The sequence below is a fragment of the Rhizobium sp. 42MFCr.1 genome (genome assembly GCF_000377185.1).
GTDB lineage: Bacteria > Pseudomonadota > Alphaproteobacteria > Rhizobiales > Rhizobiaceae > Rhizobium > Rhizobium altiplani.
Genome location: NZ_KB897836.1, coordinates 57,672 through 112,827, shown reverse-complemented (window position 1 = coordinate 112,827; position 55,156 = coordinate 57,672). Strand labels below are relative to the sequence as shown.

General features: G+C 59.3%; 51 protein-coding genes and 5 pseudogenes (1 of these 56 running past the window's edge). 41 read left to right on the top strand and 15 right to left on the bottom strand.

Annotated elements, in window-relative coordinates:
• The 3 genes and pseudogenes from C934_RS0118800 to C934_RS32150 form a co-directional block, all read left to right on the top strand.
• Positions 1-513, top strand: a 513-nt coding sequence (locus C934_RS0118800; protein WP_018858194.1) for a LysR family substrate-binding domain-containing protein, incomplete at its 5' end; no start/stop codon positions are given.
• A 163-nt stretch (positions 514-676) separates the two neighbouring features.
• Positions 677-931, top strand: a complete 255-nt coding sequence (locus tag C934_RS0118795; protein WP_018858193.1) for a type II toxin-antitoxin system prevent-host-death family antitoxin — start codon at positions 677-679, stop codon at positions 929-931.
• Positions 931-1,188, top strand: a pseudogene (locus C934_RS32150) (type II toxin-antitoxin system VapC family toxin); the annotation flags it as partial. The gene C934_RS0118795 and the pseudogene C934_RS32150, both read left to right, overlap by 1 nt.
• 369 nt (positions 1,189-1,557) lie before the next feature.
• Here C934_RS32150 and C934_RS36465 read toward each other — a convergent pair.
• Positions 1,558-1,737 carry a substrate-binding domain-containing protein gene (locus tag C934_RS36465; protein WP_442965927.1) on the bottom strand — a complete coding sequence of 60 codons (180 nt, stop codon included), beginning with the start codon at positions 1,735-1,737 and terminating at the stop codon, positions 1,558-1,560.
• 82 nt (positions 1,738-1,819) lie between these two features.
• Between C934_RS36465 and C934_RS32145 the strand changes: the two genes are divergently transcribed.
• Together C934_RS32145 and C934_RS32140 are read left to right on the top strand one after the other, a co-directional pair.
• Positions 1,820-2,479 (top strand): DUF6088 family protein, encoded by a 660-nt coding sequence (locus tag C934_RS32145; protein WP_018858191.1) that lies wholly within the window; start codon positions 1,820-1,822, stop codon positions 2,477-2,479.
• Positions 2,480-2,585: 106 nt separating this feature from the next.
• Positions 2,586-3,564: pseudogene (locus tag C934_RS32140) on the top strand (nucleotidyl transferase AbiEii/AbiGii toxin family protein).
• Positions 3,565-3,663: 99 nt separating this feature from the next.
• Here the strand turns inward: C934_RS32140 and C934_RS32135 are convergent.
• Positions 3,664-4,103 (bottom strand): annotated as a pseudogene (locus tag C934_RS32135) (IS30 family transposase); the annotation flags it as partial.
• A 546-nt stretch (positions 4,104-4,649) separates the two neighbouring features.
• On the opposite strand from C934_RS32135, the gene C934_RS0118765 reads away from it, so the two are divergent.
• The 13 genes from C934_RS0118765 to C934_RS0118705 all read left to right on the top strand — a co-directional run bounded on the left by C934_RS0118765 (position 4,650) and on the right by C934_RS0118705 (position 20,253).
• A complete protein-coding gene (locus tag C934_RS0118765; protein WP_018858188.1) occupies positions 4,650-5,405 on the top strand; it encodes a FadR/GntR family transcriptional regulator in 756 nt (251 codons plus the stop codon).
• Between the two features lie 59 nt (positions 5,406-5,464).
• Positions 5,465-6,973 carry an ABC transporter substrate-binding protein gene (locus C934_RS0118760; protein WP_018858187.1) on the top strand — a complete coding sequence of 503 codons (1,509 nt, stop codon included), beginning with the start codon at positions 5,465-5,467 and terminating at the stop codon, positions 6,971-6,973.
• A gap of 74 nt (positions 6,974-7,047) precedes the next feature.
• Positions 7,048-7,995, top strand: coding sequence for an ABC transporter permease (locus tag C934_RS0118755; protein WP_018858186.1), 948 nt, complete (start codon positions 7,048-7,050; stop codon positions 7,993-7,995).
• On the top strand, positions 7,992-8,864 hold the full coding sequence (locus C934_RS0118750) for an ABC transporter permease (RefSeq protein ID WP_018858185.1): 873 nt from the start codon (positions 7,992-7,994) through the stop codon (positions 8,862-8,864). Before C934_RS0118755 ends, C934_RS0118750 begins: the two co-directional genes overlap by 4 nt.
• Positions 8,865-8,885: 21 nt before the next feature.
• Positions 8,886-10,667: a gamma-glutamyltransferase family protein gene (locus tag C934_RS0118745; protein ID WP_018858184.1), complete on the top strand. Its 1,782-nt coding sequence runs from the start codon at positions 8,886-8,888 to the stop codon at positions 10,665-10,667.
• Between the two features lie 5 nt (positions 10,668-10,672).
• Positions 10,673-11,434 (top strand): DUF1028 domain-containing protein, encoded by a 762-nt coding sequence (locus C934_RS0118740; protein ID WP_018858183.1) that lies wholly within the window; start codon positions 10,673-10,675, stop codon positions 11,432-11,434.
• 20 nt (positions 11,435-11,454) lie between these two features.
• Positions 11,455-13,305: an ABC transporter ATP-binding protein gene (locus C934_RS0118735; RefSeq protein ID WP_018858182.1), complete on the top strand. Its 1,851-nt coding sequence runs from the start codon at positions 11,455-11,457 to the stop codon at positions 13,303-13,305.
• A gap of 460 nt (positions 13,306-13,765) precedes the next feature.
• A complete protein-coding gene (locus C934_RS0118730) occupies positions 13,766-14,674 on the top strand; it encodes an AraC family transcriptional regulator (protein ID WP_018858181.1) in 909 nt (302 codons plus the stop codon).
• Positions 14,675-14,819: 145 nt separating this feature from the next.
• Positions 14,820-16,034: a 5-aminolevulinate synthase gene (gene hemA / locus C934_RS0118725; protein WP_018858180.1), complete on the top strand. Its 1,215-nt coding sequence runs from the start codon at positions 14,820-14,822 to the stop codon at positions 16,032-16,034.
• 51 nt (positions 16,035-16,085) lie between these two features.
• A complete protein-coding gene (locus tag C934_RS0118720; RefSeq protein ID WP_083929877.1) occupies positions 16,086-17,342 on the top strand; it encodes a condensation domain-containing protein in 1,257 nt (418 codons plus the stop codon).
• 119 nt (positions 17,343-17,461) lie between these two features.
• On the top strand, positions 17,462-18,412 hold the full coding sequence (locus C934_RS0118715; RefSeq protein WP_018858178.1) for a catalase family peroxidase: 951 nt from the start codon (positions 17,462-17,464) through the stop codon (positions 18,410-18,412).
• 41 nt (positions 18,413-18,453) lie between these two features.
• The gene (locus C934_RS0118710; RefSeq protein WP_018858177.1) at positions 18,454-19,350 is read left to right on the top strand and encodes a helix-turn-helix domain-containing protein; all 897 of its coding nucleotides are present in this window, start codon (positions 18,454-18,456) and stop codon (positions 19,348-19,350) included.
• A 9-nt stretch (positions 19,351-19,359) separates the two neighbouring features.
• A complete protein-coding gene (locus tag C934_RS0118705; RefSeq protein WP_018858176.1) occupies positions 19,360-20,253 on the top strand; it encodes a helix-turn-helix domain-containing protein in 894 nt (297 codons plus the stop codon).
• Positions 20,254-20,324: 71 nt separating this feature from the next.
• Here the strand turns inward: C934_RS0118705 and C934_RS0118700 are convergent, their stop codons facing one another.
• Entirely contained in the window at positions 20,325-20,564 is a 240-nt protein-coding gene (locus tag C934_RS0118700; protein WP_018858175.1) for a hexameric tyrosine-coordinated heme protein, read from the bottom strand.
• Between the two features lie 218 nt (positions 20,565-20,782).
• Between C934_RS0118700 and C934_RS0118695 the strand changes: the two genes are divergently transcribed.
• Entirely contained in the window at positions 20,783-21,784 is a 1,002-nt protein-coding gene (locus C934_RS0118695) for a catalase family peroxidase (protein ID WP_018858174.1), read from the top strand.
• Between the two features lie 650 nt (positions 21,785-22,434).
• Positions 22,435-22,776: a pyridoxamine 5'-phosphate oxidase family protein gene (locus tag C934_RS32130; RefSeq protein ID WP_245267971.1), complete on the top strand. Its 342-nt coding sequence runs from the start codon at positions 22,435-22,437 to the stop codon at positions 22,774-22,776.
• 196 nt (positions 22,777-22,972) lie between these two features.
• On the opposite strand, the pseudogene C934_RS35710 reads toward C934_RS32130, so the two are convergent.
• From C934_RS35710 to C934_RS32125, 7 genes and pseudogenes are all read right to left on the bottom strand, one after another.
• A pseudogene (locus C934_RS35710) lies at positions 22,973-23,122 on the bottom strand (IS30 family transposase); the annotation flags it as partial.
• 51 nt (positions 23,123-23,173) lie between these two features.
• A complete protein-coding gene (locus tag C934_RS0118685) occupies positions 23,174-23,710 on the bottom strand; it encodes a cytochrome b (RefSeq protein WP_018858173.1) in 537 nt (178 codons plus the stop codon).
• Positions 23,707-24,753, bottom strand: a complete 1,047-nt coding sequence (locus C934_RS0118680; RefSeq protein ID WP_018858172.1) for a catalase family peroxidase — start codon at positions 24,751-24,753, stop codon at positions 23,707-23,709. Before C934_RS0118680 ends, C934_RS0118685 begins: the two co-directional genes overlap by 4 nt.
• A gap of 504 nt (positions 24,754-25,257) precedes the next feature.
• Positions 25,258-26,088: an alpha/beta hydrolase gene (locus C934_RS0118675; RefSeq protein WP_026371920.1), complete on the bottom strand. Its 831-nt coding sequence runs from the start codon at positions 26,086-26,088 to the stop codon at positions 25,258-25,260.
• 14 nt (positions 26,089-26,102) lie between these two features.
• Positions 26,103-27,590, bottom strand: coding sequence for an NAD-dependent succinate-semialdehyde dehydrogenase (locus C934_RS0118670; protein WP_018858170.1), 1,488 nt, complete (start codon positions 27,588-27,590; stop codon positions 26,103-26,105).
• An 18-nt stretch (positions 27,591-27,608) separates the two neighbouring features.
• Complete coding sequence (locus C934_RS0118665) at positions 27,609-28,835, bottom strand: iron-containing alcohol dehydrogenase (RefSeq protein ID WP_018858169.1); 1,227 nt, start codon at positions 28,833-28,835, stop codon at positions 27,609-27,611.
• On the bottom strand, positions 28,832-29,866 hold the full coding sequence (locus tag C934_RS32125; protein WP_083929876.1) for an Ldh family oxidoreductase: 1,035 nt from the start codon (positions 29,864-29,866) through the stop codon (positions 28,832-28,834). The genes C934_RS0118665 and C934_RS32125 overlap by 4 nt, the downstream gene beginning before the upstream one ends.
• A gap of 89 nt (positions 29,867-29,955) precedes the next feature.
• Between C934_RS32125 and C934_RS0118655 the strand changes: the two genes are divergently transcribed.
• The 6 genes and pseudogenes from C934_RS0118655 to C934_RS35705 form a co-directional block, all read left to right on the top strand.
• Positions 29,956-30,657: a GntR family transcriptional regulator gene (locus C934_RS0118655; RefSeq protein WP_018858167.1), complete on the top strand. Its 702-nt coding sequence runs from the start codon at positions 29,956-29,958 to the stop codon at positions 30,655-30,657.
• A gap of 10 nt (positions 30,658-30,667) precedes the next feature.
• Positions 30,668-32,248: a sugar ABC transporter ATP-binding protein gene (locus C934_RS0118650; RefSeq protein ID WP_245267970.1), complete on the top strand. Its 1,581-nt coding sequence runs from the start codon at positions 30,668-30,670 to the stop codon at positions 32,246-32,248.
• Complete coding sequence (locus C934_RS0118645; RefSeq protein WP_018858165.1) at positions 32,245-33,237, top strand: ABC transporter permease; 993 nt, start codon at positions 32,245-32,247, stop codon at positions 33,235-33,237. The genes C934_RS0118650 and C934_RS0118645 overlap by 4 nt, the downstream gene beginning before the upstream one ends.
• 57 nt (positions 33,238-33,294) lie before the next feature.
• Positions 33,295-34,245, top strand: coding sequence for a substrate-binding domain-containing protein (locus C934_RS0118640; RefSeq protein ID WP_037089991.1), 951 nt, complete (start codon positions 33,295-33,297; stop codon positions 34,243-34,245).
• A 58-nt stretch (positions 34,246-34,303) separates the two neighbouring features.
• Positions 34,304-34,918: a DJ-1/PfpI family protein gene (locus C934_RS0118635; protein ID WP_018858163.1), complete on the top strand. Its 615-nt coding sequence runs from the start codon at positions 34,304-34,306 to the stop codon at positions 34,916-34,918.
• 381 nt (positions 34,919-35,299) lie between these two features.
• Positions 35,300-35,512: pseudogene (locus tag C934_RS35705) on the top strand (hypothetical protein); the annotation flags it as partial.
• 85 nt (positions 35,513-35,597) lie between these two features.
• Here the strand turns inward: C934_RS35705 and C934_RS0118630 are convergent.
• Positions 35,598-37,181, bottom strand: a complete 1,584-nt coding sequence (locus tag C934_RS0118630; RefSeq protein ID WP_026371917.1) for an ABC transporter substrate-binding protein — start codon at positions 37,179-37,181, stop codon at positions 35,598-35,600.
• Between the two features lie 239 nt (positions 37,182-37,420).
• On the opposite strand from C934_RS0118630, the gene C934_RS0118625 reads away from it, so the two are divergent.
• From C934_RS0118625 to C934_RS0118590, 8 genes are all read left to right on the top strand, one after another.
• Entirely contained in the window at positions 37,421-38,236 is an 816-nt protein-coding gene (locus C934_RS0118625) for an NAD-dependent epimerase/dehydratase family protein (RefSeq protein WP_018858161.1), read from the top strand.
• A gap of 6 nt (positions 38,237-38,242) precedes the next feature.
• Complete coding sequence (locus tag C934_RS0118620) at positions 38,243-39,322, top strand: mandelate racemase/muconate lactonizing enzyme family protein (RefSeq protein WP_018858160.1); 1,080 nt, start codon at positions 38,243-38,245, stop codon at positions 39,320-39,322.
• A 422-nt stretch (positions 39,323-39,744) separates the two neighbouring features.
• Complete coding sequence (locus C934_RS0118615; protein ID WP_026371916.1) at positions 39,745-41,340, top strand: ABC transporter substrate-binding protein; 1,596 nt, start codon at positions 39,745-39,747, stop codon at positions 41,338-41,340.
• Between the two features lie 67 nt (positions 41,341-41,407).
• Complete coding sequence (locus tag C934_RS0118610) at positions 41,408-42,424, top strand: ABC transporter permease (protein WP_018858158.1); 1,017 nt, start codon at positions 41,408-41,410, stop codon at positions 42,422-42,424.
• Between the two features lie 67 nt (positions 42,425-42,491).
• Positions 42,492-43,334, top strand: a complete 843-nt coding sequence (locus tag C934_RS0118605) for an ABC transporter permease (protein WP_112667743.1) — start codon at positions 42,492-42,494, stop codon at positions 43,332-43,334.
• Between the two features lie 10 nt (positions 43,335-43,344).
• A complete protein-coding gene (locus C934_RS0118600) occupies positions 43,345-44,196 on the top strand; it encodes an ABC transporter ATP-binding protein (RefSeq protein ID WP_018858156.1) in 852 nt (283 codons plus the stop codon).
• Positions 44,193-44,951 carry an ABC transporter ATP-binding protein gene (locus C934_RS0118595; RefSeq protein WP_018858155.1) on the top strand — a complete coding sequence of 253 codons (759 nt, stop codon included), beginning with the start codon at positions 44,193-44,195 and terminating at the stop codon, positions 44,949-44,951. The genes C934_RS0118600 and C934_RS0118595 overlap by 4 nt, the downstream gene beginning before the upstream one ends.
• A 60-nt stretch (positions 44,952-45,011) precedes the next feature.
• Positions 45,012-46,070 carry a dienelactone hydrolase family protein gene (locus C934_RS0118590; RefSeq protein ID WP_018858154.1) on the top strand — a complete coding sequence of 353 codons (1,059 nt, stop codon included), beginning with the start codon at positions 45,012-45,014 and terminating at the stop codon, positions 46,068-46,070.
• A 28-nt stretch (positions 46,071-46,098) separates the two neighbouring features.
• On the opposite strand, the gene C934_RS0118585 is transcribed toward C934_RS0118590, so the two are convergent.
• Positions 46,099-47,247 carry a mandelate racemase family protein gene (locus tag C934_RS0118585; protein WP_018858153.1) on the bottom strand — a complete coding sequence of 383 codons (1,149 nt, stop codon included), beginning with the start codon at positions 47,245-47,247 and terminating at the stop codon, positions 46,099-46,101.
• A 341-nt stretch (positions 47,248-47,588) separates the two neighbouring features.
• Between C934_RS0118585 and C934_RS0118580 the strand changes: the two genes are divergently transcribed.
• From C934_RS0118580 to kduD, 5 genes are all read left to right on the top strand, one after another.
• Positions 47,589-48,263 carry an FCD domain-containing protein gene (locus C934_RS0118580; RefSeq protein WP_018858152.1) on the top strand — a complete coding sequence of 225 codons (675 nt, stop codon included), beginning with the start codon at positions 47,589-47,591 and terminating at the stop codon, positions 48,261-48,263.
• 93 nt (positions 48,264-48,356) lie between these two features.
• Positions 48,357-49,268 (top strand): 5-dehydro-4-deoxyglucarate dehydratase, encoded by a 912-nt coding sequence (gene kdgD, locus C934_RS0118575; protein ID WP_018858151.1) that lies wholly within the window; start codon positions 48,357-48,359, stop codon positions 49,266-49,268.
• A gap of 62 nt (positions 49,269-49,330) precedes the next feature.
• Positions 49,331-50,173, top strand: coding sequence for a 5-dehydro-4-deoxy-D-glucuronate isomerase (gene kduI, locus C934_RS0118570; RefSeq protein WP_018858150.1), 843 nt, complete (start codon positions 49,331-49,333; stop codon positions 50,171-50,173).
• Between the two features lie 11 nt (positions 50,174-50,184).
• On the top strand, positions 50,185-50,523 hold the full coding sequence (locus tag C934_RS0118565) for a cupin domain-containing protein (RefSeq protein ID WP_018858149.1): 339 nt from the start codon (positions 50,185-50,187) through the stop codon (positions 50,521-50,523).
• 8 nt (positions 50,524-50,531) lie between these two features.
• The gene (kduD, locus tag C934_RS0118560; RefSeq protein ID WP_018858148.1) at positions 50,532-51,284 is read left to right on the top strand and encodes a 2-dehydro-3-deoxy-D-gluconate 5-dehydrogenase KduD; all 753 of its coding nucleotides are present in this window, start codon (positions 50,532-50,534) and stop codon (positions 51,282-51,284) included.
• A gap of 132 nt (positions 51,285-51,416) precedes the next feature.
• Here kduD and C934_RS35700 read toward each other — a convergent pair whose 3' ends face one another.
• Both C934_RS35700 and C934_RS0118550 read right to left on the bottom strand, forming a co-directional pair.
• Complete coding sequence (locus C934_RS35700; protein ID WP_018858147.1) at positions 51,417-51,629, bottom strand: hypothetical protein; 213 nt, start codon at positions 51,627-51,629, stop codon at positions 51,417-51,419.
• A 111-nt stretch (positions 51,630-51,740) separates the two neighbouring features.
• Positions 51,741-52,820 (bottom strand): glycosyltransferase, encoded by a 1,080-nt coding sequence (locus C934_RS0118550; RefSeq protein WP_037090003.1) that lies wholly within the window; start codon positions 52,818-52,820, stop codon positions 51,741-51,743.
• Between the two features lie 278 nt (positions 52,821-53,098).
• On the opposite strand from C934_RS0118550, the gene C934_RS0118545 reads away from it, so the two are divergent.
• Positions 53,099-53,878: a WecB/TagA/CpsF family glycosyltransferase gene (locus C934_RS0118545; RefSeq protein ID WP_018858145.1), complete on the top strand. Its 780-nt coding sequence runs from the start codon at positions 53,099-53,101 to the stop codon at positions 53,876-53,878.
• 14 nt (positions 53,879-53,892) lie between these two features.
• Entirely contained in the window at positions 53,893-54,753 is an 861-nt protein-coding gene (locus tag C934_RS0118540; protein ID WP_037090002.1) for a DUF6492 family protein, read from the top strand.
• Between the two features lie 6 nt (positions 54,754-54,759).
• Here C934_RS0118540 and C934_RS0118535 read toward each other — a convergent pair whose 3' ends face one another.
• Positions 54,760-55,156 carry the final stretch of a glycosyltransferase family 2 protein gene (locus C934_RS0118535; RefSeq protein ID WP_026371912.1) on the bottom strand. Its footprint extends 536 nt past the window's final position, so only the last 397 of its 933 coding nucleotides appear in the window; its start codon lies beyond the right edge, outside the window; its stop codon occupies positions 54,760-54,762.

The window sequence follows — 55,156 nt, the reverse complement described above, 5'->3', positions numbered from 1 at the left end:
GGCAATACCGGCGAGATCATCCGCGGCCTGGAGACCGGCCAGCTCAATTTAGGCTTCATCCGCCCGGTGGAAAACATCGGCTCCTTGCGCTTCGTCTCGCTTGCGCATGAGCGCTACTACCTGGCAGTTGGCCATGCCAATCCGCTGTCAGCCAGGGACGAGATCAGCATCGATGATCTGCGCACTCAGAAGATCATCGCCTTTAACCGGCAGAACCTGTCGTTTTCGGAGCGCTACTTCAATGAGAAGTTTGCGGAATACGATCTCACCGCCAACATTGCCTTCAGCTGCGATGACACCTATGCGCTGGTGTCGCTGGTCTCTGCCGGGCTTGGCATCGGCTTTGCGCCGGAATGGACGCTGGATCTTCCCAATCGCGGCTTTGAGCTGAAGAAGGTAAGCGGGATCGACTTCCGGATAGGGCTTGGCATTGCCTGGAGCAAAGAAGACCCAACCGCTGGCCGTGATGATATCGTCGACATTGCGCGGTCGCTGGCTCGGGCAGGGCGGTGAGCGCTCGAGAGTGAGCCTGCGCTGGTGCCGACTTCTCCGCTGCTCCGGTAGATTGCCGAGCTTGGCTAGGCAGTTTTAGCTTAGCCCGAGGGGCCTGCCCCCTTATAATTCCAGTTTACGCGAGCTAGAAGTGGTTGCGTAACCGCTAAGGTTGAGGCTCGTCATGACCGTTACCATGCTTTCAGGCCGAGAACTCAATCAGGACGTCGGCCGCGCAAAGCGCGCCACCAGGGATGGACCGGTGATCATCACCGACAGGGGCCGGCCTGCGCATGTCCTCCTGTCGTTCGATGAGTACAAGCGGCTTATCGGTAAAATGCGGACGCTCGGTGACATGCTGGCCGCGCCCGGAGCGGATGATGTTGACTTACCGCTCCCGCAGCGCACGGAACATGCCCGGTCGGTTGACCTATCCTGATGCTGTTGCTCGATACCAATGTCGCGTCCGAACTGCGCAAAGTCGCGAGTGGCAAAGCTGATCCCAATGTCGTCGTTTGGAACGAAACCGTCGATCCGGCCGAGACCTTCATTTCATCCGTAGTCCTGCACGAGCTGGAGATCGGCGTTCGGCTGGTGGAGCACAATGATGCAGTCGCCGGCAAGGTGCTGCGCAACTGGTTGGAAAATACGGTCCTTACGGCATTTTCCGGCCACATCCTGCCTCTCGACGAGGCTCCGAGAACTGCTGAGCTCTTCCGATGAATCAAAGGCTTAGCCATCTCAATTCGAGGCCCTTCGGTTCGATTCCGTTCAAGACCTGCGAAGCCTCCAGCTAAAAAGGTGGCAGTCATAGCCGACACCCGCAGTCGACCTCTTGGAAAGCAGCCCGACCAACCCAATCGGCCAGCGTGGAGCGGACGAGGTCCTCAGGTGCAGGCAGAACAAGCTTTCTCTGCCGCGCTATCGTTCGCCAAGTCGAAAGGCGGTTCCCCGCAACGGGCCGAGGCTCTCCGACACGATCTGCGCATTGACTTCATCAGGCCAATGCCGAGATTTGCTAACGAGGCTGAGGATCAGCGCGTGGTTGAAGCCCGAGCAACAAGTTCAGGCGCAAATCGTTCCACCACCCGATCGTCGGCGCTTCCTTTCGATCCGGTCGAGGAGCCGACGGGTTGCGCGACGTGCAACCTCCTGGGAAGGCAGAAGCAATGTAGAAAGCGGTGGCTCCATAAAACGTGCGAAGGGGTGGTTTCCCCACCCCATAACCAACACATCATCCGGGATGCGGATGCGACGCTCGCGTAGAGCTCGGTAGAGGCCGAGCGCATAATAATACTCCCGGATCAGCGCTGGCGCTCCTTCGGGTGTGTGGTCCCGCGGTGACTTCCTTGATATCGCCAGCCCGAACGCCGTTGAGAAAGCGCTGCAGCGCCTGACAAACCGTGGCGATATTCGTCGACCTTACCGCGGGCTCTACGACAAACCCTCTATCAGCAAGCTCACTGGAAAGCTGGTGTTCCCGCCGCGCGCATCATTCGTTGATGCAATCGCCCGCCGGGACAAGCTTCGGATACTCGTGGACGGAATGACCGCGGCTAATGATCTCGGGCTCACAACGGCTGCTCCCGCGCGATCGACAATCTACGCGGACACATATCCGCGGACGATCGAAATCGATGCAACCACCGGGGATCCCAAGGTGAGCGCGCCGGTCATCTACACGCTCGATTTCAAGCGAGTCTCGGCTAAAGCCGCATTCTGGGCCGGCCGGCCGGCCATGCGCATAGTCCAGGCGTTAGCTTGGGTGCGCGATGATCGCAGCAATTTGGAACCGGCCATAAGCGGGATCGTCCAGAAACTGAGGAAGAGCCCGGACCGAGAAGCGATTTCGGATGATCTCCGATCCAACCTCTCGGCTCTGCCAGCCTGGATGTATTCGGCTGCGCAAGAAATAGCCGACGGCTTAGCACCACACGGCCAGGAAACGACGCCAGAGGGGACCGCCGATGCAGACCACGTTCATTGAGGTTCTTCGATCGAGCCCCGACGAACGCCGTGCGTTGTATGCGGCAGCCGCAGCTGGCCTCCAGACGCGCGCTGAGAATGTCGAAAAGAATCTCTATGTCTGTTGAATCCTGGACTTTCTGTTCAATCAGCGAGATGGCGATCCGGTCAATCTCTACTTCAAAGGCGGCACCAGCCTGAGCAAGGCCTATGACGTCATCAAAAGGTTCTCCGAAGATATCGACTTTGGCGTCTATAAAGCCGACATTGAAGCACCCCTTGAAGACGAGATTGCCGCACAGGGCTCGGTGACCAAGCAACAGAAAATGCTCGCAGAGAAGGTCGACGATGCGGCGCGCACCTACATCTCCGGCCCTTTACGCGACCAGCTTATCCGCAAGATTGCAGAGATCGAGGCGAGTTGGCGAACAAGGCCATTTAACCGTCGAGTACGGCTACGATGCCTATCGGAAACGTGACGCGCTCGACATTCTTGTCGTCACCTATAAGAGCGTGTTTGGGACCGATGCCGATTGCGTTAGGCCGGCCGTCCGGATAGAGGGCGGCGCCCGCCCTGATCCTGTTCCCGTCGAAGCTCGCACGATCATCCCCTACATCGCGTCCGAACTGACCTCTGCGGACGACTTGGCGGTCAATGGGGTAACGACCGTGAAGCCGGAAAGAACCTTCTGGGAGAAGGTGCTTATTCTCCATGCGATGACCGAAATGACGGAGAAGCGAGCCGACGAGCAGAACCCCGAAAAGCCGGTACCTGATCTCAACCGGTACTCGCGGCACTACTATGATGTCCATCAAATCTGGACGAACGGCGCTTATGGAAAGAAAACGGCCCGCATGAGTGAGTTGGCCGAGGCCTGCCGAGTGCACAAGGAACTGAGGTTTCGGGCGCCAGATCATCGCTATGATCGCGCAGTGCCGGGAAGCTACCGGCTAAACCCAAATTCTGAGATGCTGGAAAAGCTCGCACGCGACTACGAGCGTATGTCAGCCATGATCTTCGGCGAAATCCCGAAATTCGGGGACGTGATGCGAAGCATTGCTGAACTCGAGCAGTTCCTTAATTCGGTTTCTGAAGAGAAAAATTGAGGAGGCCATGTAGGACTAGCTCCAGGTGCTGCCGTGACATTTGCGCGCCGTTTGGAGAAGCCCCAAGTGCATCACGCCCGTCTTGCAGGGTAGGAGATCACGCGTCATCCTGCAATGCGCCATGAACACCTCGGCTGGAGTGTTGTAGCCAAGGCATTTACGGGGTTTGTCATTCAGATGACGTGCGAGTTGGATCAGGTCGCGTTGTGACACGGCGGCCAGATCTGTAGCTCCTGGCATGAAGCGGCGTAGGCGCTTGCTGGCGTTTTCCAGGGCTCCCTTTTGCCACTCTACACTGGGGTCGCAGAACCAGCTACGCGCGCCGATCCCCTTCGTCCAAAGCCCCGAATCCGGCAAACTCGGTACCGCGATCAAACGTGAAGCTTTGACGCGCAAATGCCGGCAAAGGAGAAAGAACTCTGATGATCTTGTCCATGATCGGGGCGCGAATGCCGGCTTGGATTCTTGATGAGAACGGTGTAGCGGCTCTTGCGCTCCACGAAGGACGTGACATTGGCATGGCCGAGTGGACACTCAAACACGGTGACGGTCCAATTGCCTGCGACCATCACCGCGAGCGCCGCGCCGCCGCCATGAACCTTCGGACGCAAATCACTCGGGTATGACAGACGGATAGAGGACGGCCTGTTCGCCATTGGTCCGCCACCGTTAAGTTTACGATGCCAGCTAGTAGCATTCTTGAGAAACCACTTTGGCTAGCATGTAGCTCAGGATCAGCCCGAGTCATCGCGGCGGCGTTCGAACGACTTTATGGCCGCCGCAGCATCGAACGGCGTGCCATCTTGGAACTTTGACACCGTCAGCCTGAGCGAAAGGTGCGTCAGAGACCTTAGCTGCGTGCTCCGAAATCCTCTGTATGGCGCGTAGACGGTTAGCTCTCGACGGTCAAGTTGCACGTGATCGGGCGCCCTTCGCTGCCCGCAGGTGAAATGCCAGCTTACGAGCGTAACTACTGCCTTACGAAGTCAAGAAAATTGCGACTTTCATGAATTTTGGCATTGACGCCACCGCGGATTGCGGGGCAGTTTGAACCACTTGGAAATTGGTTCGAACCAATAAGCAAAATGGCAGTACAAGGACTACCCGAAAATTCAACTTATGCTCTCGAGAAGCTCCGAGAGCTGCTGAGCTCTTCCGATCTTCCTGCGGACGGCAAGCTGCCGACCGAGCGTGCTCTCTCCGATCTGTTCGGCGTCAGTCGCCGCGCTATTCGCCGGGCGCTGGAAGTCCTTGATGCCGAGGGCAGGATTTCTCGCCGCCAGGGATCCGGGACTTACGCGGGTCAGCGAGCCGAAGGGCTCAGCCGGCACGTCGGCGCTATCGTCGCCGGAACCAATTTTCTTGAAATCATGGAAGTGCGGCTGCGAATAGAACCGCAGCTGGCGCAACTTGCTGCCGTCCGTGCCAAGCCAGCCGACATCGAGCGCATGCGTGAATTGACGAAGAAGATCGTCGCCAGTGAGGATGCCGACGCACGCGAATTGTGGGATGGCGCGCTGCACCGGCTGATCGCCCAAAGCGCCGGCAATCAGTTCTTTCTGGAAATCTTCGACGTCATCAACCACGTCCGCCAGGACGACGCCTGGCAGGCGATCCGCGAAATGGCGCGCCGCAGCCATAAGACGGAGGAGCGCGCTTATGCGCAGCACGCCGCCGTGATCGACGCAATCGCCGAACGGGATCCGTTACGCGCTGCCGAAGCGATGCGCCAGCACCTGCTGATGCTGCAGGAAAGCCTCATCCGCGTCACCTCCTTCGATCTGCCGGAAGAGGGAAGCGAAGAGAAACGAAAAGCGGACGGAGCCGCTTTGGACGCCTGACAATCGGCCGGCCAGGGAAGCCGGCCCGGAAAACTGGTTCAAACATAAGAGGGAACGAGATGAAAACTGCCAACTTCCTTGCTACTCTTGGCGCAAGCGTCCTGTTAGCGCTACCGACCTTTGCCGCCGAACTGAAGATCGGCCTTGCCGATGACGCTGACGTCTTGGATCCGGCGCAATCGCGTTCGTTCGTCGGCCGTATCGTCTACACGGCGCTATGCGACAAGCTGTTCGACGTCACTCCCGATCTCAAGATCGTCGGGCAGCTGGCAACGGATTACAAATGGTCCGCAGACGGCAAGGAACTGACGCTGACGCTGCGACAGGGCGTGAAATTCCAGGATGATACGCCCTTCAATGCCCAGGCTGTCGTCGACAATATCACCCGCGCGATGACCCTGCCGGAATCGCGCCGCAAGAGCGAGCTTTCCTCCGTCTCCAAGGTCGAGGCGACAGGGGACTACGAGGTGAAGTTCACGCTGAAGGCTCCGGATGTTACGCTGGTCGCACAGCTTTCCGACCGCGCCGGCATGATGATCTCACCGAAGGCCGCCAAGGAACTCGGCGCCAAGTTTGGTGATCATCCGGTCTGCTCCGGCCCGTTCAAGTTCGTCGAACGCGTGCAACAGGACCGCATCGTGCTCGAAAAGTTCCAGGACTATTGGAACAAGGACAACATCTTCATCGACAAGATCACCTATCGGCCGATCCCGGATAGCGCGGTGCGGCTCGCAAACCTGCGCTCGGGCGACCTCGACCTGATCGAGCGCGTGGCGCCGACGGATGTCGAGACCGTGAAGGGCGATTCCAACCTGGACATGGTCGACAAGGTCAATATCGGCAACCTCGGCATCTACTTCAACGTCGGCAACGGCGCCCGCGCCGACAATCCCCTCGGCAAGGACAAGCGGCTTCGCCAGGCTTTCTCGCTGGCGATCGACCGCGAAGCAGCAATGCAGATCGTCTATGACGGGACGGGTGTCGCCGGCAACCAGCCGTTCCCGCCCTCGAGCCCATGGTTCAACAAAGATCTTCCGGTTCCGGCCCGCGACGTCGACAAGGCCAAGGCCCTGATCAAGGAAGCGGGCTTCGACCGCGTTCCGGTCGAGCTCAACATGGCCAACGATCCGATCATCGCCCAGATGATGCAGATCATCCAGTCGATGGTCGCCGAAGCCGGGTTCGACGTGACCTTGAAGGCCACCGAATTCGCCACGCTGCTCAACGACCAGACCGCCGGCAACTATCAGGTCAGCCGGTCAGATTGGTCCGGCCGCGTCGATCCTGATGGCAACACCAACCAGTTCTACACCACCGGCGCGGGCCTCAACGACATGCACTACAGCAACCCCGACGTCGACAAGCTGCTTTCCGAAGCCCGCCAGTCGCAGGACGATGCCGTGCGCAAGCAGAAATACGATGCGGCCGGCAAGATCCTCGCTGAGGACCTGCCGATCGTCTACATCGGGCATCAGGCTTGGATCTGGGGCTACAACAAGAAAGTCACCGGCTTTGTCCCGTCACCGGACGGCATGATCCGCCTCGTGGGCGTGAAGAAGGCCGACTAACAGAAAACGCCGCGCGGGGGCTGTCTCTCCCGCGCGGCGCCTGCAACGCGACTGACAAGCATCGGGATCTCCTCATGTACACCTACATCGGAAAGCGGCTGCTGCTTGCCATACCGACGCTGCTGATCATATCCGTCTTCGTCTTCTCGCTGCAGAAGCTTCTGCCGGGTGATCCGGTCCTGGCCATGGCCGGCGAGGACCGCAGTCCGCAAGTGCTGGAGCTCTTGCGCGAAAAATACCGGCTGAACGATCCGGTGGTCTACCAGTACGGCTACTGGCTGGCGGGTGCGGTGAAGGGCGATCTCGGCATCTCGCTGAGGACGAACCAGGAAGTGACGACGCTGATCGCCGAGAAGCTGCCGGTGACGATCCAGCTCGCCGTGATGTCGATCGTCTTTGCACTGTTGATCGGCATCCCCATGGGCATACTCGCTGCAGTCAAGAAAAACACCGCGCTCGATCTCGTCGCCAATTTTATCGCGCTCTGCGGCCTGTCGATCCCGAACTTCTGGTTCGGCATCATGCTTATCCTCTTCATCTCGGTAAAGCTCGGCTGGCTGCCGGCCTCGGGCTACGCACCCTTTTTCGAAGATCCACTGCATTCGATCGAAACAATGATCATGCCGGCGTTCGTTCTCGGCAACGCGCTCGCAGCCACGCTGATGCGCCATACGCGCTCCTCGATGCTGAGCGTGCTCAGCGCCGACTACATCCGCACCGCCCGTGCCAAGGGTCTGTCGGAGGGGGCGGTCGTATTGCAGCATTCCTTCCGCAACGCGCTGCTTCCGATCGTCACCGTCACGGCGCTTCTCTTCGGCGAGCTGCTTGCCGGTGCTGTTCTGACCGAGCAGATCTTCACCATTCCCGGTTTCGGCAAGCTGATCGTCGATGCCGTGTTCAACCGCGACTATGCCGTTGTGCAGGGCATCGTGCTCTGTACTGCGACAGGCTTCATCCTGATGAATCTCGTCGCCGACGTGCTTTACGTCCTGCTCAACCCGCGCATGAGGACCGCCCTATGACCGCCATCGAGCAGTCGGCCACAGCAGTCGAGCCGCGTTCGCAAAACCGTGCCTGGCGCAAGATGAAGGCCAACAAGGGCTCGCTTGCGGGCCTTGTCATCGTCCTCTTCTTTGCGGTCGTCGCGATCTCCGCGCCGCTGCTGCCGATACCCGACCCGGCGGCGACGAGCTGGTCGGCGATCCGCAAGGCGCCGTCGCTTGCCCATCTTCTCGGCACCGACGATCTCGGTCGCGACATCCTTTCTCGCATGGTCTGGGGTGCCCGGGCATCGCTGCTGGCCGGCATCTTTTCGGTGGCGATCGCGGTTGTCGTCGGCGTGCCCTTCGGCCTGGTCGCCGGCTATTTCGGCGGCTGGATCGACCATGTGATCTCGCGCATCATCGAGGCGTTCCTGGCGATGCCGTTCCTGATCACGGCGATCGCGCTCGCCGCCTTCCTGGGACCGAGCCTCTCCAACGCGATGATCGCGATCGGGCTCTCGGCCATGCCGATCTTCGTGCGGCTGACGCGTGGCCAGACGCTCGCCGTCAAGACCGAGGAATTTGTGGAAGGCGCGCGCGCCATCGGGCTTCGCCACTTCAATATCATCAGACGCTACATCCTGCCGAACGTCTTCGCGCCTATCCTCGTGCAGGCGACGCTGACGATCGCCACCGCCATTATCGCCGAGGCAAGCCTGTCCTTCCTCGGTCTCGGCCAGCAGCCGCCGGCGCCGAGCTGGGGTTCGATGCTCAACGTCGCCAAGAACTTTCTCAACCAGGCGCCCTGGATGGCGCTGTGGCCGGGACTAGCGATCTTTCTCGTCGTCATGGGTTTCAATCTTCTCGGGGACGGCCTGCGCGATGCGCTGGACCCTCGGGAAGCGTAATTTCTTCGAAAGGAAATTGAGATGAGTACGTTCACGACCCGCCCCGAAATTCTCGGCACCTTCGGCGTCGTCACCTCGACGCACTGGATCGCCTCGGCCGTCGGCATGAGCATCCTGGAAAAGGACGGCAACGCCTTCGACGCGGCGGTCGCGACCGGTTTCGTACTCCAGATCGTCGAGCCGCATCTGGTCGGCCCTGGCGGCGACCTGCCGGCGATCATCTATTCGAAGAAGAAGGATAAGGTCGACGTCATCTGCGCCCAGGCGCCGGCGCCGGCCGGAGCCACGATCGAGCACTATACGAACGAGGGACTGAAGATGATTCCCGGCGACGGTCTGCTCGCGACCGTCATTCCGGGCTCCTTCGATGGCTGGATGCTGATGCTGCGCGACTATGGTCGCTTGAGCGTCCGCGACGTTCTCGAACCGGCGATCCATTATGCTGAGAACGGCCATCCCGTGCTGCCGCGTGTTTCTGCCACCATCGCCGGCCTTGCCGACTTCTTTGAAAAGGAATGGCCGACCTCGTTCGAAACCTGGCTGCCCGGCGGCTCTGCGCCCGCTCCCTGGTCCAACTTCAAGAACCCCGTGCTTGCCAAGACCTGGAAGCGCATCGTCTCGGAATCCGAGAGCAAGTCCGGCCGCGAGGCGCAGATCGAAGCCGCACGCGACGCCTTCTATCGCGGTTTCGTTGCCGAGGCGATCGACACATACCTGCGCAAGGCGGAAGTGATGGATGCGAGTGGCAGCCACCACAAGGGCGTGCTGAGCGCGGACGACATGGCGAACTGGCAGGCGACCGTCGAGGCGCCCGTCACCTATGACTATCACGGCTGGACGGTCGCAAAGACCGGTCCGTGGGGACAGGGGCCAGTACTCCTGCAATCGCTGTCGCTGCTGAAGGGTTTCGATCTTGCCTCCATGGATCCGGCCGGTCCAGATTTCGTACACACGGTCGTCGAGGCAATGAAGCTCGCCTATGCCGACCGCGAGATCTATTATGGCGATCCTGATTTCACCGACGTACCGCTTGAAGAGCTTCTGTCGGACGCCTATGCCGCCGAGCGCCGCAAGCTGATCACGAACGAAGCCTCCTTCGATCTGCGTCCCGGCCGTGTTTCCGGCTTCGAGGCACAGTACGATGCCACCATGGCGCTGCTTGAAGGCGCCAAGACGGGTGCTGTCTACGAGCCGACCATGGCGCATCTGAGCGAGAAGCGCGGCGACACCGTGCATATCGACGTCATCGACAGCGAAGGCAACATGGTATCGGTGACGCCCTCCGGCGGATGGCTGCAATCCTCCCCGATCGTTCCCGGCCTCGGCTTCTGCCTCAATTCGCGCGCTCAGATGTTCTGGCTGAAACCGGGTCTGCCGTCGTCGCTCGCCCCGGGCAAGCGCCCACGCACGACATTAACGCCTTCCATTGCTCTCCATGAAGGCCGGCCGACACTCGCTTTCGGTACGCCGGGCGGCGACCAGCAGGACCAGTGGCAGCTCGCTTTCTTCCTGCGCTATGTCCATCATGGCATGAACCTGCAGGAAGCAATCGACCAGCCGCTCTTCCACACCGCGCATTTCCCGGGCTCCTTCTATCCGCGCACCCGGGCGCCGGGCGACCTGACGGCCGAAGCCAATTTCCCCGCGGTAGTCCTCGAGGCCTTGCGCCTGAAGGGCCATCAGCTAACGGTTGCCGATCCATGGACCGTCGGGCGCCTGACGGCGGCGCGGCGCGATGCCGACGGACTGTTGCGCGCGGCCGCCACGCCGCGCCTGATGCAGGCCTACGCGGTCGGGAGATAATCGCGATGACCTGGTCCATCGTTGCCCGCGAACCGGAAACTGGCCATCTGGCGATCGCGGTCGCCACCCGCTTCTTCGCTGTCGGCGGCGTCGTGCCGCACATTCGCGGCCGCGTCGGTGCGGTCGCGACACAGGCCTTCGTGAGCCCGCTCTACGGCACCGATGGTCTCGCCATGCTCGCCGCCGGCAAGTCGCCGGAGGAGATCATTCCGGCTCTGACCGGGCGCGACGAGGGGCGGGAGCAGCGCCAGCTGCACCTCGTTGATGCCAAGGGCCACAACGCGGCCTTCACCGGCGCCAAGTGCATCGACTGGGCCGGCCATCTGGTCGACGACAACGTCTCGGTCGCCGGCAACATGCTGGCGGGACCGCAGGTGATCGCCGAAACGCTCGCCACCTTCAAGAAGACGGCGGGCCGGCCCCTGGCCGAACGGTTGCTCGAAGCCATGCAGGCCGGCGAGGACGCCGGCGGCGACAAGCGCGGCAAGCAGTCGGCGGCGCTCGTCATCTACCGCGATCAGGATTTTGCCTGGCTCAATCTGCGCGTCGATGACCACGCCGATCCCTTGGGCGAACTCAACCGGCTCTACGCCGTCGCAAAGGAGCGCTACCTGCATGTCGCCGAGACCATGCCGACCCGGGACAATCCGAGCGGCATGATCGACCGGCGCGCAATCGACGAGCGGATCGCAGGGCTGGAGGCGGAACGCGTGGCGGCCGGAAGACCGTCCGCCTCGTTCGCCACGCCGCTCAAACCCGCGACCTGATGCAAATGGAAGGTGAGCCCATGACAACCGCAGCCGCCGTCAAGCCCGCCGCAGGCCTGGCACCCGTCCTGTCGGTCTCCGGCCTGACGACGTCGTTCAGGGTGGACGGCGCCTGGCGGCCGGTCGTGCGCGACGTCTCCTTCGACGTGATGCCAGGCGAGACCGTCGCCATCGTCGGCGAAAGCGGCTCAGGCAAGAGCGTTACGTCGCTCTCGATCATGCGGCTGCTTGCGAAAGGCAGCAGTCGGGTCGAAGGCCGCATCCTGCTCAATGGGAGGGATCTCCTTTCGCTCTCCGACAAGGAGATGCGCGGTGTCCGCGGCAAGGACGTCGCGATGATCTTTCAGGAGCCGATGACCTCGCTGAATCCGATCTTCACCATCGGACGGCAGATTTCCGAGGCACTGACCTGCCATGGCAATCTTTCGGCGGCGGAAGCCAGGGCTGAGACGATCCGTCTGCTCGAAAAGGTCCGGATCCCGAATGCGGCCTCGCGCTTCGACGAATATCCCCACCAGTTTTCCGGCGGCATGCGCCAGCGGGTGATGATTGCCATGGCGCTGGCCCTGCGTCCGAAGTTGTTGATTGCCGACGAGCCGACGACCGCGCTCGATGTCACCATCCAGGGCCAGATCCTCGATCTCATAAAGACGCTGCAGGAAGAGGAGGGTATGTCCGTCCTTTTCATCACTCACGATATGGGCGTGGTAGCGGAGATTTCGGACCGCACCGTCGTCATGTATCGTGGCGAGGCCGTTGAAGCAGGAAAGACGGAAGATGTTTTCCACCGCGGCCAGCATCCCTACACCCGCGCCCTGCTTTCAGCGGTGCCGCGTCTGGGTTCGATGACGGATCGTGCAAGCCCGCTTCCATTCCCGGTGGTGGACGCGGCGACCGGCCAGCTGAAAGAGGCCGCAGAGGCTTGCCGAACCGTTGACGATAACAGGAAGCCGATCCTCGAAGTCAAAGGGCTCGTCACCCGCTTCGACATTCGCGGCGGGCTGCTCGGGCGCAAAACCGGTGCGATACACGCGGTCGAGAACGTTTCCTTCGACCTTCACCAGGGCGAAACACTCTCGCTCGTCGGTGAATCCGGCTGCGGCAAGTCCACGACCGGCCGCTCGATCATGCGCCTTCTCGATGCGCGGGCCGGCAGCGTCCGCTTCGAGGGAAAGGACGTGCTGAAACTCGACGGCGCCAGCCTGCGTACCATGCGCCGCAACATCCAGATGATCTTTCAGGATCCCTTTGCCAGCCTTAACCCGCGCATGAGCGTCGGCACCTTGATCGCCGAACCCTTCAGCGAACACGGCCTTGGAACGCGCGCTCAGGCACGCGACAAGGCAGCCGACCTCATGGAACGGGTCGGGCTGAAGGCGGAGATGATGAGCCGCTATCCGCACGAATTCTCCGGCGGCCAACGCCAGCGCATCTGCATTGCCCGTGCACTGTCACTTGATCCCAAGGTCATCGTGGCGGACGAGAGCGTTTCGGCGCTCGATGTCTCGATCAAGGCGCAGGTCTGCAATCTCCTGATGGACCTGCAGAAGAGCCTCGACCTGGCCTATCTGTTCATCTCGCACGACATGGCCGTCGTCGAGCGCCTCAGCCACCGGGTCGCAGTCATGTATCTTGGCGAGATCGTGGAAATCGGGCCGCGTCCGGCGGTCTTCGGCAATCCGCAGCACAGCTATACGAAGAAACTGATAGCTGCAGTGCCGGTCCCCGATCCCGTCCGCCGCGGTATCCGGCGAAACCTCGCGGCTGACGAGCTGAAAAGCCCGGTTCGTCCCCTCGACTACGTCCCACCCACACGCCAGTATCGCGAAGTCAGCCCCGGCCACCTGGTTAGGATCGACCAAGACGCTTAGGACCGAGGTTTGTGCCCTTACGGTCGTGTTCTTCGACGTTTGGTCGGGGATCGCGGGCGGACGGAGCGGGATGCGAGATTCCCACCGGTCTGTGGCCCGCTTCTGTCCGGAAAAACTCCTTAGCCTGCATCAGCAGGATATAGGCGATCGCTTCGCTGGAAATACTAGATCCGAGGCCCTTCATGGACACCATTGCCGATTAATGGAAGGATGACGGCAAGCAAAGTCGTTTTGGGATGGATATGTTGGTCATACGCATGAAAATCCTTGCAAACGGGGCTTCATGCCGCAAATGGATCACAACCTCACGCGTGATTGACTGGTCGGCCAATGACGGCCGTGCACCCTGGCAAAGTGAGCGATCCGAGCGTTTGCGATAGGCACATTCTTTTACGACATATTGCATCGCCGAATGGCTGTCATATTATGCGCATCCATTCGAAGTGATCGTGGTGACTAAATGCGCGATAGCGGTGGCTACGGGGAAGGCTTCGGCAAAAGGCTTGGCGCGCAGGCAACGTCCTTTGTCAGCAGAGCGCTTCGAAAATCGACGATCGCCGCAACCGAACTCCGATATGATAGTCCGAGCTTTGAACTCTCCACTCCTCCAAAGGAGGAAGATGCGTTCATGGTCGGGCACTATCTTGTCGACTGTCCATCCTATCTTTACTGGGAGAGTGGTCGTCCCGCTCCGGCCTCGGCAATAGGTCAAGGGCAGACCATCATTTATGACCTCAAGCGACAGCCGACATTTCTCCTGAATCACGGCTTCCACACTGTTCACTACTATTTCTCCCGTGCTGCCCTAAGCGCCATCTCAGAGGAAGCAGGTGCTTCTCCTATCGATGAGCTGCAATACAAGCCGGCATTGGCCACCGATGATCCTGTTATGCGGAATATGTCAGCCGGATTGTTGCCGTTCTTTGGGCGCCCCGAAGAAGCGAGCGTGCTCTTTATGGACCATGTGATGCTTGCGATCGGAATCCACGTGGCCGCTCGCTATGGCGGCATGAGGCTTAGGCGGGAAGGCGCGCGCGGCGGGCTTGCACCTTGGCAGGAGAAGCGGGCTAAGGAAATGATCGTGTCTAGACTTGGTGAGGATATCTCGCTCGCCGCAGTCGCCAGCGAATGCGGGGTGTCGGCCCGTCATTTTTCCCGGGCGTTTCGACAATCGACCGGTATTTCGCCGCACCAGTGGCTGACGCAGCAACGCGTGGAGACTGCGAAGCGGCTTCTCGCCGCCAACGAACTGAACCTCACCCAGGTGGCCCTGGCTTGCGGCTTTGCTGACCAGAGCCATTTCACACGAGTTTTCGTGGCGCTAACCGGAACGAGCCCAGGGTTATGGCGGCGGAATAACGCCATATGAGCGTTGTCAGGGCCGAGAGAACAGCGATCCGCCCTTAAACTTATTCCTGTCCGAATCAAACAATAGATGACCCGTCGCTTCCAGCGGCCTTCCAGTTCATCGCTTAGGATGATCCCGTCTTCAGTCGGAAACGCGGGAGAAAAAGATGGACTACGAGGCATTTTTCAATGAACGGTTGTCAGACCTTAGGTCTGAGGGCAGGTATCGGATTTTCGCCGATTTGGAGCGCACCGAGGGCACATTCCCCCGAGCTATGATTCATTCGCCGGACGGATCACGTGAAGTGATCGTGTGGTGCTCCAACGACTATCTCGGCATGGGGCAGCACCCTGCTGTCGTCTCCGCTATGAAGGAGGCCGTGGATGCATATGGGGCTGGAGCCGGGGGCACCCGCAATATCGCCGGTACCAATCACCTTCATGTCCTTCTTGAGAGCGAACTTGCCGCCTTGCATGGCAAAGAGGCGGCTTTGACATTCAGTTCCGGCTATATGTCGAACTGGGCCACTCTGACGACATTAGGCACGCATATACCCGATCTTATTGTCTTCTCGGACGCAGCTAATCATGCTTCGATGATTGAAGGCATCCGCCATTCGAGGTGTGAGCGCATTGTCTGGCGGCACAATGACGTCCGCGATCTGGACGACAAGCTCCGTGCAGCCGATCCTCACGCCCCAAAACTGATTGCCTTTGAATCTCTCTATTCGATGGATGGTGACATTGCTCCCATCCGTGACATCTGCGACCTCGCCGAGAACTATGGTGCGATGACCTACCTTGATGAGGTCCATGCCGTCGGAATGTACGGGCACACCGGCGGCGGTATTGCCGAAAGTCAGGGTTTATCAGACCGTCTGACGATTATCGAGGGAACGCTGGCCAAGGCGTACGGGGTCATGGGCGGTTACATCGCCGCGTCGGCAGCGCTCTGTGATTTCATTCGCTCGTTCGCCTCTGGCTTCATTTTTACGACAGCGTTGCCACCGGCGCTTACCGCCGGGGCATTAGCCTCGATAAGACATCTTAAAAAGAGTCCATTCGAGCGCGTCCGGCATCAGGATCGGGTCGCCCGATTGCGCGCGCTTCTCGATCGAGCCGCCATTCCTCACATTGATAATCCCAGCCACATTATCCCGATCGTCATTGGCGACGCGGCCAAATGCAAGTGGGTATCCGACCTTCTCGTTCGGGATTTCGGCATTTACGCGCAGCCAATCAACTATCCGACTGTCCCCCGTCGGACCGAGCGTCTCCGGATCACGCCTACACCACTTCACACCGATGCGGACATCGAACACCTCGTTGGCGCACTCTCGTCCTTGTGGTCGCAGTGCGCGCTTTCCAAAGCGGCAGCCTGAGCCCGAGTATCCCGGCAATCGTTGCTGGCCGTCCGAACAAAGGAATTCGTCATGGAACAGCAGGTAAAGCCATCAGTCGCCCCACAATCCAGCATTCCACTTCGTCCCTTAGGCGCTGTGGAGCAATACTTCTGGCTTAGCGACCAAAATAGTCCCAAACACTTCTGCATGACGCTGCAGGTGTCGGGTGAAACGACAATTGAATCCTGGAAGAGTGCTCTCGAGGCTACCCGGTTGCGGCACCCACTCCTGCGTTCGAAGATCGCAAGGAATGAGTTCGGCGTTCCAAGTTTTTACATGGGCAGTGGTCGCCCGATCCCGCTAGAAGTCATCAGGTCCGAGCCGCCACATGCGTGGAAGACAGTGGTGTCGGATGAACTGATGAAGCCGTTCGAACAAACCGATGCGCCGCTCGTTCGCGCAGTTTTGTTTCACTCACCTCGCTATGCGACACTGGTCGTCACTGCGCATCACGCAGTAGCTGACGGCATGTCGATCGCATTTGTATTGCGAGACATGCTAGAGGTGATGAGTGGCGGTCACCGCGGACAGCTCGGGCTGGCCCTCGCGCAAGAGAGCATCGCCTCTGAATGGGACGTTAATTCCGTCGGGGCAGCCCAGTCCGCAACGGCGATCCCGGCGCGAATGCTTGATAGGTCAAAGGGCTGGCCCGTCATTTCGAGCCTGCAACTGTCGCAAGAATTCTCAGCGCAGCTTAGGGTGGCTGTGCGGCGTCATGCGACGACCGTCCATGGCGCGCTCCTGTCGGCCATCATTCTGGCAGGTCGGCGGCTTTCAAAAGCATGGTGCGACGCGACAATCCGCGCCGTATCCCCGGTCAATCTCAGGCCGACGCTCGGTATCACAGACGACTGTGTTGTCTCCATCGTCTTCCCGATCGGCGGATACGCGCCGGGCATCGCGACCGGGCTCTGGGATCTGGCCAGGGATATCCGCCAAGACCTGATGCCGATGAAGACTCGAGAGGCAATTGTCGAGTCCTTCGGTGCGTTTCAGCGTATCTTCGACGCTTCGCCCTCGGTCGAGGAGCTCGCCGCCATCGAGTTGCAGGCTTGTGCTTGCGAAATGATGCTCTCGAACCTTGGGGAAGCGCCCTTGTCTGACGCGTACGGCGCTGTCCGTGTCGAAGCCCTTTGGGGACCATCGGTTTTTGTCGGCATCGAGGGCGAGCAGATGATCGGTGTAGCGACAGTCGGCGGCCGCATCCATTTGCTCCACACGAGCTTCACACCGATTCCCGGCCTTCTGAAGGCTGCCGAGAACCTGCTCCGGGAAGCCGTTGATTGATCATGAAGCGCAGACGATTTTGTCCTTTTTAGACAAAACATCGCCGCCCAGTTCACGACACCCGAGATGCCGCTACTAAACTCAACGAACACCAACGCGGTTCGCCGGAGGTATAGGCGATGTCTGATGTGATCGAAAACACCGAATTTGTCCCGACCGAGGGAGCCGCGACGCCGGCGTCGATTGTGGCGGCCCTCAAGGCTGTTGCGGGCAATCCTCCAAAGGTTCGAGCGAGTTTCGCAAAGGGTCGGTGCGTACGGGGCCGCTACGTGCCTTCCGGGCGCGCGGCGGAAATTACACGTTCTGTGAATTTCACGAGACCAGGCCGTGTACTCGCGCGGTTCTCGATGGGTGGCGGCAACCCGAACGTTGCAGACACGAATAACCTCGTGTTGCGCGGGTTCAGCTTTCGGATCGAGACCGACGGCGAGACGTCGGACATCCTTGTCGAAAGCGCACCGGTCCATTTCGCTCGCACTCTCGACCAGATGCTTGCCTTCCTTAAGGCCCGCATTCCCGGGCCGGACGGCAAACCGGACCCCGCCAAAGTCAAATCCTTTTCGGACGCCAATCCCGAGACACTCAACCAGGCGAAGTACATTGCGGCCCGTTCGCTCCCGGCGAGCTTTGCGGGAACCACGTACTGGGGAGTTCACTCATTCCCCGTTATCAACGAAGCAGGCAAGACGAGATTCATTAAATTCAAGATCGTGCCACGGATCGGAGAGATCGTTCTGACCGATGAAGAGGCGAAAGAGAAGGCTGTGGACTTTCTCCACCATGACCTTGAGGATCGCATCCGGAACGGCGGGATAGAGTTTGACATTCTGGCGTTGCTCGATCGACCAGGCGATCCGACCATGGATGTTACCGCTCGCTGGCCCGGAGAAGATGAACGTGAAACAGTTGTCCTCGGTACGATCACGATCGATGCGATCGATAGTGATCATGCCTGCGATGTCTCGATTTTCGATCCGGGTACGTTGGCCCACGGAGTTGGCTATCCGCCCGACGAAATCTTCGCCGCGCGTCTGAAGGCCTATCGAATTTCCTTGGCAAAGCGCCAATAACGACCGATCGAACTACGAGAGCTGCCCGCGAGGAAACTGAGATGCGCAGTCAGGGAGTTTATGGACAAAGTCTCGGAGACCACTTTCACCTGGACGACGCTCCGGCCATCGTGACCAAGACGCTGAAGCGATCGGAAGTGGCGGTCACACACATTAAGTGTCGGAAACCTAGCCTGACGTCATCGATCCCGCCCGAAGATGCCTATCTGGTGGCGTATCAGATCGAAGACTGCATCGAGCACGAGCTTTGGATCAACGGCAAGGGTACCGGCAGGCTTCCCTTTTTCGGCGGCCAAACATCCTTCTACGATCTGCGTGAAGACCCAACGTCCTTCATCGGCGAAACTTCGAATTGCATGATGTACTACCTGCCGAAAAGCGCCATGGATATGATAGCGGAGGAACATGGCAAGCGATTTGGAGAGCTGGAGATGCGGTCCGACAAGCCCGCTGATGATCCGGTCATCGCCGCCCTTAGCACAACCCTGATGCCCGCTTTTGCAAATCCCGAATATGCGAGCCAACTCTTCCTCGATCACACGACGCTTGCCGTCGCCAATCATATCGCCCACCGTTACGGCGGTCTGCACGTGATTGCGCGGGCTGTCGCTGGAGGTCTCTCCGCGAAGAATGAACGGCGCGCGAAGGAAATCATCGACGCCAATCTTACCGGAGAGATTTCCCTCGCGGAACTTGCATCGCACTGCGGACTGTCGCCCCGCCATTTCGCGCGCGCCTTCAAGCAATCTACGGGAATGCCCGCGCATCACTGGATGGTGGTGCGGCGTTGCGATCGGGCAAAGCACCTGCTTCGGGATACTCGATTGCCGATTTCCGACATCGCACTCGCCTGCGGTTTCGCAGACCAAAGTCATTTCACCCGCACCTTTTCCCGCATTGTCGGCATCTCGCCCGGTGCGTGGCGCAGGCGCGCTTAGGAGAACGATATGGAAGAGACCGGTGCTTACGGTGAGCGGTTGAGAAAGACTTTCAAAGTCGCCCGCGCGCCATCCCTTGTCGCCAAAACCTTGAAGAACGCCCGGATCGCCATCACGGAAATCCGTTGCGATAAGGCAAACACGGGCCTGAGCGAGCCGATCGCAGTCGAGGACGCGTTCCTCATGACCGTGCAGTTGCGCGACGTTCCCGCTCACGACCTGTTCCTTGATGGCAAGCAAATGAAAACCGCGTTTCTGCCTGTGGGGACAACGAGCTTTTACGATCTGCGCTCGTCTCCGGTGGCCAATAGTATAAGCGCTTTTAACCACATCAGCTTCTATGTGCCCCGAACAGCATTGACGGCTATCACCGATAAGGAAGGAATTTCGTCGGTCGACGCTTTCAATCACAACCCGGGCGTTGGCGTGCAGGACCCCGTCATGCATAATCTGGTCCGTGCCATACTTCCGGCGTTCCGTTCCCCTGGTCTCGCCAATCAGTTGTTTGTCGACCATCTGACAGTTGCTGCAACCGCCCACGCAGTGCGCCATCACGGATGTGCGTTTCGACAAAAAGCGACGCGGCGCAAGACCTTGTCGGACGGAGAGGTCTCAAGAGCACAGGAAAAGCTCTCAGAACATCTGGACGGTGACCTCAGGCTGGAGGAACTTTCGGATGAGTGCGGCATGTCGCCACTAGAATTTGTGTCCGCCTTCGAGGAAACCGTCGGCGGCTCCGTTCACGCCTGGAGGGACGACCTCAGGATTGAGCGTGCGAAGCGCCTGTTGGTCCGCGGCTACGAAGCAAGAGAAGTGGCCGCGCTCCTTGGTTATGAGCAAGTTTCCGACTTCGTCGGCGATTTCATCCGAAAAGTCGGGACCGACCCGCGTGGTGTCCACTGACTACCACTACCGGTCGCTCTTTTGCACTTTCGTACGGATTCAATTTGCTCTTTGTTTGCCTCCTCTCCGCACTATGCAATGGGTCGATCGTGCCAATAGTTGTTCGCCGCAGCGATGGCTTGAAAGTTCATCGCAATGATTTGGCAGGCCATTAAAATGGTTTCGGCATCGTCCTCGTAGATCACCACCAGCCGGTCCCGTATGCTCTTCGAAGGCTGGACCTTCCTCACCATTTCCCATGCAAGCCTGGCGGCCAGATCGACGCCTTCGCGGGGGGTTGCGGTTTCAAGTGATGCAGCGAACTCTTTCACGGATGCCTCCCAGCTTCTTTTGCCGTTGCAGGATAGTTCACTCAGGTTGGCAGGTATTGGACGGTGGCGCCGCTGCTTGCACTATCCGGCCATTCCGTACTGCACCTGAATGTTCAATTTGATGGCCCGATTTGGAAAAGAATGACAGTTGCGGAAAATCCGGATTGTGGCGTCTCGGGCAAAATTGCGTGGTGAATATAGCGAAAAGGAGCAATCGCATGTCGAACCTCACTTCCGCCAATTTCCGGATCAAACGTTGCATGGCGGCATCAGTCTTTTGGGCCGCCATGATAACGTCGGCCGCCTGGGCGGACGGGCAGAAAGAAACGCCGCAGGACCTCATAAACACACTCCACGGGACATTTGGTGCGCACCACGAACGGGCGGTGCACACCAAGGGCGTGATGGTCGTTGGTACATTCACGCCGACTAAGGACGCGAGTAAACTCACGAAAGCTTCCGTGTTCTCCGAAGGAAAACTCCCCGTCGTTGCGCGTTTCTCCCTTTTTGCCGGCGTGCCCGACATTCCAGATACGGCGAATGGCGCGGCACCAACCGGCCTAGCGATCAAAATCAAGGCCAAGGACGGGACTGAGTTTGATTTCGCCACCGATCAACACAACGGATTCGTCGTCGCGACGAGTGACGAATTCGCCAACTTTCTACGTTTGGTAGCCGCGAGCGGTCCGGGCGTGGAACATCCGACGCCGTTGGAAAAGTTCCTCGATAGCCATCCAATCTCTAAGCATTTTGTCGAGACACTCACGTCCCCCGCATCCTACGCAACTGCGACCTTCTTTGGGATCAACTCATTCAAATTTACCAATGGTGACGGAAAGTCGGCGTTTGTGCGCTATCGCTTTGTGCCGAAAGCCGGAGAGCACTACTTGAATCCCGAGGAACTCAAAAGGATGCGACCGAACTATCTCCAAGAGGAAATCGTGTCGAGGATTTCCAAGAAGCCGGTCGTGTTCGATTGGTATGCGCAGGTGGCCGAAGATGGCGACAAGATCGAAGACCCGTCTATTGCATGGCCGGAGAGCCGCAACCTCGTAAGGCTTGGCACATTCAACTTCGATGGCTTACCGCGCGATAAGGCCGTCGCCGACAAGCAAACGCTTTTCCTCCCGGGTACCAGTCACCCTGGTATCGAACCGGCTGACCCCATGCTGACGTTTCGCAACCACACCTATCCGATATCGTTCGGAGAGCGGCAGTAGGAAGCGCCAGTTGCCGGCCGCCGCCCTGTTGCGCCACGAACATTGAAAACAAAGCGCTTTTTCGGGCGCAGATGGGCCGCGTTTCGCATCCGTTCCCATCTGCGCCCATAATTATTTTGGGTGCAAGGGCAGGGCGACGTGTCTGCTTTGCGGCAAGAGGGATCATGCCGATGCAAGTGAAGCAACGTCCTGTCGGCGATCTTGCTTTCTTTTAGAACCTTGACCGTCCTCATGATGTTCCTGGCAGGACCCTGCCGGCCGATGACGTGGGCGAGCACCTCTGCACCATTTCCTCGCTTGCATGCAGTCTGAGCTCCTGAGGCGCGCACGAAGTGGAACAAAACCACAATCAGTCCGCTCGAGGTGCAGGTCACGGTCTCGACGACCATCGAACGAGGGCGAGCAATGTGTTAATCGTCCTGGAAGGCATGAGATTTGAACGGACGCATCAATGGCTGGATCGGGCGGTGAACGCATATCTCGCAAGCTCGCGGCGCTGTCGGCCAAACTCCGGTGAAGCCGGCGGGCTGTCGAATGAGACTGCACAAAAATCGTGAATACTCACTGAGGGATGAGGCAATGGACGAAGATCATACGAAACGCATGATCCTTGAATTCCTGAGGAAGCACACTTTGGCGGTCATTGCGACATGCCACGGCAATGGAACGCCGGAGGCGGCTACGGTCGACTTCTCCGTGCGGGAGTGTTCGACACTTTCAAAGACACCCGGAAGTTCAACAATCTTGCGGAGCGTCCCGGCGTCGCGTTCGTTGTCGGATGGAACGACAACATCACGGTTCAATATGAGGGTGAGGCAACAAGGGTTCCTGCCGCAGATATCGAACAATACCAGGAAGCCCATCTCAACAGCGTCCCGGCCGAAAGGGAGTTCATCGAGAGAGGGGCCGAGATGTTCAAAGCAACGCCGCGGTGGATTCGATATTCCGATTTCAACAAGGAGCCTCCCGAGCTGATCGAGATTCAATTCTGACAGACGCAACGGCTTCGGGTCGCCGTCCGAGGGCGTCGGCTAAATCGTGACACCCGCCTTGTGGGCAAGATAACCTAGAGGATCGCGGAGGCTCAGCAAACCCGATCATCAAGATAAATGTGGCGCTCCCAACGGTCGCGAATCGTGGGCTCGGCGACGTGTTTCGTTCTCGGAACGGCTGCTTTTGGCAGTGGGTTCAATTGATCGCCGCAACACATTCGGAAATTTTTTCCGCGGGCGTCTGATAAAGCAAGGTCTTTCTTGGAGGTTCGTTGAGCTGCCAGGCGATAGCATTGAGCTGGGCTTGGCTATGTACGGACAGGTCGGGCGGAAAAATGGCCTTCAGGCCTCACGAACGAAGTCCTTTTGCAGGGCGACCTCGTCGGTCGGAGCGAGCCTACTTGCCAGACAGCATCGTTTGCAGGACCCCATCGCGTCGAACTAGACCATGGAAGAGCGCTGCCGCCAGATGCACCATCACGAGGGCAAAGAACGCGAAGGCGAGATAGAAATGCGCGCTCCACAGCATAGTATGGAGGCTCGCGCTCTGCGGTAGGATCGGCGGAAGGCGGAACCCACCAAAAAGCACGATGGGATAGGCGGCTGCGGACATCATGGCCCAGCCGATCAGGGGCATGCCGATCATCAGCGCGTACAAGGCAACATGGGAGAGATGCGCGGCAAGTCTCATCGGCTCGGGAAGGTCTGCAGGCAGTGCTGGTGCGCCTGATACGGAGCGCACCAAAAGACGAACCAAGGCAAGAACGAGAATGGCGATTCCCAGCGTCTTGTGGGCTATCAGCAGCGGTACGTACTGCCGTCCGATGGTCGAGACCATTCCGACGCCGATGAATAGCATGGCCAGAATTCCGATCGCCATCAGCCAATGCAACAAACGCTGAACGGCGGAGAAGCGTGTTTTTATGTCCGTCATGGCTTTGCGCTCACTGCTGTTCGAGGATAGTGGTTCGCCTCACTGGTCCGCAGATCATAGGATCTGGCATAAGCTGCCGATCGGGCTGCCGGGAACGGGTCATCGGCTACCTTAATACCGTCAGGCAAAATGGTCGGGTCAAAATTGATATCCCGGCAGGGACCATCGACCTCCGGCTCGATTTTCTGCACCACGAGCGTTCCAGCTTCGACAGTACGCCGCTCGGGCGGCCAGGCCCTCGTCGGATCCGATGTTGGATCTGAGGGGTCGGCAACGGTCAGCACGAGTGTCCAGCGCTGCGGCGATTTGGCAACGCGCTCAGTAATGTCTTCTTCGAGATGATTGGGACCGAGTTTCGCGAAATCCGCGCCGGAGATTGGCACGGCCTGCGTTTCTGGGCGCAATGACCAACGCACTGCGTTCTTTGTACCCGCGGCATCCGTGAAAATGAATGCATTGAGACTGTTAAAAGTTACCTCCGCGTAGCTGGCTGTCCAGGGAGCCTTGGTTGCCCACTCGCCAAACGCAGCGAATTCTGGATGTGCTGCCACGAAGCCTTTCATCGCTTCGGGATCCTTACTCTTCGAGGCCTCGAGCAGGTCGTAGAACCCGTGAGGCGTCGAGACCGCGAAGACGGGTGGGTCAATTAGTGCCATGCGCCAGACGCTGTTGTCAGGCGCTGAGATTTGCACGCCGACGCCCCGCACCCGCACCGTCGGATCAGCGGCGTTCGGATCAGCCGTTGCCAAGTTGAAGCGCCCGAGAACGGGGTAGTGCCCTGCGGTGAATACCGTTGCCTTCGAAAGCGCCACAGCGGTCCCATTCGCTTCAAAGGTGCCAGTGAAGCAGACGCCCTTTGCGTGATTTCGCCGATGTCCCAGCGCGGGTCCGCCCGGAGGCGCCAGGGCGCTGACAAGTTCTGTTGAAGAAAGGCGACCGGGCGAAAGCCATCCGGCAGTGTAGGCAAAGGCGCCGACGCTGAAACCGACCACCGCGGCAATCAGCATCAAAGATCCGAGAGCGGAACGCTGCGAGCCCGGCATACAAGCCTCTCCGTCTTTAGCAGTTTCTCTGCGATGCTAGGAAATCAACGCTAGTGCGTTGACAGGCGATGACGCGGGTTAAAGCGCTTCTCCTGTTCTTTGGGCACGGAGGATGGCATTGTTGTTGAGCGTGGTCAAATCGGACTTCATAACGGAAAGCGCATCCTCAATGGCCGGGATGGGGTACCTGGAAGAGGTGGCGAATCCGTGCTGTGATCGATGTTGGATGGAGCTGAGCGCCTCAAGTCATTCGACAGCTGAACTCGCTCTCCACTCGCAGTAGTCACGCTGTCAGCACGGATGAGCGTATTGGTGATCCCCGATCGGTAATCATGTCGGCGTGCCGCTGGGGCGGCTCGCAAGATCGATATTGGTCGCTTTCATGGCTCCTTCCTTTTTCGATGATCAAGCGGGCGGATCCCGGTTTGGCGCCATTACAAGGCAACAGTGATAAGCGCCTTGATGTTCACGCGCGTTGCAAGAATGGACCGAAGCATCGAAGCTTCAGGCGGGGCACGGCTCGCCAGTCACTAATCGGGCGAGAAGATCTCCAGCCTCAGAGCCAGGGACACCGAGGTCGCGAACTGAGTCCATGTGATTCCGAGCTGCCAGGATCTTCCGGACTGCCGGGAGCCCTTGCCCTCGCAAGGTAGACAGAAACGCATTAGATTGCGCATGAAAAGGATCTGTCTCTTTTGCGCCAACCGCTAGGATAACGCGGCAGTGCGGGTCGTGGTGGTGAGAGAGAGGTGTGAAGCGCGCCACCTCTTCATCCGATAGCGCAATCTCGTTTTGAAGAAACGACCGCTGCAACGGAGCGAGGTCGTAAAGACCACCGAGCAAGAACGCACCTTCGATGCGGGAGGGGATGGTACTCCCATGAAATAGGAAGCTTGCCAGGTGTGCGCCTGCCGAATGCCCGCTGACCGTTAGTGTCGAGGGGTCGCCTCCATACTCTGCGATGCGGTCAATCACCCATCGTTTGGCGCGTACGACTTGGTCGACAAGGACCTCCATCCTGTGGGCAGGCATTAATGCATAGTCGACGATGACAGCGATCGCGCCTGCCTGGGTGACGGTGTTTGCAACACAGGAATAGTCGCGCTTGGAAAACATCCGCCAATAGCCCCCATGGATGAACATGTGGACCGGAAGGTTCTTTCGTGTCCCTTCCGGATAGAAGATATCCAAGCTTTCGGAGGGACCGTCGCCATAGACGACGTTCCCAGTCATTGATAGAGTTTCGCGAGTTCTTTCACTCGCTTTCACGATCTCGCTGACAATGCTGTCGAAGTGCGCAACATGATCACGTATGCGAAATGGGTCCGTTTCCACGATTGCTCCCCAGCTCAGAAACTTGTTGCGATATATTTCGCTTCCATGAATTCGGCAATGCCATGATGCTGACCACCCTCGCGGCCAAGGCCGCTTTGCTTCACACCGCCAAACGGGGCTGCAGGATCGGATACAAGACCACGGTTTAAGGCAATCATCCCAGCCTCGATGCCGTTGGAGACCCGCAGCCCGCGTGCAAGGTCGCGCGTGTAGACGTAGGCAGCCAGGCCGTATTCCGTGTCATTGGCTCTCCGGACGGCTTCTTCCTCGGTTTCGAAGCGATAGAGCGGCGCGACCGGCCCAAAGATTTCCTCTGAGGCCATCTCTGACTCAAATGGCACATCCGCCAGAACAGTCGGAGGATAGAAATAGCCGTCACCTGCCGGGACGTCGCCGCCACAGAGCGCACGGGCTCCTCGGACCTTTGCATCGGCCACGAGGCGTGCGATCTTGTCGACCGCCTTGCGGGTGATCATTGGACCGCATTCGGTGTCCCCGGAAACTCCCGACCCCATAATGAGCGCGCCCATGCGCCTCGTGAGGCCTTCGGCAAATGCATCGTATATCCCCGACTGGACGTAGAAGCGGTTGGCCGCGGTGCAGGCTTCGCCGGCGTTTCGCATCTTGGCGATCATCGCACCGTCAAGGGCCGCTTCCAGGTCTGCGTCGTCGAACACCACGAAGGGTGCGTTGCCGCCCAACTCCATGGAGCAGGAGATGACATTCTTCGCAGCCTCCGCCAAGAGGCCGCGACCGACACCAGTCGATCCTGTAAAAGAGAGCTTTCTGACACGTGGATCCGCGAGAACCTCTGCCGTTAATGGTCCGGGGCTGGTCGTCGTCAGTACGTTTACGACACCGTTCGGCACCCCGGCCTCCTCATAGATGGCAGCCAATGCGTAAGCAGTCAGCGGTGTTTCGCTGGCGGGCTTGAGTATCACGGTGCAACCAGCAGCAAGCGCAGGCGCGATCTTCCGGGTAGCCATCGCCGCCGGAAAATTCCACGGCGTGATCAGCAGGCAGATGCCTATCGGCTGGTAGTCGACGATGATGCGATTGGTGCCTGATGGCGCTATGCCGAACTCGCCCGTAATGCGGACAGCTTCTTCCGCATTCCAGCGGAAGAACTCGGCTGCGTAGGCGACCTCACCACGCGCGTCGCGCAACGCCTTGCCATTTTCCAGCGAGATAAGTGTCGCCAGCATCTCGGAGCGCTCGATCATAAGCTCGAAGCACCGGCGCAGGATCTCGGAGCGCTTGCGTGGCGGCGTAGCCCGCCATCCCGGCGCTGCAGCGGATGCAGCTTCGACACTGGCGCGGGCATCCTCGATCGTGGCATCCGGCACGGTGGCGAGAACCTCGCCCGTCGAAGGGTTCACGACGTCGATTGTCCGACCGGACCGAGATGGCTGCCAGGCTCCATCGATGTAGAGGCCGCGTGCGGTCGCCGTGAGATCCGGCAGGTGGTGGTCGACTTGAGGTATGTGGTGGGCAATGGTCATGATGCTTCCCCGATTCTCTTAGATGGCGGATGCGGCGAGATCGCCTTCGTAGGCCGCTCTGACGAGACGCTTCATGGCGTCGAGGTCAAAAGACCGCGGATTGTTTTTGATGAGCCTGTCGATGCCGAAGGCCTGTTCAGCGGTCCAGTCCAGCTTGTCGGCGGCAAGGCCCAGATCCGCGAGCGTCCGTGTAATGCCTATTGTTGCAAACAGTCTGCGGATCTCTTCGATGGCGGCCAGTGCAAGTTCTTCCTCGCTACCGTTCGCGTTGTCGAGGCCGAGTGCGGTGCCGATTTCGGCCATCTCGGCAGCAGACACGGATCTGTTGTAATTCATCACATAAGGCATCATGGTAGCGACACCGAGACCGTGTGCTGTGTGGGTCAGCGCTCCGGCCGGATATTGGATTGCGTGAGCTGCAGCGGTCCCTGCAGTCCCGAAGGCACATCCGGCCGCCAACGCACCCATCATGACATCGGCCCGTGCGTCTTCATCGGAGCCATTCTTGCAGGCCCTCTCCAGGCTGCGGCCGAGAAGCTTGATCGCCAGCAACGCGAAATGATCGGTAAGAGCGCTCTTTCCGATGAATACATGGTTCTGAGCAAGCAGCGGATCGGTACCGCGTCGCGCCGCGGTGAAGGCCTCGATTGCGTGGGTGAGGGCGTCGGCCCCCGCAACCGCCGTCAGTCCGGGCGGGCAGGTCATCGTAAGTTCGGGATCGCAGATGGCGGTTGTGGCGATCAGATAGGGACTGGATATCCCGACCTTGAGCGTGCGTTCGGAATCGGAAATGACAGCGACGGGCGTGACTTCGGACCCCGTCCCCGCCGTCGTCGGCACAGCGATGATCGGAAGCGTCGGGCCGGGCACCTTGTACTCGCCGTAGTAGTCCTTCAACTGCCCGCCATGGCTAAGGAGCAAGGCGGCACACTTTGCCATGTCCAGGCAGCTCCCTCCACCAATGCCAATCACCATGTCCGGGTGAAAGGTTCGTGCTTCCTCCACGCAGACGGAAACTGTCTCGATGGGAACGTCCGGCTGGACACCATCGTGGATCAGTACTGCGATCGAGGCGGCCTCGAGCGCCTTCACGATATCCGCGAAGACGGGCGTAGCAGCGAACCGCTCGTCAGTGCATAGCAACGCACGCTTGCCCAGCCTCGTGGCAATGTGCGGGAGGGCATGACGTTGTCCCTTGCCGAAGAGAATTTCCTGGGGAAGCCGAATGGCGGCGAAAAGGGTCATTGTGCATGTCCTTTAACAAGTGCTTCGTTTGAGCGGGAAAGGGCGTTAAGTTCGTCCCAAAGCCTTCCAGGAATCTCGATTCCGTCGCAGAGCGCCTGCTGGCGGCGCGACCAGGTGCCGTCGCCAGGGACCGTTACTGGTCGTGTGGGCTCGGCTGGACGCGATTTCCGGATGCGATCGAGGTAGGTACTGAAGCAAGCGAGGAGGTCGGGCTGCTTGCCGGCGTCGATGGCAATCAACACGTCCCCCTTGTTGCAGATGGCATCGGCATCCAGCGTTCCCCGGACGTCAGGCGCAGTCGATGAGTCCGCAATCGAGGCCACCAGCAATTCAAGTGCCATACCAAGAGCGTATCCCTTGGCGTCGCCGAACGGAGCGATCGACCCGTTCATTGCAGCGGCGGCGTCGGTCGTCATTTCTCCGTCGCTGTCGCGTGCCCAACCCTCCGGGATCGCGCATCCGTTTGCCGCATGGTGATGGATCTTCCCCATTGAAACCACAGAGGTCGCGAGATCGACGACCAGCGGTCGGTCCGCAGTCGGCACGGCAATCGCAAGGGGATTGGTTCCGAGGAGGGGCGTTGTTCCGCCATATGGGTGGACGAGTGCCTCGCTCGAAGATAGCGCGATCCCGATGATGCCTTCTTTCGCGAGGTGCTCTACGTAATAGGCGAGCATCCCCAGGTGGTTTGAGTTCCTGATGCCAGCAACGGCGACGCCTGTCGAAGAAGCGCGTTCAGAGAGCATGGTGCATGCCTGGAGAGCGACCACTGGCCCCAGTCCGCGCAGACCGTCGATCTTCAGGAATGACGGCGTTCGCCAGTGTGATTTCCCTTGGGTGCTTGGATCGATGAGACCATTGCCAATTCTCTGAAGAATCCTCGGCAGCCTTTGAAGGCCATGCGATGGATGACCTCTCAACTCTGCTTCGACGAGAACGTCGGTTTGCTGCAAAGCGTATGAACGAGGGGTCCCTTTTTCCTCGAGAAGGTTCCTCACCAGGTCCGCCGCTATCTCCCTCTTTACTCTCACGACAGCTCCAAATAAAATCCTATAGGATATAGTATTGAATATCGGCGAGCATCGTGTTAGCGATTGGTTCTGTCAAGAGGCAATAGATGATGCAGAATAGAACACCCACGATCGTTAACGATGCGCCGGACACGGGCGCGTTCATCCCGAGGGCCAATAGTCTTGCGGGAAGCGTGTATGAGGCAATCTTCGCCCAATTGATGGCTTTGAAGATTCCCCCAGGCGCAAGGATCAATGTCGATAATCTGGTGCGCGAACTGAATGTCTCGCAGACGCCCATCCGCGAAGCGCTTGGGCGGCTGGAAGGGGAGGGACTGGTAGTCAAGACCCACCTAATCGGTTACAGCGCGGCTCCCCAGATCGCCCGACGCCGCTTCGACGAGCTCTATCAGCTGCGTCTTCTGCTTGAGCCGGACAGCGCAGCCAGAGCGGCCCTCGCGATGGACGATGAAAAGCTTGCAACGCTTCGCGAAGCAGCCGGAGTGATGGGGCGACGTGATGGCACCGATGAGCGCCTTCGCTATTCGACATTCGCGCGCCAGGACGCAATGTTCCACGACCGTATCCTCGAATATGCGGGCAACGAGCTCATCCGCGAGACGCTCAATCACCAGCACACGCATTTCCATATCTTCCGTCTGATGTTCCACTCACGGGTGACCGAGGAGGCTCTCGACGAACACGAAGCGTTACTGACGGCATTCGCCGCAGGCGACGCCTCCGCCGCCGAGAAGGCGATGCGCGTCCACCTTGAGCATTCACGGGACAGGCTGCTCCCAGCTTTCGATTGAGGAATCTGCGATGTCGAGCGTTGTCAGCATTCACAGAGATGGAAGAGCGCCCGTGGTTCAGGCCGATGACCTCGCACGTCAGCCGGTGTTGCGTGCCGAAAACCTTTCCAAGGAATATGGCCCGGTCACGGTTCTTTCGGATGTGACACTCGACATCCATCCCGGCGAGATTCACGCGATCATCGGCGAGAACGGTGCCGGCAAATCGACTTTCATGCGGCTTCTGTCCGGCTACGCCGAACCTACAGCAGGTTCGCTGAGCATGGACAAGGGGGTGGTCCGTTTTGTCGGGCCTGAGCAGGCCCAGCAGGCTGGTATTGTTCTGGTCCACCAGGAAATTCTGCTTGCCGATGCCCTGACTGTCGCGGAAAACCTGTTCCTCGGCCGCGAATTGATGCGCAACGGAGTCGTTGACGACCGGACGATGCGCCGTCTCGCCGCTGAGAAGCTGGCTGAACTCGGAAGCATGGTTTCCCCCAATGCGCTGGTGCGAAACATCTCGCTTGCCGACCGCCAGCTTGTCCAGATCGCTCGGGCGCTGCTGGATGATCATAGGCTGGTGATCTTCGACGAACCGACAGCCGTCCTTACGGGGGACGAGGTCGAGCGATTGCTCTCGATCATCCTGCAACTCAAGGCGCAGAAGATTGCTGTCCTCTATATCAGCCACCGTCTCGACGAGGTGCAGCGAATTGCCGACAAGGTAACGGTGCTGCGCGACGGCAAACTGGTCGGCACGCACCCGGGCCACAGTCTCAGTCAGTTGGACATGGCGCGTCTTATGGTCGGACGCGACCTCGCGGCGCTCTATCCGGAAAAGTCACCCGCGGCCGCGGGTGAAAGGATGCTTTCAGTCCGGAACCTGTCAGTTCCGGGTTTTGCAAAGGATATCACCTTTGACGTTCGCAAGTCCGAGATCCTCGGCTTCGCCGGAATGATCGGGGCGGGCCGGACGGAGCTATTCGAAGGCATCATGGGGTTGAGACCGGCAACTGGCGAGGTCGAGCTCGAAGGCAAGTCGATCAACATTCATTCGGCGCGGGCGGCGATCGACGCCGGGATCGGTTACTTGACCGAGGACCGGAAGGGAAAAGGCCTTCTTCTCCAGGAGCGGCTTGCACCCAACCTCACCCTGTCCGCGCTTCAACGGTTTCATCCCGGTTTGTTGATGCGGCGACGCCGCGAACAGACCGCTCTGACACAGGCCGTCGATCAATACGACATCCGATTGAAGAGTTTGGGGGTGAAAGCAGGACAGCTATCCGGTGGCAATCAACAAAAGCTTCTGCTTGCAAAGATATTGTTGGCCGCGCCCTCGGTCGTCGTCATCGACGAGCCGACGCGTGGCATCGATATCGCCAACAAGGCGCAGATTTACGCATTCATCCAGCGGCTCGTGATGGAGGGGAAGGCGTGCGTCGTGATCTCCTCCGAAATGCAGGAACTGATCGGGATCTGCGATCGAATTCTTGTGATGCGGGAAGGGCGCATCGCGGGGGAGGTCTCAGGAGACGAAATGACGGAGCACAACGTCGCGCTTCTGGCGACAAGCGACGTTGCTCCGGGAAAAGGCGAGGGAGGAAACAGATGACTGTCATTACGGGTTCGACCCCGGTCAAACCGGAGCGGGAATGGAATATCGGATGGGCGGATGTGGGACCATTTGTGGCTCTGATCGCATTGCTGGCAATCGGTTTTGCGGTCAATCCGGATTTCCTCTCCGCGACCAATCTCGGCAACGTCATCACCCGCAGCGCCTTCATTGCGATCATCGCGGTCGGAGCAACCTTCGTCATCTCTTCGGGGGGCCTTGATCTCTCCGTGGGCTCCATGGCCGCATTCATCACCGGGATCACGATCATGTTCATGAACCGGATGGCACCCGACTGGGGTGTTTCGGCAATCCCGGCCGGGATGGTGGTGGCGATTGCCGTGGGTCTCCTCTGCGGATTGATGAACGGCATTATTGTGACTGTCGGCAAGATCGAGCCGTTCATCGCGACGCTCGGAACAATGGGCATCTTCAGGGCACTGATCACGTACATGTCCGACGGCGGCACGATCCCCATCGATCGCACTCTCCGCGACGCGTACCGCCCCGTGTACTTCGGCACCATCGCGGGCATCCCGTTGCCGATCCTGATCTCGATTGCCGTCGCTGTCGTCGCCTCGTTCATTCTCTACAAGATGAAGTACGGGCGCAAATGCGCCGCGGTCGGGGCCAACGAGGACGTTGCCCGCTATTCCGGCATCTCGATAATCAAGACCCGCACGATCGCCTACGCCATCCAGGGGGCCTGCGTTGCGATCGCCGCGATCTGCTACGTGCCGCGTCTTGGCGCGGCCACCCCGACGACTGGCGTTCTCTGGGAACTCCAAGTCATCACGGCAGTTGTCATCGGCGGAACCGCACTCCGCGGCGGCAAGGGTCACGTCTGGGGCACGGTTGCCGGAGCGGTCATCCTTGAACTCATCGCCAACCTGATGGTGCTATCCGACTTCGTTTCCGAATACCTGGTGGCGGGCGTCCAGGGCGTGATCATCATCATCGCGATGCTCATTCAGAGGTTCTCGAAATAATCCGCGTCCGGACCGCGCGGCGAATGAATTTTGTCGGTCCTATTCTGGGAGGAATGAATGTTGAAGAGGAAATGGGTTGTGGCACTCGCCGCAAGCACGGTGCTGCTCGCGGGTCACGCATTGGGCGCCGACAAGAAAGTGGTCGCCGTGTCGATCCCGGCTGCCGACCACGGTTGGACGGCAGGCATCGTCTATCACGCGCAGGCCGCAGCAAAGGAAATCAATGCCGCGTTTCCGGACGTGGAGGTGGTGGTAAAGACCTCGCCTTCGGCTACGGCGCAGGTGAGCGCGCTTGAGGATCTGTCGGCCGGACGCAAACTCGATGCGCTGGTGATCTTGCCTTACACGTCCGAGGAACTGACGACCCCCGTCAAGGCGGTGAAGGATGCGGGAACCTTCATCACGGTCGTCGACCGCGGCCTGAACGATCCAACGATCCAAGACCTATACCTGGCTGGCGATAACATCGCCGTCGGACGCAACACTGCAAAATTCATGATCGACAAGCTGGGCGGCAAGGGGAACCTCGTCGTGTTGCGGGGAATTCCGACAGTGATCGACGACGAGCGCATTCAAGGATTCCAGGACGCGATCAAGGGCACTGACCTCAAGGTACTCGACATCCAGTATGCGAACTGGAACAGTGACGAGGCCTTCAAGCTGATGCAGGACTATCTGGCCAAATACCCTCAGATCGACGCCGTATGGGCAAACGACGACGACATGCTGCTTGGGGTGCTCGAAGCGGTCAAGGAATCCGGGCGCAAGGATATCAAGCTGGCACTCGGCGGCAATGGCATGAAGGACATCGTCAAGAAGGTCATCGACGGAGACGCCATGACCCCGGTCGAAACGCCTTACCCGCCAGCGATGATCAAGACAGCGATCTACATGACGGTCGCCAACTTGGTCGGACAGGCTCCCACCAGAGGAAACGTCAAGCTCGACGCGCCTCTCATCACGCAGGCGAACGCGAAGGAATACTACTTCCCGGACTCGCCGTTCTAATCATAGAAACAGGGGTGGCAAGGAGCCACCCCGCCGCATGGACAAAGAGGAGTAAATCATGCCAGGCAAGAAGATACTGATGCTGACCGGCGAATTCACCGAAGAGTACGAGATCTACGTTTTCCAGCAGGCGATGGAAGCAGTTGGCCATACGGTCCACGTCATCTGCCCTGACAAGAAAGCCGGAGATCTTATCAAGACCTCGCTTCATGACTTCGAAGGCGATCAAACCTATACCGAGAAGCTCGGGCACTTCTTCACCATCAACAAGACATTCTCAGAAGCCGAAGTGCAGCTAGACCAATATCACGCCGTTTATGCTGCCGGTGGCCGCGGTCCGGAATACATCCGCACCGACAAACGTGTGCAGGCCATCGTCCGTCATTTCCACGAGAAGCAGAAACCGATCTTCACGATCTGCCATGGCGTGCAGATTCTTATTGCGGTCGACGGCGTCGTGCGCGGGAAGAAAGTCGGTGCGCTCGGCGCTTGCGAGCCGGAAGTCACACTCGCAGGCGGTACCTATATCGACCTTTCGCCGACCGAGGCCTACGTTGACGGCACCATGGTATCCGCAAAGGGATGGACGGCGCTCGCCGCATTTATCCGGGAATGCCTGAAAGTGCTCGGGACAGAGATTCACCACCGGGATGATGTTGCACAGGCAGCGTAAGCTCCTGCGACCTCTCCATCAGGGTCGCCGTCACCCGGCGGCCCCAAACCAGAAGTTTCACTGCTTCCGATGCACCATTCGTTTGCGGCCAAGCGTGAAGGGGTGGGGCCCTCTACGGTCTGCATGGGATCTGTCGAGCCTCCCCTGGTCGTTTTGAGAAGTCAAAGGTTCGCAACGAAACTTCGACTGCACCGCCATCAGATGTAACGGCAGGTTCAGAAGCGACGGCCTGATCAATCCTACTTCGAAGGCAACGATGGAGCGACATATCACTCTTCTCGTTCGGCGCGCGATCGCTGCCGCCATCGCCAGGAAATATAGGAAGCCTCGGATGCAACATTCACCGGATCTTGATGCAGTCATCAACAACGGCGGGGCCGCCTCGCTACGTCGCAGTTTTACTCGGAACTGATGGTGCGCGCTCGAGTATCCGGAAAGGCTATCGCTAAGGCGGATGGATATATTGCAGCCACAGCAGCGGCCAACGGCCTTTCGGTTACAACACGCGATACAAGCACCTTCGAAGCCGTTGGATTGAAAGTTATTAATCCATGGCTTTTGCATAGCCGCCCAACCTTGAAAAATGCGCGATGACGTCAGGCAGGTCCTCGATCATTCGTGCCCTATAGAGGCGCCCGCAGCGGTGGCCGCGGGCACGTCCTGGAGGAGCTTATGGGGATCAGCGCTGCTTGGAGACAGTGCGGAGACGAACGGTCCAGCCGTAGTGGGTTTCGTAACCCTTGACGTCAGCGCGGTAGACGACGCTGTCGACGACCGCCGAAATCGGCTGCAGGGTCGGAACGAGGTCCTCGTAGCGCTTCTGGATGTCCTCATACATTGCCTTCTGCTTCCCCTGGTCGCGTTCCACCAAGGCTTTGGCCGACATGTCGTTCAGCTGCTGGTCGAAGAAAGAGGTCCGCCAGCCGATAATTCCGCTGAGCTTGGCATCGTCGGCATTGTTTGGATTGATGACTAGTGCTCGTAGGTTGGAATGCGGATGCGGCTCCTGACCACCGCCGCCGCGGCCGACGATCATCTCGAACTTGCGTTCGCGCATCGGGCCATAGATCTGGTCTCCGGCCCCCTGGACGATCTCGGCCTTGATGCCAGCCTGGGCCAGCGTCGCCTGGATCGCGGTGGCGGTGTCGGCAAACGGCGGCTCGTTGAGCGTCAGCAGCTTGACGGCGAAACCGTTCGGATAACCCGCCTTGGCGAGCAGTTCCTTGGCCTTGGCGACATCGACCTTGTAGTCGGGATCCGGCAGGGCGCCGATCACCCCCTCTGCGACTGGGCGCAGACGCTTGGCGCCGTAATTCGGCATGATCGTCTTGTTGATGCCGTCGTAGTCGATGAGATAACGGATCGCCATTCGGACATCCTGGTTCTTGAACCGTTCGTCCTTCATGCTGACTGCGAGGAAGTAGAAGCCCGAGCTTGGCGTGCTCTGGACTTCGACATCCTTGTTCTTGCTGAGTGCGGCGATATCCGGAACGGAAAGACCGATCGCGACATCGACGTCACCCTTTTCCAGCATCAGGCGTTTGGTCTGGGACTCCGGAAGGTGACGGAAGATGACCCGCTCCATCTTGGGTTTTTCGCCCCAGTAATCGTCGAACCGCGTCAGTATGAGCATTTCGTTGGAGGACCAGCGCGTCAGGTTGAAGGCTCCGGAGCCGGCGGCATTGACCTTCAGCCAGGCCGCGCCCCTGTCGCCATTGGTCTCGTGGGACATGACGGTCTTCATGTCGACGACTGCGCTCGCATCTGGCTTGCCGAAGATATCGAGGGTGAGCTGCGGATCGGTCGCTTGGGCGGGCTTGAGGGTGATCTTGTTGCCGTCCGCCGTCAAAAGCGAGTCGATATTGTTGCCCCTGTAGCCAAAGGACGACCAAACGCCCGCGCCGACAAGACCAAGGCCGATGTTGCGCTTAATTGACCAGACGACGTCTTGCGCTGTCACCGGGTTGCCGGAGCTGAACGTCGCGCCGTCTCTCAGCGTAAAGGTGATCGAACCATCGTCGGCGATCGTCCAGGAGCTCGCAAGGCCCGGATTGACGGTCTTCTTGTCGGCGCCCAGTTCCACCAGCGTGTCGTAGAGATTGGTGATGACGCCGGTCGCCTCGCGCCCCGAGATCGCAGCCGGATCTAGAGTAAGGATATTGTTCATGCTCAGGCCGACGATCAACTGGTCGGCAGGCGTGTCCGCAAATGCGACCATCGGCGCGGACAGCGTCAAAGCCGTGGCGAGCGCCACATGCCTCATCCATTTCATTGGGGTTCCTCCATTCTGGCGCTCACGGTAAGACATCATATGAGCTGATGTCTTGTATGAAGACCTAAACAGCTTCCTTCGTCAACATATGCTGGCAGTATCGCGTAAATTTGTCTAAATACGGAAACCACGGGGCTTCGATGGAGCCTTGGCATCGTATTTCTGACGCCTTGTCATATGATAAGATTGCTGTTACCCGACATGGGTTCGGTCCGAATAGGAGGAGTAGGATGAAGCGGCTTCTGATCACCGGAGCTGCCGGCAGTATGGGCATGGCCATGCGGCAACGACTCGGCCATTTGGCCGAAACCATTCGCGTTTCCGATATCACCCCGCTGACGGCGATGACGCCCAATGAGGAACCGGTCAGCTGCGACCTGATGGATGCTGACGGTGTGATGCGAATGGTGGAAGGCTGTGACGGTATCTTGCACTTCGGCGGCATCCCGTCGGAAAACACCTTCGACAGTATTCTGGAGGCCAATATACGCGGCCTCTACAATCTCTACGAAGCGGCACGCAAGCATGGCAAGCCGCGCATCCTGTTCGCCAGCAGCAATCACACGGTTGGCTTCTATCGCCAGGACCAGTTCATCAGCGTCGACCAGCCGACCAAACCGGACGGCCTCTACGGCGTATCGAAATGTTTCGGCGAAGCTCTGGCGCAGATGTATTTCCACAAGTTCGGTCAGGAGACGGCGATCGTCCGCATCGGTGCATGCTGGCCGAAGCCGACGACGGTGCGAATGCTGGCGATCTGGCTGAGCTTCGACGACATGGCCTCGCTCGCCGAGCGAGTGTTCAAAGCGCCCTATCTCGGTTGTCCGACGATCTGGGGCGTTTCCGACAACCAGGCGAAATGGTGGGACAATTCGGCTTCCGCCTATCTCGGCTGGAAACCGAAGGACAATTCTGAGACCTATCGCGCCGAACTGGAGCGCAGCCCCGGCATCCCGGACAAGGACTCGTCCCAGGCAAAATGGCAAGGCGGTGGTTTCGTCGACGAGCCAATCTATATCGAGCCTCCGCGCTCCCCGATCCGGTAAAGTCTCATGAAAATTACCCACCTCACCACCACCGCCGTCAGCCTGCCTCTCGCCGAACCGCTCGGCAATGCCACCGCCACCATTCGCCAGCTCTCCTGCATCGTCGTAGACCTCGGCACCGATGAGGGATTGCGGGGTGAAAACCTCATCTTCACCATCCGGCCGGAGCAGGTAAAGCTTCTGGACGCCATGGTGCATGTGCTGTCCGACGCTGTGATCGGCCTTGATCCGGACGATACCGGCGCATTCTGGGCGGATGCCTGGCGGCGCATCAACTTCATCGGCTTCACTGGCGTCTCGATCATGGGTATTTCGGCGATCGACGGAGCTATGTGGGACCTCAGAGCCAAGCGCGCTGGTCTTTCTATCTCGCGGATGCTCGGCAGGTGCCGGGAGACAATTCCAGCCTATGCGAGCGGCGGGTTGTGGCTCACCCAGGACATCCCGGCACTGGTGCGCCAAGCCGAGGGTTTCGTCGCGCAGGGTTTCAAGGCGATGAAGCTGCGACTTGCCGGAAGGATCGAAGTCGACCTGCCGCGGGTCAAAGCCGTCCGGGCGGCGATCGGCAGCGAGATCGCGCTGATGGTCGATGCCAATCAGGTGCTGGATGCGGATGCCGCCATCAGGCTCGGCGATGCGTTGGCGCCATTCGACATCGCCTGGTTCGAGGAACCTGTACCGGCGCATGCCCTCGAGGCTTCGGCCAAGGTGGCGAACGCCCTGCGAATACCGATCGCCTCAGGGGAGAACGAATACACTCGTTACGGCTTTCGGCGGATGATCGAAGCAGGCGCCGCCTCTATTCTCATGCCCGATCTTCAACGGGTCGGTGGTGTAACCGAATTTGCGCGCGTCGGCGCGCTGGCGGCGAGCTTCGACTTGCCGATTTCGTCACACCTCTTCCCGGAAATGAGCTTACAGCTCCTTGCTCATGTGCCTACGGCTCATTCTCTCGAATACATGGATTGGTTCGCTCCGCTCTATCAGGAGAAGATCGATCTTATCGACGGTCTGGCGCGGGTTCCCGATGCGCCGGGTTGGGCAATGGCATTGGATCGCGCTGCTATTCGGTGCTACAGCCTGTGACAACAAGCACTGCGGAACGGCGGGAGCCTTCCCAAGGAAGCCGCCTTCGCCGTTTGCGTTTCCGGCGAAGATGAGAACCGGCGTTCCTGTCGTGAACGAGACACTTGAAGGACGCGCCGGCTACCTGAAGGCATTCACAATTGCAGTCGGCGTCTTTGGACGCTACGCCTCAGATCGACGCGGCTCACCTCTTCGAGGACATCGGTTTAAGGAGCTCCTTACGGGCCAGTGCCCGGGAGTTGCTCTCCATGGGCTCTTGCTATCGGGAGGTGTTTCTGACCGTCAGGGCAATTGCCGCCCGCTCGCGAAAATACGGATCGCTGCCGCGTGGGCATATCATACAACTTGACTAATGAGATATTATGACAGATAGTATCACCAGTCGATCGGGAGTCGGCAAAGGAGGATTTTCGATGTATCACATGAAGGCAATGATTGCTGCAGCGGTTATCGGCGCAGCATGCTGGAGCGCACCGCTTCGTGCCGAAACGCCGCCAAATATGCTTGTTGTTGGCTTCTCGATGAACAATATCCTGACATTGGATCCGGCGGCCATTACCGGCAAGGAGACGGTCCAGGTTCTCGCCAACATATACGACAACCTGGTTTCACTCGATCCTGTCAACAGGTCCGAGGTTACACCTCAGCTCGCGGAGAGCTGGGTCGTCAGCGATGACAAGTCGAAGATCACTTTCACCTTGCGAGACGGGGCGACCTTTGCTTCCGGCAACCCCGTCACGTCCGAGGACGTCGTCTGGTCGTTGAAGCGGCTGATGTCATTGAACCTGGCCCAGGCGTCGTTCTTGAAGACCCATGGGTTCACTGCCGACAACGCCGAGGCAAGCTTCACCGCTCCGGACGTCAAGACCGTGGTCATCACGCTTCCCAAGAAGGTTGACCCGGAACTTATCATCATGACGCTGGGCATCGTTGGCCCGGGATCGATCTATGACAGCAAGACTGTGCTGGAAAATGAAAAGGACGGTGACAAGGGTGCCGCCTGGCTGACCACGCATTCAGCGGGGTCGGGACCATTCGTCCTTGGTGAATGGCGCTCGAACGAGCGCGTCGTTCTTGATCGCAACGACAAATATTGGGGCGATAAGCCGGGGATGCGCCGCATCATCATGCGTCATCTGGCAGAATCGCAGAGCCAGCGCCTGATGCTGGAGAAGGGCGATATCGACATTGCCTTCTCGATGTCGGCGGCCGATCTCAAGTCGCTGGAAGCCAACAAGGACGTCAAGATAGAAACAATCGGTGGCAGTGGCTTCTATTATCTTGCGGTGTCGATGAAAGATGAGAAGTTCAAGAACCCGAAGGTTCGAGAGGCACTTCGCTATCTGATCGACTATCAGGGTCTCGACAAGACTGTCCTGCCGTATTTCGGCAAGCTACGCGATCGGCCGATCCCAAGCGGCATCTTCGGTGCATTGCCTGATGCCGGCTACAAGCTCGATGTCGAGAAGGCGAAGGCGCTGTTGGCCGAAGCAGGCTATCCGAACGGTTTTTCGACGACGCTCCGCGGTATTTCGGACGCGCCGTTCTTGAACCTCGCAACGGCTCTCCAGGCAACACTTGCCCAGGCGGGCATCAAGGCCGAAGTCATCACCGGGTCCGGCGATCAGATCTACGGCGCGATGCGCGAACGCAAATTCGAGTTGCTTGTCGGCCGCGGCGGCGGCGGACAGTTGCCGCATCCTGACTCCAATCTGCGCGCTATCGCCTACAACCCGAACAATTCGGATGAGGCAAAGCTGACAAACTTCCAGGGTTGGCGCACGTCGTTCTTCGACGAAAAACTGAACAGCATGATCGATGCTGCGCAGGTTGAAGGCGACAAGACTGCTCAGACTAAACTCTACGGCGATATCCAGGGGTATTATGCCGACCTCGTACCGGCGATCCAGCCTTTCTCCGAGGTAGTGGATACCGTGGGCGTGCGCGCCGATATCAAGGGGCTGGCGCTGAATCCGTCCTGGTCGACGCAATTGCGTACGGTCACCAAGGAACGCTAGGCCGCCAACACGTGCGACGGGTGTGTCCCGTCGCATATGCCATTTTGTGACTATGAAAGATCCAGCAATGAGCCATGATCGCATCTTTGCCGCCGCGCGGCAGGCCGGCACCATTATGGTGACCTTGCTCGGCCTCCTCATCCTGACGTTTTGCATCGGTCGACTGATGCCGGTGGATCCGGTGAGAGCGATCGTCGGGGAGGAGGCGGATCGCGCCACCTACGAGTTGGTCGCAGAGCGGTTGGGGGTCAATCTGCCGCTTCACACTCAATTCATCCGCTACGTCGGGGACGTGGTGCGCGGCGACTTCGGAGTTTCTATCCGCACGGGACAGCCCGTCATCAGCGACATCGCTCATGTCATGCCGGCTACGATTGAACTTGCCACCTTCGCCATTCTTTGTGGGGCTGGTTTCGGGATACCTCTCGGTATATTCGCGGCGATCAATCGTAATCGGCCAGCCGATCACATCATCCGCTTCCTGACGCTGATCGGGCATTCGATGCCGATCTTCTGGACGGGCATGATCGGCCTCATTATTTTCTATGCGGTGCTTGGGCTCGTGGGCGGCGGCGGGCGGATTTCCGACTACTATATCGGCCTTGTGCCGGAGACGACCGGCTTCATGCTCATTGACGCGGCGATCGCTGGCGACTGGGAGGTCTTCGGCGACGCGCTCAACCATCTCATCCTGCCCGCCAGCATTCTCGGTTACTCGTCGATGGCTTACATCACCAGGATGACGCGAAGTTTCATGCTCGACCAGCTTGGGCAGGAGTATATTACGACGGCGCGAGTGAAGGGATTGTCGAAGGGCCGGACGATCTGGCATCACGCCTTTGCCAATATCCGGGTTCAGCTCGTCACCATCGTTGCCTTGGCATATGGCAGCCTACTCGAAGGGGCGGTGCTGATTGAGACGGTCTTCTCCTGGCCGGGCTTTGGACAATACATCACCAACAACATGCTCATCGGCGATATGAACGCGGTCATGACCTGCGTGCTGCTTGTGGGCGTTATCTTCATCGCGCTGAACCTGCTTTCAGACGCACTCTACAAGATCTTTGATCCAAGGACGCGGTGACATGGCACCAGGACATCTTGAAATGGGCAATCTTGTTTTGACTGAGCGTCGCAACGGACCTGTTGTCATGGCGGCCAGACGTTTCGCCGCGGTCATCGGCGAGTTGCTGGCGAACCCAACAGCTGCCTTCGGCGTCATCGTCATCGCGATACTGCTGTTGACTGCGCTGCTTGCTCCCGTTCTCGCCAGCCATGACCCCAATGTCGTCGACCTCGGCAACGCTCTGGGCCGACCGAGCAGCCTTCATTGGTTCGGAACGGACGAACTGGGAAGGGACGTCTACAGCCGCCTCGTCTATGGAAGTCGGATCAGCCTGACATTCATTTTCATCGTGTCTATCATCGTTGGCCCGGTCGGACTTCTGGTTGGAACGACAGCCGGATACTTCGGCGGCTGGTGCGATACGGTGATGATGCGCATTACCGATATCTTCCTGTCGTTTCCGAGCCTGATCCTGGCGCTTGCCTTTGTCGCGGCATTGGGCGCGGGCCTGGAGAACGCGATCATCGCTATAGCGCTCACTGCCTGGCCACCAATTGCCCGCCTGGCACGAGCCGAGACGCTGACCTTTCGCGGGGCGGACTATATCGCTGCCTCGCGCATGCAAGGCGCCTCGCCACTGCGAATCATCGTAAAGTCGATCATGCCCATGTGTCTGCCCTCGGTCCTCGTCCGCATTACGCTGAGCATGGCGACGGTGATCCTCACTGCTGCTGGCCTCGGCTTCCTCGGACTTGGCGCGCAACCGCCCTTGCCCGAATGGGGTGCGATGATGGCGACGGGCCGGCGCTACATGCTGGACAACTGGTGGCTCGTTGCGTTTCCAGGCGGCGCGATCCTGCTCGTCAGTCTTGCTTTCAACCTGTTGGGCGACGGTCTTCGCGACGTGCTCGACCCGAAGCAGAAGTGAGGAACGTCACATGGCCAATCTCCTCGATGTCCGCAATCTGCATGTCAGCTATCGCGGCCGCAAAGGTGACAACCCGGTTGTCAAGGGAATCTCGTTCTCGCTCGGGCAAGAGAGGCTGGGGATCGTTGGTGAATCCGGATCGGGAAAATCCACCATCGGTCGGGCGCTACTGAAGCTTCTGCCGACGGCCAATATTACAGCCGAGCGGATGCAATTCGGTGAAACCAATCTGCTGACCTGCCGCGAGAAAGAGATGTTGCAGGTCCGCGGACGCCGTATGTCGATGATCTTGCAGGACCCGAAGTTTTCTCTCAATCCAGTCCACCGGGTCGGCGATCAGGTTGCGGAAGCCTATCGCATACACAGTGGCGCCTCACGCGGCGCGGCCAAGCAACGCACGCTGGAAATGCTGGAGGCAGTGCAGATTCGTGATCCTGAGAGGGTGTTCAGTCTTTATCCGCACGAGGTCTCGGGCGGAATGGGGCAGCGCGTCATGATTGCGATGATGTTGATCCCCGAGCCTGAGCTGATCATCGCCGATGAGCCGACCTCGGCGCTCGATGTCACTGTACGCATGCAGGTGCTGAAGATCCTCAATGACCTGGTGATCAGTAAGGGCATTGGGCTGATCATGATCAGCCATGACCTCAACCTGGTCCGCAATTTCTGTGACCGCGTTCTGGTGATGCGGTCGGGCGAGTTCGTCGAGGAACGGCAGGCGCGCGACCTGAAGAACGCAGAGCATCCCTACACACGCGGATTGCTGGCAGCGCAGCCTCACATCGGCGGTGACCGCCGCCCACTGCCTGTCTTGAGCCGCAGCCAGACCATCAAAGTCGCAACAGTTGAGGGTACACCATGAGCGCGATCGAGATTGAAGATCTATCCATTTCGCTCGGCATTGGCGTGCACGCAAAGCGCATTCTCGGGGGCGTGAACTTCAGCGTCGACAAGGGCGAGTCCTTCGGGCTAGTCGGAGAATCTGGCTCGGGCAAGTCGACGGTCCTACGGTGTATCGCCCGCCTGCTGAACGCGTGGGATGGTAGGATTGCCATCAACAACAAAGCCGTCCGCGATACGCCTCAGGACGAATACTGCCGTACCGTCCAGATGGTCTTCCAGGACCCCTACGGATCGCTTCACCCGCGCCAGTCGATCCAAACCGCGCTTCAGGAGCCCCTGCGCATTCAGCGTATGGATCGCCATCAAGAACGCATGGAACAGGCGCTGATTGAGGTCGGGCTCACTCCCGCCTTTCTCCAGCGCTATCCGCACGAGCTCTCCGGCGGGCAGCGCCAGCGCGTCGCCATCGCACGCGCACTCATCCTCGATCCTTCCGTCCTGCTGCTCGACGAGCCCACTTCGGCCCTCGATGTGTCCGTTCAGGCAGAAGTGCTGAACCTCCTCTCCGAGCTTAGAGCACGCAAGGGGCTGACCTATCTCCTCGTCTCGCATGATCTCGCGGTGATCGACCATATGTGCGATCGGCTGGCGGTCATGCAGCATGGACGCATCGTCGAGATCCTGGACCGTGCGGTCCTTTCGACGGGGCGGGCGACCGATCCCTACGCAAGGGAGCTGATCCGAGCCAGTGTCGAGTACGACCAGGCAGTTTGAGCTGGCGCCAAGCGGCGCAATCGTGAGGTTGGCAGCGCCGGGCAATATGGATGAAGGCCGATGATCGACCGCGACAATCTTGCCTCCATCGCTCGACGGCATCGCGATGCGTCAGCATTTCCGTTGAGATTCGGCGGCTCTTCGGTCGACTTCGTGACGTGGCGTTCCTCGACATTGGACCATGTCGTGCAGTCGATCGATCCTGACGCATGTCATGTCGACGGGGTCGAAACGATGGAGCAATGGGATTGCTCGTCTTTTGCCGGCAAACGGTTGAGCCTTCGATTTTCCAATGGCGAGGTGGCTGAGGCCCTTCTGCTCCTGCCACACCAGCAGACACCTGCACCAGCCTTGTTGATGTTGCATGATCACGGTGCGACCTTCAATATCGGCAAGGAGAAGGTAGTCCCTGCGCCGCCAGATGGTCCGACGCGGGAAGCCGCGCGGGCGTGGGCAGATCGTTTCTATGGCGGACGTTTTCCTGGAGAAGAGGCGGCGCGGCGTGGCTATGTCGTTCTCAGCGTCGATGCGCTCGGCTGGTCAAGCCGTTGCGGCAACGGGTACGAAGCGCAGCAGGCGCTTGCCGCTAACCTGATGCAGTTCGGTGTCTCGCTTGCCTCAGTCGTTGCCATGGAGGATATCGCAGCCGCCAAATTTCTTGGCGAGTTGCCAGAGGTTGATCGGAAGCGCGTGGCAAGTTTCGGATTTTCCTTTGGCGGGTACCGCGCCTGGCAGGTCGCAGCCCTTTCTGCCGACATTGCGGCCTTCTGTGCAATCGGCTGGATGGGCACCCTGGATGGGCTCATGCAGACCGGCAGCAACCAGTTGCGCGGCCAATCGGCATTCTACATGCTGCATCCACAGATCGCGGGCAAGCTAGACTATCCCGACTTTGCCGGCCTTGCAGCGCCGAAGCCGGGCTACTTTCTGAGCGGGCGCGAGGACCGGCATTTCCCTCCAGCCGTCGTTGAGGCTGCGTTTGGCCGTCTGCGTGAGCTCTGGTCGGCCGGAAAGGGGATGGAAAACCTGAAAACGGCCATCTGGCAAGGCGGCCACGAGTTTCCCATCCCAGAGCAGGACGCTGCGCTCAACTGGCTCGATGCGGCTCTCAGGGGCTGACGAACGACGCTTCGCCAGCCCCTCTTGTTCATGCCACCAAGTTCGCCTCGATGAAGGCGAAGTTGATGTCTTCTCCAAGACCCGGCTTATCGGAAAGGTGGACATAGCCATGTTCGTCCATGGGATCGACAAGCGCGTTCAGATACTCGAAGCCGTCATCATACTCGAGGAAGGGATGCAAGAGGCCTCGTTCGTACCACTTGGCATTCTTGCTGCAGGCGGCGACGATCAGGTTCGGGGCGCCGTTGCCATGAATTTCGCAATACATGCCGAAGGACTCCGCAAGGTGCATCGACTTCATCGCAGGGCTGATGCCGCCGACATCGTGCACGCCTGTCCGCAGGATGTCGCAGGCATTCGAGGTGATCCACTCGGCGCGACTGAAGTGCTTTCCACCAGCGCTCTCCGGGCCAAGAACGGGAATGTCGAGATTGGCCGCAAGCCAGGCGTAGGAGGCCGAGCTTTGCTCGTCCATCGGCTCTTCGATCCAATCGAAGCTCAGCTTCTCCAAGCCCTTGCCGAGTTCGAGCGCCTCGGTCCGGCTATACCAATGAAACGCATCGATCATCAGGTGGATATCGGGACCAACGGCCTCCCGCACGGCCGCGCAGGCCTTCAGATCCATTTTCACATCAGGTGCCCACGAGACCGGAGGCATCCAGGTATGCAGCTTGATCCCCTTGTAGCCGCGCTTTACCAGCTTTTCGGCGAAGCGCCCGTAGTCTTCCGGCGTTGCAAGGCCGCCCTCGAGCTCATCGCCACACATGATCGATCCATAGGCCCGCACCTTGTCGCGATAGCCGCCGATAAGCTTGTGGACGGGGATAGCCAGCTTGCGTCCGGCGAGATCCCACAGCGCGCAGTCCACGATAGCAAGCGTCCGGTCGGTCAGTTGTGCAGCACTTCCACGCTGCCAATGGGCGAGTTCCTGCCAGAGTCTCTCGCGATCAAATGGATCCTGGCCGATCAGTACCTTTTTGATGAACTTGTCGAGGACATGCGGACGAACGATTTCGGGCGGGGAAAAGCAGTAGCCCTCGGTGCCATCGTCTGCGACGATCGTCAGCAGCGCAAGGTTGACCTTATGAGCCGGCCCAGGATGGGCATGTCCTGCCGTGTCGGCGTGGCGATAGGTTGTGTGCGCAAAGACGCGCACGTTAATATCAACGATCTTCAAGTTTTCTCCTCCAGGTTCTTTTTGTGTCCGGCCCGTGGCCGAATACGGCAAATGTCGAAGGCTCGATCCACAGTCCTGTCGCGTCATCGCCTGGACTGTTTCGGTGCTGACGTGCGCGGCGATCCCTTTGCCGAAGGCCTCCGGATGCTTACTTGTAATACGGCGTCACTAATGTCATAATATGTCTGACGCGCTCTGGTCAATCGGATTTTTGCAATCACTTGACAGGTGAGCGTCGTTCGGGATGTCTAGATCGACAGAGGGCGGGGACAAATATGGGGCAAAATGTGGTTCAGCAGACGGGGACAGAGCAACGCAAAAGCGGTGAGACGTTAGTGGAAATGGTGGCGCGCCGCCTGCGCGATGCGATTGCGTCAGGGGCCTTGAAGCCCGGCGATCGGTTGCCAACGGAAGGTGGTTTGACGCAGGAATACGAGGTCAGCCGAACGGTAATCCGAGAGGCGATCGCTTCCCTTCGTGCCGACGGACTGGTCGAAGCGCGCCACGGGGTCGGCGTCTTCGTCCTGACGCCTCCGGCCGGCGCCTATGACGGGTTCAAAAGCGCCGATCCCAATAAGATCTCCTCGTTGCTTGAAATGCTTGAGCTGCGGGCCGCGATCGAAATCGAGGCCGCCGGGCTTGCGGCCATACGGCGTTCGCCGGCCCAGGAAGAGGCCATTCTTGAGGCCTATGACGAGATTGAGCGACTGAAGCAGGATCAAAAGCCGACAGTCGAGGCAGACAGGGCGTTTCACCTGGCGATAGCTGATTCCACCAGCAATCCCCGTTTTCGTGAGTTTTTACAGTTGGTCGGCAAGCAGATCATTCCTAGGGGCGTCTTGGCTGAGGGTGATACCGAGAGATCCTCGCAGGAGTACCTGCAGCAGATTCAGGCCGAGCATTTGCGAATTGCCCGGGCGATATCGGACCAGGATGAGGCCGCGGCGCGAGAGGCGATGCGTCTCCACCTGAAGGGAAGCCAACAGCGCTACCGGAATTTCATCAAGCGCGGCTGAGTGATCTCAATTATCGTATGATGAGTTATTGACAGTCATCATATCTCTGCTAGTTTCACTGCCATCGACTCTCGTTCTGTCCGGAGGATATCCATGGCACTGGACCCCATTTCTTTGAAGGCAGCTCTTGGAGCTGGCCTTCTTTCTTTCCCCGTCACCCCTTTTAACGACGACGATCGGTTTAATCGGTCTGTCTACGAAGACCATGTCGGCTGGCTTTCCGGTTTCGGCGCGAGTGTCTTGTTTGCAGCCGGTGGTACCGGCGAATTCTTCTCGCTGACGCCCGACGAGCTGCCGGAGGTGGTGCGTGCGGCCAAGGCATCAGCGGGCGCAACGCCGATCGTGTCGGGATGCGGATACGGCACGAAGATGGCCGTGCGGATCGCCAGATTGGCCGAAGAGGCGGGGGCCGACGGCATTCTGCTGCTGCCGCAATATCTTATCGATGCCAGCCAGGACGGCCTGTTTGCACACGTGAAGGCGGTTTGTGACGCGGTCGACATCGGCGTTATGGTCTATAATCGCGACAACGCCATCCTGTCGGCCGATACCCTTGCACGGCTCTGCGAGGTTTGCCCCAATCTGGTCGGATTCAAGGATGGCTCAGGCGAAATCGGGCTGGTACGACAGATCACAGCAACCATCGGCGACCGGCTCACTTATCTCGGCGGCATGCCGACTGCCGAGCTCTTTGCGGATGCATATCTCGGTGCGGGTGTGACGACCTATTCGTCGGCGGTTTTCAACTTTGTGCCGGCTCTGGCACAGGAATTCTACACGGCGCTAAGGGCCGGGAAGACCGAAACTACCAATCGCATCCTGCGTGACTTCTTCTTCCCGTTCATGGAGATACGCAACCGCCGCAAGGGCTACGCGGTATCCGCCGTCAAGGCAGGCGTGCGCCTGCAGGGCTTTGATAGCGGTCCAGTACGCGCGCCCCTGACAGACCTTACAGTGGACGAGGTCTCGATGCTCGAGAAGCTGGTAGCTCCGCACCGCAGATGACAAGCGGCACCGTCAGTATGTCGCTGACGAACTGAGAAAACACAGACGGAAGGACGGCTTTGATGAGCCACACTGATTTTACCAACCGCTATGCGATCGATCCGAAGACTGCGGCACGGTTCAGTACGGAAGAGCTTCGCGAAAACTTCTTGCTGCCGCCACTCTTCGTGGCGGAGCGCATCCAGCTTCACTACACCAATTACGACCGGATGATCGTCGGTGGTGCAATGCCGACTTCCGCGCCGCTTTCACTGGAAACGATCAAGCCTGCCGGGACCGACACGCTTCTGGCGCGGCGCGAGCTGATCGCTGTCAATATTGGTGGTGCCGGCATCGTCAGCGTCGACGGCGAAGAGTTTCAGGCCGGTACCCGCGACATGGTCTATGCCGGCATGGGGGCTTCGGTGACATTCCGGTCCGTATCGGCCGAACAACCGGCAAAATTCTACCTGCTGAGCGCCCCCGCGCACGTCCGTCACCCTGCGAAGCATATCGGCATTTCAGATGCCAAGCGCGTCGATCTCGGCGCTCAGGCAACGAGCAACGAGCGTTCGATTTTCCAGTTCATCCATCCGGACGGTGTCAGAACCTGTCAGCTCGTCGTTGGCATGACGACGCTTGCCGAAGGCTCGGTGTGGAACACCATGCCCTGCCACGTGCATGACCGGCGGATGGAGGCCTATCTCTATTTCGATCTGCCGGAAAAGGCCCGCGTCGTGCATCTGATGGGAGAGCCGAACGAAACGCGCCACCTGATCGTGAAGAACGAGGAGGCGATCCTGTCGCCGGGTTGGTCGATCCATTCCGGTGTCGGCACATCAAGCTACACATTCATCTGGGCCATGGCCGGTGACAATGTCGACTACACCGACGTCGACCTTGTCGCCATCGAAGATCTTAGGTGAGGAGGGGGAATATGGCAGCGAGTGATCTTTTCGTGCCGGCCAAGGATGCCGAGTGGACCAGTCCGGAACCTGGCGTGACCCGTCGTATCATGGCCTACCTGCCTGAGATGATGATGGTCGAGGTGGTTTTTGAGAAGGACGCCGTCGGTGCGCTTCATTCCCATCCCCACATCCAGGCAAGCTATGTGGCTGAGGGCAGTTTCGAGGTGACGATCGACGGCAGGACGGAAACCCTGCACCAGGGAGGCAGCTTCATCGTCCCCCCCGATCTGGTACATGGGGTCAAGGCTCTCGAGAAGGGCCGCCTGATCGATACGTTTACGCCACATCGCGCCGAATTCCTCAAGTGAGGCCTGCCATGACCATGTTCGATCTTTCCGGGCAGGTGGCGGTCGTCACCGGTGCCAATACCGGCCTTGGCCAGGCAATCGCCGTGGCGCTGGCGGCGGCCGGCGCCTCGATCGTTGCCGTTGGCCGCTCATCGATGGACGAAACGGAAGCTGCGGTTCGCGAGATCGGTGCTGGCTTTCACGCCATCAAGGCCGATCTTGGATCGATCGAGCCGGTCAAAGCAATCGTCGATGAAACCGTAGCGACGTTTGGCAAGCTCGACATCCTGGTCAACAATGCCGGCATCATCCGCCGCGCCGACGCCATCGACTTCACGGAGGCCGATTGGGATGCGGTCATGGACATCAACCTGAAGAGCGTCTTCTTTCTGTCGCAGGCTGTTGCCCGGCATATGCTGGAACGAGGCGGCGGCAAGATCATCAACATCGCCTCGCTATTGTCATTCCAGGGCGGTATCCGCATTCCCTCCTACACGGCCTCGAAGAGCGGCCTTGCCGGATTGACGCGTCTCTTGGCCTGCGAATGGGCGGGCAAGGGCATCAATGTCAATGCCATTGCTCCGGGCTATTTCGTGACCAACAACACGACCGCGCTTCGCGAGGATCCGGACCGGAGCGCCGGCATTCTTGCCCGCATCCCGGCCGGCCATTGGGGCGATCCCGCGCAACTCGGTGGCGCAGCGGTGTTCCTGGCATCACAGGCGTCCGACTATGTCCACGGCATCGTCTTGCCTGTCGATGGCGGATGGCTTGCGCGCTGAACCAGCCAGGCAAGTCCTTGGCCGGGTGATGCGAGGACCGTGGAACTGTAGATGAGCGGCGCAAAAGCCCAACGACTGGCCAGGACCGATGTCCGGGTCAGAAAATGAAGAACCCTTCCTCATCCCCTGCAATTACGGGGAGTTGATAGATGGCAGGAAGAATTCGACTTCCCTTCGGCGACGCATTTCCAAAGCTTCGACACGATCATGCCAAAACTGCTCGGCGGCGGGCGGGTCTGCCTCCCATGCGCGGACAGTTTGCTGATTGTCGTCGATCTTGACGCGCCTCTTTCCGCCTAGCCGGAGATATTCCTCCGCAAGCTGACGGCCCTCCGTCATTTCCATCTTGAATCACGTCCTTTCGATGAGCCTCGCGACGCACCCGTCGCTAACTCAAGGAACGTCTGGCGTGGGCCATTGTTCCGCAGTCTCGGCATCGATTGCGACGGTGCGATTTCAGAAATGCGTGGCCTTCCTGCCGTCAACTGCGTCGATGACGGCACCCCACAAGGCATCCACTTCTGCCTTCGCGTCAATCGATGCCCGATGGCTTTGGCTTGCTTCCAGCACCGCATCGGCCATGGTGTTTACGTCGGCCTGTGTGTCGACCATGCGGATCGCACCGCCCTCTATCAGCTTGCAAAACAGGCCATGGTGGGCGAGGGCATCTCGCTGTCGCGGCGCGTTGACGACGACGGGCTTTCCCGAGAAGCTTGCCGCAAGCACGCTTGCCCGGCGCGCCGTCAGCCCTTCAGTGAAAAGATAGCAGAACACGTCGACATGTCTGAAGATCCCGAAGAGCTCCTCGGCGTGGGCAACATAACCTGTTACGACGACCCGGTCTGAAATGCCGAGCTTGTCTGCGAGCGCATAAAATTCCTGCTCCACATTGTCGGTGCCGCGGATGAACGATCCGGCGAAGACCACGCCGACATCGTGGCCAAGCGCCAGCAGCCGGGCAGCAGTCTCCAGAACAGCCGTTGACTGCTTCTTGGGATAGATTGAACCGAACTGCCCAAGGATCAGCCGCCGGGCCTTGCGCTGTGCGTCAAGTCTCCGGGCGATCGGGCCGTCGTGGAGCGTGGTAGGCAAGGCAAGATTTGGCGGGATCGGGATGACTGCTCGCCGACTGGTCGACAGGGCGGACAGAGGGCTCCTGGCAAATTCGGCGGCGACTTCCGGCGCTGAAAACAAGATCTGAGTTGCGAGCATCACCACCGGAACCAGCACTAGGCGACGCTTCCAGTCGAGAGCGTGCCATTCGTGCAGTACCACGACAAGCTGTTTGCGCTGCAGCCGGGAAACGAATGCCGCGACAACCGGCTCTGCTAGCTTTTTCTTCCAGGCCACGACAGGAAAATTGAGGATGGCGGCGTCCGCATCGTCGAGCGCGGATTTAAGCCCGCCGATATCGCCGTCAAGCACGTGCCGAGTGGCGCGCCCGTCGAGTCGCAAAGCCGCCTGTCGGGCAAACTCTTCGACACCACAGGTTTGGGCGGCGTCGGAGACGAGTGCAAGGTAGCGACGTTTCGGCATATCAAACCTTTTGAACAGGCGGACGGCGGGTGACCGCGCTGCGTTGATACCGTCTTTTGGTAAAAGCCGGCTTACAATTTCAGGTTCAATGTTTGACATGCCGTCGGCAAACAGGCCTGCCACCATCACGTGTATAGCGAGGGTTAACTATAGCTCGAGGTTTTACAGCGATAGGTCTTCGAAACAGCTAATTGTCGGATCCGTTCTTGACCGATGCTCGTTTCGAAGGTGCGTGAATGACTAGGCATAGCAGTGCATCAGCGCGTCTGAATTATTCGATGAACGAATGGCCGACGAACCGGCTCGGAAGCCTGCCGATCGTGCGGGCCGGCATGGAAGAATCCGCAGACGCCTTCATTCAGTTGGCGCTCGAGCGCAGGGGGGGCGGCGGGCGTCCCTTCTACTCCACCTCCGCAAACGGTCAGGTCATTGCGCTTTGCGAGCATGATGCCAATTTCCGCTCGTTGACGCGTCAGGCCGACCAGATCCATGCCGATGGAATGTCGGTCGTGCTCTTTTCCAAGCTGTCCTCGGCCGAGCCCTTGCCAGAACGCGTCGCCACGACCGATCTCGTTCATGCCGTGGCGGAACGCGCGGCGGAAGCCGGGGTCAGTTTTTACTTTCTTGGTGCCAGCGAAGAGGTGAATGCCCGGGCGGTCGAGAACATGTCGAAGGCCTATCCGGGACTTCGCTTTGCCGGCCGACGCAACGGTTATTTTGATCGCGCCGAGGAAGAAGCGGTTGTCGAGGCGATCAATGCGGCGGCTCCGGATATCCTCTGGATCGGCTTCGGGGTGCCGCTGGAGCAGCAGTTCGTCGTTCGCAACATCAACAGATTGCACAATGTCGGGTTGATCAAAACCTCCGGCGGCCTGTTTGATTTCCTCGCCGGAAGCAAGAGCCGCGCCCCCCGCTGGATGCAGAAGGTTGGCCTTGAGTGGTTCTACCGCATGCTCCTCGAGCCACGCCGGCTGGCAACACGCTATTTGACCACCAATCCGGTTGCCATCTACGCGATGCTCCGGCATTCGCTGCGAGCTCTTTCTGCAGGCCGGTGATCGGATCAACGATCTTGAGTTCCTCGATTTCGCTCATCACACCGAGTTATCGTGGCGATCTCGACAGTTGCCGTCTTCTCTGTGACTCGATCGACCGGTATGTGACGGGCTACGACGTGCATTACATCGTGATCGGCGACGAGGATGCGGACGCCTTCGTGGGCTTCGAAGGGGAAAAACGCCGCGTGATCGTCTCGTCCAGCCTGCTTCCATCCCTTTGGGCCCTGCCGAAATGGCGGGGGCGACGCTACTGGTGGGCACCCCATTTGCGCCTGCCAATCTACGGATGGCACCTGCAGCAGATGCGCAAGATCGCAATGACGCTGGCGCAACGGAGCGAGCGGGTCATGTGCATCGACTCCGACAATTGCTTCTGCCGCCCACTGGATCTGAGCGCGATGGCATCGACCCCGAAGCTCGCCCACCACGTCGCGGCCGGAGATATCAATCCCACGCGACCTAGCCACGTCCGCTGGTGGCAAAACGCGCATCGGCTGCTTGGCCTGAGCGTACCGGCGCTGCCAGGCGACGATTCCATCAGCCAGATGGTTCTGTGGGAGCGGCGAACGGTGGCGACCATGGTGAAGCGTATCGAGGGCGCTAGTCGTCTTCCGTGGTGGCAGGCGCTGGCCCGCATCCGGCATTTTTCCGAGTATCTCATTTACGGTGTCGCGGTCGCCAATGACCCCGAGCTTGCGCAACGACATGAACGCGTTTTGCAAAGCCCGTGCCTGACCTATTGGGAGGGGCCGGCTCTAGACCGGGAGGGATTGGCGGCATTCATCGAAGGCTTGAAACCGGGTCAGACGACGATCGCGATCCAGTCGCATACGCACACACCGATCGAAGTGATCCGTAAGGTCGCTCTTGGCTGAGAAAGCCTAGTTGCTGGCCCGATATGGGGTTGGCAGGAAGCCGAGGCTTGCCAATATACGACCGAGCGACACGAGCAGCGGATGGCTTGCCGGCAGCAGCCGCCGGGTCCTGAGGAACAGCGCCATCGATCGAAGGCAGCCGGCGCCGAGACTGAGAGCGTTTTTTGCAATCACCCTGATGGCCGACGTGCTGTGGATCCGATCGATAACATAATTGATGCTTCCGGTGCGCAGCGAGCGCGTCATCAGGAAACGGGCCGAGACGCGTTCCTCGGGTACGAATTCGCGGATAACCGCCTCGGCACACCACCAGGTCTTGAAGCCGGCCTTGCGGCATCTCGTAAAGAACTCCATGTCGCCACCGCCCAGGAAGTTGAAGCGGACATCGAAAAGCGGCGAAGCA

Excerpts from the sequence above, each read along its gene's own strand:
- C934_RS0118795 (WP_018858193.1), top strand. The coding sequence starts at position 677 with ATGACCGTTACCATGCTTTCAGGCCGAGAACTCAATCAGGACGTCGGC.
- C934_RS0118765 (WP_018858188.1), top strand. The coding sequence starts at position 4,650 with ATGGCAGTACAAGGACTACCCGAAAATTCAACTTATGCTCTCGAGAAG.
- C934_RS0118760 (WP_018858187.1), top strand. The coding sequence starts at position 5,465 with ATGAAAACTGCCAACTTCCTTGCTACTCTTGGCGCAAGCGTCCTGTTA.
- C934_RS0118755 (WP_018858186.1), top strand. The coding sequence starts at position 7,048 with ATGTACACCTACATCGGAAAGCGGCTGCTGCTTGCCATACCGACGCTG.
- C934_RS0118750 (WP_018858185.1), top strand. The coding sequence starts at position 7,992 with ATGACCGCCATCGAGCAGTCGGCCACAGCAGTCGAGCCGCGTTCGCAA.
- C934_RS0118745 (WP_018858184.1), top strand. The coding sequence starts at position 8,886 with ATGAGTACGTTCACGACCCGCCCCGAAATTCTCGGCACCTTCGGCGTC.
- C934_RS0118740 (WP_018858183.1), top strand. The coding sequence starts at position 10,673 with ATGACCTGGTCCATCGTTGCCCGCGAACCGGAAACTGGCCATCTGGCG.
- C934_RS0118735 (WP_018858182.1), top strand. The coding sequence starts at position 11,455 with ATGACAACCGCAGCCGCCGTCAAGCCCGCCGCAGGCCTGGCACCCGTC.
- C934_RS0118730 (WP_018858181.1), top strand. The coding sequence starts at position 13,766 with ATGCGCGATAGCGGTGGCTACGGGGAAGGCTTCGGCAAAAGGCTTGGC.
- hemA (WP_018858180.1), top strand. The coding sequence starts at position 14,820 with ATGGACTACGAGGCATTTTTCAATGAACGGTTGTCAGACCTTAGGTCT.
- C934_RS0118720 (WP_083929877.1), top strand. The coding sequence starts at position 16,086 with ATGGAACAGCAGGTAAAGCCATCAGTCGCCCCACAATCCAGCATTCCA.
- C934_RS0118715 (WP_018858178.1), top strand. The coding sequence starts at position 17,462 with ATGTCTGATGTGATCGAAAACACCGAATTTGTCCCGACCGAGGGAGCC.
- C934_RS0118710 (WP_018858177.1), top strand. The coding sequence starts at position 18,454 with ATGCGCAGTCAGGGAGTTTATGGACAAAGTCTCGGAGACCACTTTCAC.
- C934_RS0118705 (WP_018858176.1), top strand. The coding sequence starts at position 19,360 with ATGGAAGAGACCGGTGCTTACGGTGAGCGGTTGAGAAAGACTTTCAAA.
- C934_RS0118695 (WP_018858174.1), top strand. The coding sequence starts at position 20,783 with ATGTCGAACCTCACTTCCGCCAATTTCCGGATCAAACGTTGCATGGCG.
- C934_RS32130 (WP_245267971.1), top strand. The coding sequence starts at position 22,435 with ATGCCACGGCAATGGAACGCCGGAGGCGGCTACGGTCGACTTCTCCGT.
- C934_RS0118685 (WP_018858173.1), bottom strand. The coding sequence starts at position 23,710 with ATGACGGACATAAAAACACGCTTCTCCGCCGTTCAGCGTTTGTTGCAT.
- C934_RS0118680 (WP_018858172.1), bottom strand. The coding sequence starts at position 24,753 with ATGCCGGGCTCGCAGCGTTCCGCTCTCGGATCTTTGATGCTGATTGCC.
- C934_RS0118670 (WP_018858170.1), bottom strand. The coding sequence starts at position 27,590 with ATGACCATTGCCCACCACATACCTCAAGTCGACCACCACCTGCCGGAT.
- C934_RS0118665 (WP_018858169.1), bottom strand. The coding sequence starts at position 28,835 with ATGACCCTTTTCGCCGCCATTCGGCTTCCCCAGGAAATTCTCTTCGGC.
- C934_RS0118655 (WP_018858167.1), top strand. The coding sequence starts at position 29,956 with ATGCAGAATAGAACACCCACGATCGTTAACGATGCGCCGGACACGGGC.
- C934_RS0118650 (WP_245267970.1), top strand. The coding sequence starts at position 30,668 with ATGTCGAGCGTTGTCAGCATTCACAGAGATGGAAGAGCGCCCGTGGTT.
- C934_RS0118645 (WP_018858165.1), top strand. The coding sequence starts at position 32,245 with ATGACTGTCATTACGGGTTCGACCCCGGTCAAACCGGAGCGGGAATGG.
- C934_RS0118640 (WP_037089991.1), top strand. The coding sequence starts at position 33,295 with ATGTTGAAGAGGAAATGGGTTGTGGCACTCGCCGCAAGCACGGTGCTG.
- C934_RS0118635 (WP_018858163.1), top strand. The coding sequence starts at position 34,304 with ATGCCAGGCAAGAAGATACTGATGCTGACCGGCGAATTCACCGAAGAG.
- C934_RS0118630 (WP_026371917.1), bottom strand. The coding sequence starts at position 37,181 with ATGAGGCATGTGGCGCTCGCCACGGCTTTGACGCTGTCCGCGCCGATG.
- C934_RS0118625 (WP_018858161.1), top strand. The coding sequence starts at position 37,421 with ATGAAGCGGCTTCTGATCACCGGAGCTGCCGGCAGTATGGGCATGGCC.
- C934_RS0118620 (WP_018858160.1), top strand. The coding sequence starts at position 38,243 with ATGAAAATTACCCACCTCACCACCACCGCCGTCAGCCTGCCTCTCGCC.
- C934_RS0118615 (WP_026371916.1), top strand. The coding sequence starts at position 39,745 with ATGAAGGCAATGATTGCTGCAGCGGTTATCGGCGCAGCATGCTGGAGC.
- C934_RS0118610 (WP_018858158.1), top strand. The coding sequence starts at position 41,408 with ATGAGCCATGATCGCATCTTTGCCGCCGCGCGGCAGGCCGGCACCATT.
- C934_RS0118605 (WP_112667743.1), top strand. The coding sequence starts at position 42,492 with ATGGCGGCCAGACGTTTCGCCGCGGTCATCGGCGAGTTGCTGGCGAAC.
- C934_RS0118600 (WP_018858156.1), top strand. The coding sequence starts at position 43,345 with ATGGCCAATCTCCTCGATGTCCGCAATCTGCATGTCAGCTATCGCGGC.
- C934_RS0118595 (WP_018858155.1), top strand. The coding sequence starts at position 44,193 with ATGAGCGCGATCGAGATTGAAGATCTATCCATTTCGCTCGGCATTGGC.
- C934_RS0118590 (WP_018858154.1), top strand. The coding sequence starts at position 45,012 with ATGATCGACCGCGACAATCTTGCCTCCATCGCTCGACGGCATCGCGAT.
- C934_RS0118580 (WP_018858152.1), top strand. The coding sequence starts at position 47,589 with ATGGTGGCGCGCCGCCTGCGCGATGCGATTGCGTCAGGGGCCTTGAAG.
- kdgD (WP_018858151.1), top strand. The coding sequence starts at position 48,357 with ATGGCACTGGACCCCATTTCTTTGAAGGCAGCTCTTGGAGCTGGCCTT.
- kduI (WP_018858150.1), top strand. The coding sequence starts at position 49,331 with ATGAGCCACACTGATTTTACCAACCGCTATGCGATCGATCCGAAGACT.
- C934_RS0118565 (WP_018858149.1), top strand. The coding sequence starts at position 50,185 with ATGGCAGCGAGTGATCTTTTCGTGCCGGCCAAGGATGCCGAGTGGACC.
- kduD (WP_018858148.1), top strand. The coding sequence starts at position 50,532 with ATGACCATGTTCGATCTTTCCGGGCAGGTGGCGGTCGTCACCGGTGCC.
- C934_RS35700 (WP_018858147.1), bottom strand. The coding sequence starts at position 51,629 with ATGGAAATGACGGAGGGCCGTCAGCTTGCGGAGGAATATCTCCGGCTA.
- C934_RS0118550 (WP_037090003.1), bottom strand. The coding sequence starts at position 52,820 with ATGCCGAAACGTCGCTACCTTGCACTCGTCTCCGACGCCGCCCAAACC.
- C934_RS0118545 (WP_018858145.1), top strand. The coding sequence starts at position 53,099 with ATGAACGAATGGCCGACGAACCGGCTCGGAAGCCTGCCGATCGTGCGG.